Genomic DNA, 57,671 nt, shown 5'->3' with positions numbered 1-57,671 from the left:
TGGTGGCTCGCTTTTATAGCCGTGGGTACGAATAGCAGGCATATCAGGCGTGCGCTCGACCATCATATCGCCGTCTTCAAACTGCGTTACGGTCTCTAATTGCAGTTCTGCAATAAGATGCGCCAACTGCTGCTGATAGTCTGGCCAAAACCAAGAAGGCCCCAAATCAAAGCTATCTATATTTTTATTATCTCTCGAAAATTTCGCAGTAACGATACGACCACCTAGCGTCGGACGCGCCTCTAACAGCACATAATCGATGCCTTTTTTCTCCAATAAATAAGCCGCATACACGCCGCTTAGACCGCCGCCAATAATCGCTACCGATGCTTTTTTCATGTTATTTTTCTCAACAGTACTTATAAACTCAGTGAACATCGATTCCGATGATTTGTGATAAATGTCCAGTTTTTAGATAAACCGTGGCGCCATTCTCTCCTGCTGTTACTTGCGATATCGCATCGACAGGCAGACGTATCCAACCACCGCGCTGATAACTCTGTCCCGCTTCTATCAAAGTACCCTCTAGCACCAATAGCTCAGCACCTCCTACGATGGTATCTGCAAACAATGCCTCACCTGCATTGATACGTTGCAAGCTCACCTGCTCCTTTGCATCCGAGTATAACTGGCAAACCTCACGGCCGCCTTGTTCTTGCCAGTTGTCAGCATCGTTGGTATCGATAGCGACATGACGGGTCTCGTCGACTGTCATCTGCCAAAGTTTGACAAAAATAACAGCCCCCTCATGACTATAAGGCTGATGCCCTGAAGTCGGTGGATTGCGTAGATACCAACCAGCAGGATAATCACTATTATCCGCAGAAAAAGTGCCTGACAATACCAGAATCTCTTCGCCACCTGGGTGCAGATGATGCGGAAAATTTGACTCAGGGGCATAGCGTACGATACTGGTAGCACGTGCTTTTTCGGCGCCAACTCGGTCAAGCATCACGCGCTCGACGCCGTTTTGTGGTGATTGGACCCACTGATAGTGTTCAGGTGCTAAGGCAGCACGGCATGAAAATTCTGCATTGATGAGCATAATATAACTTCTAAATAAGTATGATATTGTTTGGAATTATCCTCTGATTTATCCATTTTGACAAACCAGATAAACCTATTGTCGAAGTCAGTATTTATCATTAAAAGGCTAAGCATTAATGACATTAGCAAAAAACCCCTTTAACTAAAGCCATTGACTTGCTATCTTGCTTAGCTTTTCTATGAACATCTCACTTCCTGCCCCGTTTTTACGCTAATTTTTTAGCATTCTTTCTGACCGTTGGATCATATGAAACATAACCTTGAGGTGAGCTCAGAAGCTCGCCGCACTCAGTATTTCCAAGTATTTTTGATGGGGGTTAGCGCCTTTATCATGAATACCACCGAATTTGTCCCTGTTGCCCTATTAAGCGACATCGCCCAAGATTTCTCTATAACCACGGCAGAAACGGGCTGGATGTTGACCCTGTATGCGTGGATTGTCGCGGCCATGTCATTGCCATTGATGCTGCTGACCAGTCGCTTTGAGCGCAAGCGTTTGCTGTTGGCGTTATTTGCGGTATTTATTGCCAGTCATGTGTTGTCAGTATTTGCTTGGAGCTTTGAAGTGCTGCTCATCAGCCGAGTTGGCATTGCGCTCACGCATGCGATATTTTGGTCCATCACCGCAGCGATTGCGATACGTGTGGCACCAGAGGGCAAAAAGGCGCTGGCGCTTAGTGTGCTTGCGACTGGTACGTCATTAGCGATGGTCTTGGGTGTGCCTTTAGGACGCGTGGTCGGTCAATGGTTTGGCTGGCGCGCGACTTTTGGTGGTATTGGCGGGCTTGCCCTTATCGTATTTATTCTGCAAATGAGACTGTTGCCCACGCTGCCTAGTATGTTTGAAGGGTCTTTTAGAAAGATTCCAGAGTTGCTCAAAAACCCTTTATTGGTCAGCCTATATGTACTTATTTTGCTTGTCTTTACCGCACACTATACCGCCTACTCTTATATCGAACCTTTTATGCGGCAGGTTGGGGCAATCAGTGAAAACGCTGCGACTATTGTGCTGCTATTGTTCGGTGTCGCAGGGATTGCGGGTAGTGTAATTTTCAGTCGTTGGGGTGATAAATTCAATACCAGATTAATGCTGATATCGACGATACTGATACTATTGTCTATGCTCATGCTGTTATTTGCGGTAACCTCAATATGGGCGCTCAGCTTGATTGCCCTACTCTGGGGCGCGGCGCTCATGCTGCTTATCATCTCCATGCAAGCCAAGGTCATCATGGTCGATGTCAATGCACAAGACATGCTGATGTCGATGTTTTCAGGGATTATCAATTTAGGCATTGGGACGGGTGCACTGTTCGGAGGCTATGCAGTAACGCATATTTCACTATCGAGCGTGGGCTATGTAGGGGCGGCTATCGCGGTTATGGCATTGCTACTGATGCTATTTATGATAAAGCGCTTTCCTGAGTTAAGCAGAAGACTGGGCTAATTGGGCTATGCTTAAATGCTAACTAAGCACAAAAAAATGCCAGCCACTTAAATGGGCTGGCATTTTGGTTAATTGTGAAAATCCACCTTAAAATCAGTCTATCTAAAAATCCACCTTACCGCGTAATACTTTTGTTTTACCGCGCTGAGTTTTTTGATCGACACGTTTACGCTTAGCATTTCTGCTCGGTTTGGTCGGCCTGCGTGTTTTATTGACGTAAGTAGCTTTGTTGATAAAGCTTTGTAAGCGTTCAAACGCATCAATTTTATTGCGTTCTTGGGTACGAAATTGCTGCGCCTTAATAATGAGCACGCCTTCTTTGGTAATTCGGCTGTCTTTACTATCAAGTAGTCGCTGCTTATTTACATCACTCAAGCTTGAGGCATGGATATCAAAACGCAAATGAATCGCAGAAGATACTTTATTGACATTTTGTCCGCCTGCGCCTTGCGCACGTATCGCGCTAATCTCTACGTCACTGTCATTTAGACTAATGGTATTGCTGATAAAAATCATAGGATGCTTTTATAAATAATTGATAGTTATGATTAATGATAAACCATTATCAGCTACCTCGCCACTTGCCAGCTCACCCACTTCAAAAATCCGTATGTCTTAAAAGCAGTTTTTCAAGACTTACAAGCTGCAATTCAGAGATGAAACCTTATAAATGTTATTGTTTGGCATTGCTATGTCTGTCATCTGTCTGTAAAGCGTAAACCTATCTAAGGATTCGATATTGACATGCTAGGATGGTTTTAGATTGCCAAGATGTTGCTTGAGCCAAGACGTTGTTTAATTAGCTAATTATTTAGCAAGCAGTTTCTTAGCCAAAACTTTACCCGTCTTCTTCACAATAAAGCTAAAAATACGATTTGATAGGAATAACTGTTTTATGACCACTAAAAATAAAAAAGTAAAACCCACTGCAAAAGTTGATGACAATGCCACTAAAAATATCGCTTGCGACCCAGCTCACAGCATCCAAGTCAGAGGCGCAAGAGTTCACAATCTAAAAAACGTCGATGTTGATTTGCCGCGTAATGCCCTTGTGGTATTCACGGGTATATCAGGCTCAGGCAAATCTTCGTTAGCATTTGGTACTCTTTTTGCTGAGTCACAACATCGCTATCTTGACTCAGTATCGCCTTATGCCAGACGCTTAATCGATCAAGTGGATCAGCCTGACGTCGATTCGATAGAAGGCTTACCGCCCGCCGTTGCCCTGCAACAACAGCGAGGTACGCCGTCTGTACGCTCATCGGTCGGTAGCGTGACGACGATTTCAAATGGTTTACGCATGCTGTACTCGCGAGCGGGGGAATACCCCGCTGGTCAAGGCATACTCTACGCTGACGCGTTCTCTCCAAATACGCCAGATGGCGCTTGCCCTACTTGCTCCGGTATTGGCCGCGTGTTTGAGGTAACAGAAGAATTGCTAGTTCCTGACAATACCAAAACCATTCGCGAACGCGCCATTGCCGCTTGGCCGCCTGCATGGCAAGGGCAAAACCTAAGCCGTATCCTGACCTCACTGGGCTACGATATCGATAAGCCGTGGAATACCCTGCCCCAAAAAACCCGCGATTGGATTCTCTTTACCGACGACACCCCAGAAGTCCCTGTCTATCCAGAGTACAACATTGAACAAGTACGCGACGCTATTAAAAAAGGCGAAAAGCCCAATTATAAAGGGACATTTACCAGTGCAAAGAATTTCGTTTTGCACTCTTTTGCTAGCACGCAAAGTCCGCGTACCAAAAAGCGCGTTTCCCAGTTCATGCAAATCTCTGAATGTCCAGAATGCCATGGCAAAAAACTCAAAAAAGAATCGCTATTGGTGAAATTCGCGGGTCTTGATATTGGTGAATTATCGCAATTAACCTTGACTGAAATGGCGCTCAAACTCCAGGATGCTGCCAAGACTAAACCGACTGACAACATGCCAAACCGAGAAAAGGCCATTGTTGCTCAACGTATTGCCAGTGACATTCTGTCTCGAGTTGAGGCTTTGACCACGCTAGGCTTAGGGTATCTTTCGCTTGAACGCACTACACCTACTTTGTCTCCGGGTGAGCTACAACGCATAAGACTCGCTACCCAAATTCGCTCTAAACTGTTTGGTGTGGTCTATGTGCTTGACGAGCCGTCTGCTGGATTACATCCTGCCGATACTCAATCGCTACTGGGCGCATTAGATGAGCTGACAGCGGCTGGTAACTCGTTATTTATTGTTGAGCATGATGTCAGCGTGATTCGGCACGCCGATTGGATTGTCGATGTGGGGCCAAAGGCTGGAACCCATGGCGGCGAAGTTATTTACAGTGGCCCTGTAGCAGGCTTGCGGGAAGTTGCGCAATCACGCACAGGACAGTATCTTTTTGAGACTGAAGGGGCGGTTGAGCATACCCCAAGAAAAGCAAAAGCCTCGCTACAGCTGGTCAATATCGAACGCAACAACTTACAAGGGCTAGATGTAGCGTTTCCATTGGGGGTAATGACAACGGTGACGGGCGTATCAGGTTCGGGCAAATCAAGCCTAGTCAGTCAAGCGCTGGTCGATCTCATTTATAGCGAATTAGGGCAGAAGACAATCATCGAAGCACCGACTGGCGAAGCTGATTTACTAGAGCAAGAGCTAGAAACTCAGACCAGCGGTAAGATTGCTAGTGGTATGGGGCACGTGAGTCGATTGGTGACCGTCGATCAAAAAGCCATCGGTCGTACGCCGCGCTCAAACCTTGCCACTTATACCGGACTGTTCGATCATGTGCGCAAATTATTTGCCGCAACGCCAGAAGCCAAGGCACGACGTTACGATGCCGGTCGCTTCTCCTTTAACGTTAAGAAAGGCCGCTGTCCAAATTGCGAAGGTGTTGGTTTTGTGAGTGTTGAACTGCTATTCCTGCCGAGCGTTTACTCGCCGTGCCAAGTGTGTCATGGGCAACGCTACAATGATGAAACCCTTGAGATCACTTATCGAGGCAAAAATATCGCTGAAATCCTCGATCTCACTGTCGAATCTGCTTATGATTTTTTTGTAGAAGAAGCACCCATCCTACGAGCATTAGACGCGTTGCTAAAAGTCGGGCTTGGCTACTTACGCCTTGGTCAGCCCGCAACCGAGCTTTCGGGTGGCGAAGCACAACGTATTAAGCTTGCCACCGAACTGCAACGAACACAACGAGGAGACACGCTTTATATCCTTGATGAACCTACAACTGGCCTGCATCCTTCGGATGTGTCGCTATTAATGGCACAATTGAACGGACTCGTTGACGCTGGTAACACTGTGATTATGGTTGAGCATGACATGCAAGTCGCTAGTAACAGTGATTGGATTATCGATATTGGGCCGGGCGCTGGTGATGAGGGCGGTCTTATTGTGGCAGAAGGCACACCAGCAGAGGTTGCGAAATCAAAAGCCAGTCGTACCGCGCCTTTTTTGCTGTTTTAGTTTGCTAGGGCGTATTCTATTAAAAACCTTTTATAAACTCAGCAACTGACGGCAGCGCTCAATCACGGGCGCGTCGACCATTTGACCTGCTATTTTAAGTACCGCTTGCCCGCTCCGCTCGTATTCTTCTATCACACGTCTTGCAAACTCAATATCGGCGTCAGTCGGTTGCAGAGATTGCTTAACAGTTGCTACTTGCTTTGGATGGATACAAAGCATTCCGGACATGCCCATTTGTGACCATAATTGCACTCGCTGCCCAAGCCCCTTACCATCGTTAAAATCGGTATAAACCGTATCAATAGGCGCTAATAATTGATGTACTTTTGATGTGATTAAAAGCTGATAACGAATTTGATTGGCAATAACATCTGCTGCCGCTGTACCTACGTGCACCTGTAAATCATTGCATAAATCTAAAAATCCATAGCTAAATGCAAGCAGTCCAGCAGATTTTGCCATACTATCGATTTGATATAAACCAAGCGCTGTCTCTATTAATGCAATGACGGACAGTCCAGTCATGTTATGAGCGTTTTCAATATCTGATGCTTGCTCAGCTTTGGCTAGTAACACGCCAGCCAGCTTGGGCATTTGCTGACATAACACCACGTCTTTGAAAAACTCCTCGCTACCTGCTTTATTGATGCGTACCCAAATCGGCTGATAATCCTGACTATTATAATAGACTTGTAAATCTTTGCGAGCTTGCACCTTGTCCGTTGTAGCAACCGCATCTTCTAAATCCACAATCACTGCATCTGTCCCACTGGCAAAGGCTTTTTTCACTCTATCTATGCGAGTGGCTGGAACGAATAGCCATGTTCTGATATTGGAAAAATTTTTAACAATAGATGCTTGCATGCTTTACTCCTTCCTTAAACACTATTACTTCAAACACTATTATTTCAAACAATGGTACTTAAAATATTATTACTTACTATAACCAAATAAAAAACCGTATGCCATTTATCAGCATACGGTTTTAGAAATGACTCTACTTTTAGAGGGCGAACGGCTAACTAAGCCAACATCCCACCATCGACAACGATCGTTGCGCCCGTCGTATAACTTGAGGCGTCAGACACTAGGTACAATACCGTGCCAGCCATCTCGTCAGGATTAGCCACGCGTCCGAGTGGAATAGCCTGTAATGCCATCTTTAAGACTTTATCATTGGTGGTCAATGCTGAGGCAAATTTGGTATCGGTCAGACCAGGCAATAACGCATTGACACGAATGCTTAATGGGCCACATTCTTTAGCAAAAGCTTTGGTCATGCTAATCACAGCAGCTTTGGTGATTGAATAGATGCCTTGCTTGTCACCTGCGACTAAGCCATTGACCGAAGCGGTATTTAAGATAACCCCGCCGCCCTGCTCGCGCATCATCTTACCAGCAGCTGTCGACATAAAGAAATAACCACGAATATTGACTTCGACAGTTTTATCAAAAGCGGCTAAGTCCGTATCTAAGATATGACCATAATAAGGGTTGGCAGCGGCATTATTGACTAAAATATCGATTTGACCAAACTCACTTTTGATATGCTCAAAAATAGCGTCAATCTGCGCCATCTCGCCCACGTGACAAGCAAAGGCGCTAGCTTTATGACCATCAGCGACGATGCTATCAGCGACTGCTTGGCAAGCATCAATTTTACGACTAGAGACGATAACATGCGCGCCTCTTGATGCCAATAGACGGGCGATAGATTCGCCAATACCGCGACTAGCACCGGTAACCAAAGCAATCTTGCCTGTTAAATCAAATAAATCTTTCATTATGATTCCTTATATTTTTAAATATATTATTTATACATTTTAAATGTATAGCAGAGCTGGAAGAAATTTTTGCAGCCTCTGGAGTGCAACGCACACAGCAAGCAAGAAAATTTTTACCAGCTCTGAAATACTTAGCTTAGAAATTTCATACCAATCGTTTTAAGAAATTGTATTAAGTCAGCTAAGCCAACATGCCACCATCAAGGGTAAACGCATGACCATTCATAAAGCTGCTTTCATCGCTCGCGAGCCATGCAATCGCGCCGGATACTTCATCAACTGTCCCTAAACGACGTAGCGGGCTGGCATTAATTGTTGCTTTTTGCGCGCGCTCGCCCATCTTCGCCATGGTGTTTTGCACCATAGGGGTGTCAATAAAGCTTGGACATACCGCGTTAAAGCGAATATTGACGCGGGCATATTCATGAGCAGCAGACTTGGTCAGTCCCATCACGCCATGCTTCGCGGCGCTATATGCTGACAGTAATGGTGCAGAACGAAGTCCTGCGATGGATGCCACATTAATCACGTGACCGCCACCATTGGCTGCCATACAAGTAACAGCCGCACGCATGCAATGCCAGACGCCTTTTAGATTAACGGCAATATTACGGTCAAAGTCCTCATCGCTTAGCTCATGCATCGGTGCAGGCTGATGGTCGATGCCCGCATTATTTACCACGACATCAAGACCACCCAACGTTTCCATGGCAAAGGTAAATAATGCGCGCACTTCGTCGCCACTCGTCACATCGACCTTTTTAAAGACGATACTATTGCCCGCATCTTGACCTTGCTTGGCAACGGCTGCGCCCATCTCTTCTGCCATATCACCGATCACGACTTTTGCGCCGCGACTGGCTAACAATAACGCACTTGCCGCACCGATGCCAGACGCACCGCCCGTGATTAAAATACGTTTACCAGAAACGTTACTGGCTACGTCTGATGCAATTCCATTTGTATTCAGTGTCATGATTTATCCCTCTACCTTAAGTACCAGTTTGCCGAAGTTTTCACCTTTAAAAAGCATCATCAGGGTATCTGGGAAAGTCTCGATACCTTCAATGATATGGTCTTTTACTTTCATATCACCTGACTGAATCCAGCCAGCAATCTCTTTCATCGCGATTGGATATTCTTTGATATTATCAAAGACCACGATGCCTTCCATACGGGCACGATTGACCAATAATGACAGATAGTTTGACGGCCCTTTTACCGCTGTGGTGTTGTTATATTGGCTAATCGCACCGCAAATCACGATACGCGCGCGCAGATTAATTTGCGTGAGGACGTCATTTAAGATATCGCCGCCTACGTTGTCAAAGAAGACATCGACACCGTTTGGACAAGCTTGCTTTAAGCCTTTTTTGACATCCTCATTTTTATAATCTACCGCAGCATCAAAACCCAGCTCATCGACTAAAAATTTACATTTCTCAGCACCGCCTGCGATACCAACGACTCGGCAGCCTTTTAGTTTGGCAATCTGTCCAACCAAGCCACCGACCGCACCCGCAGCACCAGAAACAACGACTGTCTCGCCAGCTTTTGGCTCACCTGTTTTCAATAAGCCAAAGTAGCCCGTCATACCTGGCATACCGAGCACGCCTAAGTAATAAGATAAGGGTGCAAGGTTTGGATCGACTTTGTATAACCCAGTACCATCACTGACCGCATACGACTGCACGCCATTATGACCACAGACATAATCGCCGACGGCAAACTTCTCATGCTTACTTTCAATGACTTCGCCCACGGTACCCGCGCGCATGACATCACCAATCTGTACTGGTTCGATATAAGATTTGGCATCGTTTAACCAGCCACGCATCGCTGGATCCATCGAGATATATTCAATTTTTATCAGTAACTGACCGTCTGTGATAGTCGGTAGTTCTGACTCAGTATAATCCCAAGTCTGCGAACTCGGTGCGCCAACAGGTCTTTCTTTTAAGCGCCACTGCTTATTCATTGTTGTCATTATTTATTCCTTTAAAGTTGTATTTATTATTAATATCAAACATGATTCAAAGTCATTTAAAACCATTCTGCTTGCATATTGGTACATACCGCATTGTCGTTATTTAACAGCTCGATATCGCGATTGATTAACGGCAATTCCCAATCGATAAAGTATTTGGCTGCTTGGATTTTACCTTGATAGAAGTTTTGCTTATCAACGTCAGCCGTATCATTTAATAATTGCTCAGCTTTACTGGCTTGGCGAATCCAAATCCAGCTGACTACGATTGAGGCAAAGATATTCATTAGTGCTTGTGCATTACCCGTTAATGTAAGTGCTTTTTCTGTTTGTAAAACCTTGCTTAAATGCACCAACACTTCATGCAGATGACCCATATAAGGCATCAATTTACCGGCGAGTTTGGCAGTCTCGGGCGTGGTGATGCTTTCTAAGTCTTGGGTAATTTCACGTTTTAGAATTTGAATTCCGAGACCCTTGTTTTGCCATAACTTACGGAATGACAAATCTAAGGCTTGCACACCATTTGTGCCTTCATGAATGGGATTGAGACGATTGTCACGCCAAAACTGCTCGGCTTGATACTCACGCGTATAGCCTGCACCGCCCAATACTTGAATGCCTAAATCATTGGCCTTTGGACCATATTCTGATGGCCATGCTTTGAGTACTGGCGTGAGTAAATCCAGCAGTTCTGATAGCTCAGCTTTTAGTGTTGCATCTTCACAAGTATTGATACGGTCAATCAGGTTTGAGCCATATAAACAGAGTGATATGCCGCCCTCGCTGTAGGCTTTTTGCGCAAGCAACATACGTTTGACATCACCATGATTAATAATCGTCGTTGCCGCGTCTTCAGGTTTATTGTTCGGTGCGATTCTGCCCTGCGTTCTGTCTTTGGCATAATCGAGCGAATACTGATAACCGCGATAGCCAATCATCGCTGCGCCAAAGCCAACCGCTATGCGCGCTTCATTCATCATTTTGAACATATAACGCAGACCAAAATGCTCTTCGCCGATAAGATAGCCATAGCACTCGCCTGCATCGCCAAAGCTTAATGCGGTAGAAGTCGCGCCTCTATAACCCAGCTTATGAATGAGACCCGTTAAATGCACGTCATTGCGCTCGCCAACCGATGCATCATCATTCAGACGATACTTCGGCACGGCAAATAAAGAGATACCTTTGACGCCACCAGGACCACCCGGCACTTTGGCTAAGACCAAATGCACGATATTGTCAGACAATTCGTGATCGCCTGCTGAGATATAAATCTTGCTGCCTTTGACGCGATAGCTGCCGTCGTCTTGTTTAACGGCGGTAGTTTTGATATCGGCAAGCGATGAGCCAGCATGTGGCTCAGTTAACGCCATTGTGCCTGTAAATTCACCCGTTAGCATACGCGGCATAAAGGCATTTTTAATCTCATCACTGGCGAAATGTGAAATGACATTAATCGCCGCCGTGGTCAAAAATGGATAAGCCGTCGTTGAAGGATTAGCAGCCATAAAATAGCCTGCCACTGCGGTCATCACGGTTTCGGGTAATTGCATGCCACCATCGTCAAAGCTATAACGACCAGCGATGAAGCCCGACTCACGAAACGCATCAAAGGCCACTTTTACGTCACTTATCATGCTGACTTTTTTGCCATCGAACTGTGGCTCGTTTTTATCTGCCACATGGTTATGGGGCAAGAATAAATTGGTCGCGATTTTATTGGCGGTGTCGATTACCGCATCAAAGGTTTCGCGGCTGTGTTCTGCAAACTTCGGATGCTCGGTTAAATGTTCAGTGCCCAATACATCATATAGTTGGAACGGTAACTCAAAGTCATTGATAAGCGTATCTGCTGCCATAGTATTCTCGTTAACTCATTAAATTTGGTGATTCATTGATATTAATCTAATTTACCGCCTTGCCGTATTGTCATTTATGACATAATTATGGTCAAATAAGACATATCATCTAACCTATAGTGAGTGAATTTCAAATTACGTATCGTGCAGCTGGTGAATATCAGCCATAAATTTGCATACACTTAAAGGAAGCCAAATTTTGCCCTACTTCAAACCGTTTAAAGTGATTATCGTTGGCTTCGATGGCGTACTCGGCAGTGTGCTTGCTGGGGCGCTAGATTTATTTTCATTTACTGGCGTCAGCTGGCAACGATTTTTGGATGAAGAAGTAGAGCCTAGATTTAGTGTGCAGATTGCAAGCTTAGGTGGCGCGGATATCAGATGTAGCAATCGTTTGATTATGCGAGCGCATTGCGATATTCAGGAAGTCACAGAGTGCGACTTACTATTAATTCCAACCATTGGCGATTCAATCGATAAAGTATTGAGCCAAAATAGCGATTTAATTCCACACATCAAGCGACTGGCGAATACCAAAGCGGATATCGCTAGTAATTGTAGCGGGGCTTTCTTTTTGGCAAAAGCAGGCTTGCTCGATGGCAAAGTAGCGACCACCCATTGGGGCTATGCCAGTAAGTTTAAGGCAGATTTTCCATTGGTTGATTTGCAAGAGAATCAATTTGTCACTCAATCAAAGAATCAATCGGGCAATATATTTTGTGCGGCAGGTGGTAGCGCCTTTTATGACTTGGGATTGCTATTAATTGAGCGATATTGCGGGCGTGAGATTTCTACCCAAGTGGCAAAAACCCAGATTATTGATAGTAAAAGAGGCAATCAAAACAGCTATACCAATGTGACATTGCATAAGCCACATTCAGATCAGCTGGTTAAGCAAGTACAAGAGTTTATCGAGGAAAACTTCAAACAGCCTATTCAAGTTAGCGGCTTGGCAGCCATGGTAAATATCACGCCGCGTACCTTAAACAGACGCTTTCAATCCTGCGTGGCGATGCGGCCTATTGAGTATATTCAAGCAGTCAGAATTGAGCAGGCAAAGCGTTTGTTAGAATTGGGAGATGTGACGATAAAATCACTCGCTGAGCAAGTTGGCTACGATGATATTTCCTCATTTACTAGGCTTTTTAAACGCGCTACTGAGCTGACACCAAAAGAGTATCAGGATAAGTTTTCGCGCTTAGCAATCTAACTTCATAGTAGATGTTTTTTGAAAGTAATACATTGCTGCCGTGATAAGCTTTCTGCAGCTTCTGGAGTGACGAAGTCACATAGCAAGCAAAGAAAATTTATCACGGCAAAAATTTTTGTAGAGCTAAATTTTATTGCCATAAGCCTTCGACATGAATGGCATCCGACTTAATAGTGGGATAATCACTAAATACCAATTGATAGCCACCGACTGTATTGGCGCTAAGCTGGCACGTCGCCCCCAGTGGAAAACTGTGTTTTTGCCCAATATGACCAAAGCGCATGCCGCTATAAATCGGCAATCCTGTCAGCTGATGCAATTGACGAATCACGGTGGCAACATCGTAACGCTTGTCATAGCTGTCCTCACCGCTACCCGATAACGCGCCAAACACGATGGCTTGCTGATCTTTAAATACGCCTGCTAAATACAAATCATATAGCATGCGCTCAATACGATAGGCTTGCTCGCCGACATCTTCTAAAAATACGATACCGCCAGCAATTCGTGGCAAATACTCACTGCCTGCCAGCGCCGATACGACACTCAAATTGCCACCCCACATAGCGCCCGTTATCGTTTTTGGCTCAGAACTTGACAGAATACTCGGTAAATTCGGACTGGTTAAAGAGGCGTCTGGTATATTGATAGCCAGATTTAGATTGGTTAATGCTTCCACAAATTGTCGACAGCTGACTTGGTCGGGTTTGGTTTTGCCAAACTCACTATAAAGCATCGGTGCCGCAAGCGAACTCATATCACCCTTTGCCAGCAATGCGCATTGAATAGCGGTCACATCACTAAAGCCTGCGAGTATCGTGCCGCGCTCCTTCATAATACGTCCCAGCGTCGACCAATCCACCATCGGCAATAAACGCACAGCACCATAGCCACCGCGTACCCCAAGTAGCAGTTTCGGTGCTGCGATCGCACCCGTAGCGATGTTTTGCAAATCACTCGCGCGCTGCGAATCCGTACCCGCAAAGCGCAAATACTGGCGCTTAGTAATCGCAGGATTATCCACTTTAAAACCCGCACAAGCCATGCGATCTAACGCCAATTCATTACGCTCGTCACTACCACCGACATTAGAGCTGGCAAAAAGCCGCGTCTCAATATTTGGCGTGATACAACTCGTTTGCGCCTGCAATGTTTCGGGCGCTGCTTGTTGTGCTTGTCCTGATGGCAGATCATCTTTGGTAAGCTGCGTGCTTTTATCTTGCTGAATAGTATTGGCAGCAAGCGCCTGAGTGATGCTTTGAGTTGCCAATAGTCCTGCCCCAGCACTGATTCCCACTTGACGTAAAAACTGGCGACGATTCAGCTCAGAAAATTTCTTGGTCATTATTTTACCTTTTGTACTATTCAGTTAATGCTTGTTTAACAAGGATACTTATTTAGCATTGATGCTTTAAATGCACGCGATTTCATTTAACATGCGCTAAGCCTTTATCTTTGAAACATTGCATTATAACGGAAGTTGAGACGGCAATTTGGTTTAAGATTGTCTAGGGTAGCTCAACCCATTGTTATGCTAGTCAACAAAACAATACAGAATCACCCATCGTCTTATTTGGATGAAATCGCTACTCTTGTTATAGTAAAGAACGATTAATCGCAATAAACCATAAATATTTACTAATACAAAAGGATCATAAGCATGGCTGACAAAGAGAAAGAGAATAAAAGCCTAATGGATAGTATTAGACTCATCTTGGGTAAAGAAGACAAAATAAAAGACCAACTTGAAAATGGTCGCGGTCTTGAACGTTATGCCAAGGATTTACTATTGCTCATGAGCTTGGTAAAAGACTACTACCAAGGTAACTATCGTAATATCCCTTATAAAACTATTTCAGCGGCAGTGGTTGGTCTGCTCTATGTTATAAACCCTATTGATCTTATTCCAGACTTTATCCCCTTTATCGGTCAAATCGATGATGCCTTGGTACTAAAATTCTGTCTTAAGCTCATGGAAAAGGATTTATTGAAATACAAAACTTGGAAGGATAAACAAAGCGCATCTAAAGATAAAGACTCAAAGCCTACTAATAAAAAGCTCAAAGATAAAAGTACGGAAAAAGCAGATAAAGACGAAGAGTCTAAAGCGGAAGACGATAAGGTAGATACTAAAAAGTCGTCATAGCTATTTAGTCATCTATATTAAGTGATATACCTAGCATAACTTAATATAGCATTTGTTATAAAGACACGGTCAATGAGGTACACATTGACCGTGTCTTTATATGAGAGCAACCATATCTTTATGGAGTTTACCTATCTAATAAACCATTAATCCGGCACATCATAACGGGCTTTTTCTGGATTGAGACCGAACGAATAGACAAAGGTCGCAACGAGGCTGTTTATAACGATGAACGGCAAATCAATAGTGGTATGTCCAAGCACGTAGCGACCGATGAGCCATGAGACAATCAGCATAACAATAAAGAACCCGCCCAAATATGCCAAGATAACTGGATGCTTAAGATTGTAAGGCTGCTCAGGTTCAGGTTTTTTGTTTAATACATAGGTTCTTATCGCCCAACCAGCCGCATAAGAAAATCCACCCAACACCACATAACTAAAAAAATTCATATTACCTGACTCTAATGATACGACGGTTTATAACAAAATTGTATTGATAAAAAAGCACTTTTTATCATAAATAACAGATATGTAGTATTGACTGATAATACCTAACTAAATAGTCTCTTTAACATTATCAATGACAATATTGGCATGAGGATTGGCCAAAATATCAGTATTGACGTCATCACATTCGACTCGGTAAATAGTGTTTGCCCCTTTATAGATATAAGACAAGTACTCACTATCAAGTAGCGGATCGATATTGGCATAAACAGGCTTAACATGAGCTAATACCAACACTCTATCCGGACGACCAATCACCGCATCGACATTATCAGGATCAATAGAGAAAAACTGTGGTATATCGCTATTTTCAATTATCTCTAACGGCTCAGCATCATCCCAAACACGTTTGGCACTTGCAGGCTCTTTCATCTGCATGACCCATGCGCCGCCCTGTTGGCTGACTTTTATTTGCGCCGGCTCATCATGACTGACGGTGTAACAGCCCTCAAAGATAGATAAATCTGCTACCTTCTCAACCTTTTTGGTATCCGCTTGAGTATTACTATCATTACAAGCACTCAAAAGCAGCATACTGCTCGCAGCCATCGCAATCATCAAATGGCTGCGGTTTTTAGAAGAAGATTTTGAGGCTAATGACATCATAGGGTAACCCTGAATTCGAGCATTGAAAGCTTTAGTTAAGCAAATTATAGTTAATGTCTGGCTAGACATATCCTTACAACCGCTCTATTTTAACAGAAAACGATAAGCTTACTATTAGGATATCTGTTTTTGGTTTTTTGTGCATGGCAATTGCCCCTATTAACGCTGGATTTGTTATACTCAATTCCAACATAGGTAGCTAAAATAAGCCTCCAATATATCAGTGAAATCGCTTCGCTATATCCTGTATTTATTCTCTATTAGGTCAGTAAATTTTTATGTCAGAAAATCGCAGCGCAGCGCAGCCATTTAACACCAGTAATGCCATAAACCCATTGGCTGCCAAAGCAGATACTACGGTTGCTTACACAGATGGCGCGTGTAAAGGCAATCCTGGTGCTGGTGGCTGGGGCGCTCATCTGATATTTAGCGACGGACGGACGCAGGATTTTTATGGCGGTGATAAAGAAACAACCAATAATCGTATGGAATTGATGGGTGCGATACAAGCATTAACCCATAGCTCGCATGAGCAGAAACTCGAGATTTGGACAGACTCAAGTTATGTCAAAAAAGGCATCACTGAGTGGATTGAAGGTTGGAAAAAAAGAGGCTGGAAAACGGCCAGTAAAAAACCCGTCGCCAATCAAGACCTATGGCAGCGACTCGATGAGCTCTGTCAGAAACGCGATGTTGATTGGCATTGGGTAAAAGGTCATGCTGGTAATGCTGGTAATGAAAAAGCGGATGAGCTTGCAAACCTAGGTGTGACCTCACGTAGTGAAGATTTGATAACAGACGTTCAAGATAGTACTAAAAAAAAAGAGCCAATAATGGCTGATAAAAAGCCATCAAGCAGCGATGATTGGCTAAATTTTGATCCATTAGGTTTTGATATGATGGATGATGAGCTTGATGCCGAACTACTAGAGAATCAAAGTTATAATGACAGTGTAATAAATACTCATGCTTTCGCTGAAGAAAATATTAGTCCGTACAATGCCACCAATTCAATGAGTGCTATAGAAATGCCAGATGCCCAGACGCCTTTGATTGATACAAGCATCAATAACCATGCGTCCAACATGGTTACTAATGTTGAAGCAGATACGCCAAAATTCGATGGTGATACCAGCCGTGCCAATCCGTATTTTATACCGCTGCTACCCAAGCCAATCCATCGTCATGAATCAGATCGTCAGCTCATTATGGATACTGAGACCACCGGTCTTGATCCGCTAAAAGGCGATCGCATTATCGAAGTCGGTATTGTAGAGATGATCGGACGTAAGTTCACCGGCGAAAAGCTCCACGTCTATATCAACCCACAGCGCGGTATGGATGAAGAAGTTATTCGAATTCACGGTATTTCTGAAGCGTTTTTAACGGACAAACCAACCTTTGACCAAGTCGCGCAGTCGCTCTATGACTTTATGGATGGTGCAGAAGTCATCGCTCATAATGCCTCGTTTGATATGAACTTCTTAAATATGGAGTTTGCCAAAGTTGGCATGCATGACTTTGCTGAGCGAGTAAAAGTGACCGACTCACTGGTCATGGCAAAGCAGCAGTATCCTGGACAGAAAAATACTCTTGATGCTCTCGTACGTCGTTTAGACGTGGGCAAGCAAGACCGTACCTTTCACGGGGCATTACTAGATTCAGAGATTTTAGCAGAAGTCTATTTGGCGATGACTGGCGGACAAGTAACGCTAGGCATTGAGGATGACGCGCAAGCGGATGGCGGACACACAGCCCATGCTAGCTTTGCCAATTTAGCGGCTTTATTGCTTGAGTCAAGTACTGATGAGGGCGCCAATCAAAGCTGGTATGCGTCGCTCGCAGAAGATTATCCTGAGCTGAAAGCCAAAATGTAACAGGCATTAAAATCGCTTCTTATATTGGCGATTAGAGAATATAGTCTTGATTATTATAACGATAAAAAGTAAAACCTTATCTAGCGCTATTTTTTAATTTACTCTCTAACTATTTGCTATTTTCGTCAGTATCTTATGGAAAAAATAATTATGAACCACTCTACGCAAATAAAATTGACCGCGCCAACGCTTAGTGTTACTGACTTTAATTTGCCATCGCTGCACTTATTGCACGATGAGGTCAAGGTCATACTTAAAGATACTGAGATTCATTTGGGCGAATTTAATGACGACAATAGCCAAGCGCCCTTATTATTAGACTCTATTATTGTATTAAAACAGCTTTCTTGTATTTTTGAGCTGATATCTTTGGTGGGTGCAGAGGCACTCAATAATGCGATTGTACACGGTTTACAGGAGCTTTATGACAGTGGCGACAATAGTGATATTGACTTAATCATGGATCTGTCCGAAGCGATCATGACGCTTGATCGTTATATTGAATTTGTGCTGCTGACTGAGTCGGTAGAGCCTACTTTATTACTACCTATTATTAATAAGCTGAATGCTCATAGCCAAATAGTGCCTATTGCTGCTGATTATTTTTCTGCTTTTGGTAATAGTAGCGTCATTATTGCCAATCCTGAACAGAATTTTCAGCCGCTAAATGAGCTCAACCTTGATCAAGAGCTACTGACCTATGCTTATCGTAGTGGGCTTGGCGTTACTTTGATCAATCGGGATGGCAACATCAATCAAGATGATCAGCAAAAATTGGATGCTATGTCAGCTGCCTGTGCTTTGATAGCGAAAAATACCAGCAGTCTATTTTGGCAAGCAGCGTCCGCTGCGGTCACTGATATCGCAGCCATCCTGCCGCTTAATATCACTCAAAAGCACACGCTTATTTATGTTGAGCAGCAATTCCAAAGCTATTTGCCTGTCATGGATACGCGTTTTGCTGATTTGGTCAGTTTTGCCGGACAACGTGATACTGAAGCGGCAAAAATACTGCGCGATCAATACGCCGCCAACCGTTTAGAAGATCCACAGCGCCAGCAGATGGAGCGCTTCTTGTTTGGTCCAAACCGTGAGCTGACGGATACTTTGAATATCATTATCCAGACTCAAATCAATACGATTAAAGAAAATGTCGACAGCTATGCCCGTGGCGACTCAATCAATCCAGTCGATATGCAGACCTCGCAAATTATTGAAGAACTCACTACTTTAAGCTCTGCGTTGCATCTTCTTGGTCTATCTAATGCCGCCAATAGCCTGATTAAAGCGTCAGAAGCCGTCAACACATGGCGCTCGCCTACTCCAGAAGATTTTGATCATTTATTATTGGCACTCATGCATGCAGAAAACGCGACCATCGCCATGGCTGAGATGCATACTCCAGGTGCAATTTATCTGCCGTTGAACAATCCTCATATCTCACTACATCAGCTGAATACCGCTTATGATACCTTGATAGAAGAGAGTCGTACGGCAATTGCCAGTGCTGAACAAGCAATCAATGACTACCTTGCGGAGCCTGAGCGCGATATTCTTAATATTCAAAATACCCCTGAAATGCTGCGTCAAGTAAGCGGTGCGGTACGCTTCTTGCAATTGCCAACGCCTGCCAGTATGCTCAGTCAATTGGCAAATTATTTACAGCAACGTATCAATAGTGGTAATCGTATCGATGATGGCACCTTATCTTATATTGCTGATGTTATCATGGCAGTTGACCATCATCTAGACGGTTTCGAGAACAATCGCCCTGTCAGCAAACAAGCATTGGATGTTGGGCAGCATAGCTTAAGCCAATTGCTTGCCGCTTAATCATTTATGTAAATTTTTATACAAAGACAAGCTGATATGAGCTTGTCTTTGACCGTTTGGAAAACTATATGATGATCTGCGCCTTTGTACTATCTGATGAAACGATCTTATGTCGTCAAACGCCTAATGGCTGGTGGCCTTTACAGGTTGAGCTAGCACACTCTGATGTCAGTAGTGAGCAAGCTTATCAATTAGGACAGGTTACATTGTTTGATAGCGTAGCGCCCAATAGCTGGCTGCCGAGTGATGTAGATGATACTGATAACGCTAATGCTGTCACTGTACAAGCAAGCCGCGCTATCACTTACGATTATGCAATAGCACATAATATCGCCTTGCCCAGTATTTTAGACAGTGATGAATTAACAAGTAGTGACTTGGATAGTAGCGTTATTAGCAATGTAGAGAACAGTATTAACACTTTTATACCTTATCGACAGCTTATCACGCACCTGCCCATAGCATTAGCTGCTCAGCTTAGCCAAGCCATACAACTACTTCGTTGGCAAGCAGATACACGGTTTTGTAGTCGCTGCGCGGCACGCACTGTAGCTGCCAAATGCGGTGAGCGTGCTATGGTTTGTGACGTTTGTCGATTGCGTCAGTATCCGCGTGTACAGCCCTGCGTCATTACCGCCATTACTCGACCCAACCCACAAACGGGTGAAATGCAAATTTTATTGGCTCATCATCATCGTTACGGTCAGCAAAAAACAGCTTCTCATTTATTACAGTCGACCCAACCGTTACTATACGGTTTGATTGCAGGCTTTGTAGAAGTAGGTGAAAGTCTAGAGCATGCTGTGGTACGCGAAGTGGCAGAAGAAGTGGGTCTTAGCTTGTCCGATATTCGCTATGTGAACAGTCAGCCATGGCCGTTTCCGTCTAATTTGATGTTGGGCTTTCGAGCATCTTATGCAGATGGCGATATCGTTATACAAGAAGATGAGCTATCACATGCAGATTTTTTCGATCTATCAAAGCTGCCAAAAATCCCCTTTAAGGGTAGCATTGCTTATGAGCTGATTGCGCAAATTGCCAATGAGCAAGGTATTTTGCTTTAATCTATCATATCAACGCCTCATTCAGCATTTATCCTTACCACTATTATCCTATTTATTTTGATATCAGCATCTAGCACTGATATAAAGGTTTTACATTAAATGCAAAGCACCATGAATAAAAACAGCAATCATATCCGTTTAAACAATCTGCCAATCTTATTCGATTCGCTGAAGATAGAAACATTGCCTGCTGATGTTCAGGAAAAAATTGCGCGCATTGATGGCAGCCTACCGCAAACACAGTGCGGTCTATGCGACCATGCTGATGGTTGCTTACCTTATGCAGTTGCTATCGTGATAAATGGTGAGCCACATAATAAGTGTGTACCGGGTGGTCAGCCAGTGACGGATACTATCGCGCAGATTATCGATGCTGATATGCCAACATTAAGCGCTGAACCTTCAAAATGGCCGTTAGATGCTACTTCGCAGCGGCCTGTTGAAGTGCGCGCCGTTATTCGTGAAGATGATTGCATTGGCTGTACCAAATGTATTCCCGCCTGCCCTGTTGATGCCATCGTTGGTACTGGCAAGCATATGCATACTATTTTTACAGATTTATGCACGGGCTGTGAATTATGTATAGCGCCTTGCCCTGTTGACTGCATCGATTTGGTCACGGTTGAGCGTACGCTTTCGACACCTGAGCGCACCCTTGAGCAAGAGGATTTGAGACAGCGTTATCATACCCATTTAAATCGTGTGAGCAAGCAACTTGCGGATAGCAGCAATAGTAGACCCGTGGTTAGCATGGTGGAGGCAAAACTGAATAATGCCGCCAGTCAGTCGTTAAATATCAGTGAAGCTCAAGCAAAAAACACTATTGCAGCGGCAAAGCTGCGCAGTAAAATTAAGAAGTTAGAAAAGCAGCTTAGCGTACGTCCCAATGAAAGCAAACAAGCAGAATTGAATGAATTAAAAGCTGAGCTTGCACAACTTTAATAGCCAATATCCACTTTGAATAACCAATGAACAAAATAATGGTAAAAATACCATGAGTAAAACCGTCAAACATAAAACAGCTGATACTCCGCCATCGAGGCGCATGCCCAACCGTGATGTGCGTCCATTTTTTGAGAAGTTGGCGGCGACAATTGATGAGCCAGTGACTGAGCTCAATTATAAGAGTAACTTTGAGCTGCTTATCGCAGTCATATTATCAGCGCAGGCGACTGATGTCAGCGTCAATATTGCCACCAATCAGCTCTATCCGGTGGCGAATACGCCTGAGGCAATACTCGCTTTAGGCGAAGAAGGTTTGAAATCCTATATTAAGAATATCGGCTTGTTTAATGCCAAAGCCAAAAACGTCATCAAAACTTGCCGTGACTTGATTGAGAAATTTAATAGCACCGTTCCTGATAACCGAAAAGACTTAGAGTCTCTAGCAGGTGTCGGGCGCAAGACGGCGAATGTAGTTCTAAATACAGCCTTTGGACAGCCGACGATGGCGGTTGATACCCATATTTTTCGAGTGGGTAATCGTACGGGACTTGCCACTGGCAAAAACGTCTTAATCGTTGAGAAGAAACTGGTCGAACGTATCCCCGATGACTTTATCGTTGATGCTCATCATTACTTGATTTTGCATGGGCGCTATACTTGTCAGGCTCGCACCCCAAAATGCGGCGCTTGTCCTGTTTATGACGAATGTATGTTTAAGGATAAAGCAGTATTTTTAGAGTTGTAACGTGAGCAGATGATAATGATCGCAGAGCCTATCGATCAATATACTTATGCTAAATTATAATAATGTCATGATTGAGCATTACTTATAATAGAACGAGCGCAGCTCACTAGAGTTTTATTGCGTTTCGAGTTAGAATAAGCGTATTTTTAGGCAAGTACGTCATATTTTTGATCCTGCTGATAATCAGTTGATAGACGTATGATTGGCGACAGCTTCAAGCACGTTGTCAGTTAATAATTCGATATAGTACAACGTAAAGCTATCGTTCTCTTAGCCTGACCCCATATGATTTATAAACATCTGTGCCTTATGTAAATTTATATAACACATGCATTTATGAATAAGTGAATTAAGTAGTACCGATTAAACACCAAGCAATACATTGTTTGGCCAATACCAATTAAAGCAGCGCCCAGACGTTATGCTTTTTCCTATCTTTACTGATTCAATTAAGCGATCCTATTATGCGCGAATACAACTTATTTACCTCAGAATCTGTGAGCGAAGGTCATCCTGACAAAATGGCTGATCAAATCTCAGACGCTATCCTTGATGCGATCTTACGGCAAGATTTACATGCACGCGTGGCATGTGAGACCCTAGTCAAAACTGGCGCTGTCGTATTGGCAGGTGAAATAACCACCACGGCAAATATCGACGTTGAGCGTATCGTGCGTGATACGGTTAATGGCATTGGTTATCATCATTCAGACTTGGGTTTTGATGGCGAGACATGTGCGGTTATTAATATGCTTGGTAAACAATCGCCTGAGATTGCCCAAGGTGTTGACCGCGCTGACCCTGAAGAACAAGGCGCTGGTGACCAAGGTTTGATGTTTGGTTATGCTAGTAATGAGACTGAAGTATTGATGCCCGCCCCTATCGAGTATGCTCATCGCTTGATGGAGCGTCAGTCGGAGTTGCGCCGCGCAGGCGAACTACCTTGGTTACGTCCGGATGCCAAAGCACAAGTCACGCTTAAATATGATGGCAATAAACCTGTTGCTATTGACGCGGTCGTCTTATCTACGCAGCATGATCCAAGTATCTCGCAAGCCGATTTACAAGAAGCGATCATGGAGTCAATTATCAAACAAGTACTCCCGGCAGAGCTACTACATGCTGGTACACGTTATCATATCAACCCGACTGGCAAATTCGTCATCGGTGGTCCTGTTGGTGATGCAGGACTGACCGGTCGTAAGATTATTGTTGATACTTATGGCGGTATGGCGCGTCACGGTGGCGGCGCATTTAGTGGTAAAGATCCCTCAAAAGTCGATCGCAGTGCGGCTTATGCGGTGCGTTACGTGGCTAAAAACATCGTCGCTGCTGGTATTGCCGATCGCTGTGAAGTACAAGTAAGCTATGCCATTGGCGTTGCTGAACCGACTTCTATTTCGATTAATACTTTTGGTACTAACAAAATTAGCAACGATGAAATCATTAGTTTGATTCGTACACATTTTGACCTACGTCCGTATGGTATCACTCGTATGCTGAATTTATTGCAGCCGATGTATCAGCAAACCGCTAGTTTTGGACATTTTGGTCGCCAAGGTTCTGAAACCGCCTTTACGTGGGAAAAAACTGACAAAGCTGAGATTTTAAAAGCGGATGCTGGCTTATAAAATTTTTGCTAAAACCCTTTTTGTACCTATTATCTTATCCAGTTATTAGACTGCTGTGATACATTTAAATTTACCTACCATTATTAGGAGTCGTTTATGTCTCAAGAGAATGCTCAAAACAATGAGATTGATGCAAGTCTTGAAATCACCCCTGAAATGCAGTCGTTTTATCAACGTGCTGATGCCATTATTGGTGTAGCAAACAGTCAATTAGGTCCTGATGCGCACTCAGGTCAAGTAGGTGCGTCACTGCTTTATGCCGCAGCACGTTATAGCGCATCGGTCGCCTCAATCGGCTTTGTAAAAGGTGATGATTTTGCCAAAGAAAAGGATGATATTGTCGAATTTTATACCAAACAATATCGCCAAATGCTGAGCGACAACTTGACTGATTATGCGCAGAACTTTGATAAATATATTCAGCTTAATCAAGATGATAAGCCTGCTAAATAAAACAGTTATGCTTGGTTAAAGATATTTATCTGAGCATCTTTAGTGGCAGAAATTATCTTTGAGCAAATAAAAAACCCTAAGCTTACTATTAAGTTTGGGGTTTTTATTTGCTTGTAAATGATAGAAAGCTATTATTAAAGCCAACAATGCTATTGCTATGAAGTTTTTGCAGCTTTTCTCAGGCATTGAGCAAAATACATAGCAGTAGTATAGCTATAGTTAAAATATCTCAAAAACGCTACAGTGCTGCTGGTATAAATTTTTTGCAGCCTCTGTCTGCGTAGGCACAGCAAGCAAGAAAAATTAATATCAGCAGTACTTGATGTATCGATATTACTTTTCCCTGACTATATATACATATATAATTTTCTCGATTTTATTTTGTACTTATCATATGATGTGGTGGATGACTTCCCCTAAATAAGTTACTATCCATTTGTATCATTCTATTTCTGATATGGTTGTCGTTGACTGTTGATAACAGGAAGTTATCGAGCGCTATTTATAAGGAAACATCATTATGAATCATTTATCTAAACCGTGGCTGTCAATACTAGGGCTCTCAGTAGCCATCACATTATCTGGTTGTAATAATCTTCCAATCAGCACCCATTCTGAGCCGCCTATTCATAGCACTGAAAACAACAAAGACCACAGTGCTAGCAGAAATCAAGGCTCAATTAACAATCCTTTCAATAAATGCCCACCCTTTAATCCTGAGCAAACCATGTGTACCGCACAGTATGATCCTGTCTGTGTCACTGTAAAAAACCAATCAGGTGTCAGTTATCGTACTGCGGGCAACGCCTGTTCAGCATGTGGTACTACCTCTGCAGTCGGTTATGTAAAAGGACAATGTGTGTAGTTTATATCCTACCTCTGGTAACTCTAATCAAATACTTTTCATCATAATATAGTCGATCCTAAATAAAATAAGTACAAATATTATAACGCGCTACTGGTATAATTTTTTTGCTTGCTGTGCCTGTGCCTGCGCAGACAGAGGCGACGCAAAATTTATCCCTGTAGCATTGTGTTTGATTTACAGTGGATTGACTATAGATATATCAGTAGAAATGAAAAAGCCCCAACTTATGATAAAGCTGGGGCTTTTTGAATTATTTTTCAGCTTAAGTATTATTTAAACATTGTCTAAAAAACTCTTAACCTTCAGGCTTTTCAATATCAGGCGGACCTGTAAGCAAGTCTTCATCACGAAATTCATTGGCTGAATTGTGCTCTGCTGACTCTTCGGTGATAAACCATTGCTGATTGCGATACAATATCAAACGGTCACGACTTAAGCCACGTAGTAGCGAATACATCATTACGACTATCACTATCGCAAAAGGAAAACCTGACACAATGGAAGCCGCTTGTAGCGCACTCAAGCCACCTGCTGCCAATAGTACCGCCGCAATAACACCTTCGGTACCCGCCCAAAATAAGCGCTGAATTTTCGGTGGATTGGCATCGCCCCCTGAGGTCAACATATCAATGACGAAACTGGCTGAATCCGATGACGTGACAAACCAAAGAACAATCATTACCACGATGAGCAAGTTCACAGCCGATGTTAGCGGATAAGACTCCATCAACTTAAAGATGGCACTGCCAGTATCTGCTTGGACGGCCTCGATCAAGCCAGGACTGATAATATTGGGGTCCGCCGCCGCCATTAGCTCCATATTAACGGCTGAACCACCAAAAGCGGTAAACCATAAGAACAATATGGTAATAGGAATCAACAACACTCCCAATATGAATTCACGAATCGTACGACCACGAGAGATACGAGCCACGAACACCCCAACGAAAGGCGACCAACTTATCCACCATGCCCAATAGAAAATCGTCCATGAGGCTTGCCAATTTTCTTCACCGTTATAAGATTCTGTCCAAAGACCTAGTGGTACAATCTCATGTAAGTAATTACCGATATTTTCTACAAAACTATTGAAGATAAACTGAGTTGGTCCTAAAATAATCACAAAACTGAGTAATATCACAGTAAATAATATATTGGTATCGCTTAAGCGCTTAATTCCTTTATCGAGTCCCATAAATAGAGACAGTCCTGCCAGCATAGTGATAAAGGCAATCAACATAATTTGCACTGTAATATTATTGGGAATACCAAATAACGTCTCAAGACCTGAGTTAATTTGTAATACCCCAAGACCTAACGTCGTCACTACCCCAAACATCGTCCCAAACACTGCTAGCGTATCAACCGTATGACCCCAACCGCCATAGATTTTCTTACCCAATATAGGATAAAGTGTCGAGCGGATTGCTAGTGGTAAGCCCACTCGGTAGTGAAAATAAGCCAATGACAAAGCAACCATGCCGTAGAGCGCCCACACATGTAAGCCATAATGCAGGAACGAGATATTCATCGCTTGCTTGGCGGCGGCGATCGTTTCGGGCTCTCCCAATGGCGGCGCCATAAAATGGTACAAGGGTTCAGCGGTGCCCCAATAGAGCAGTCCAATACCGATGCCAGCTGAAAACAGCATGCCAATCCAAGAGACTATATTATACTCGGGCTTCTCGTTCTGATGACCAAGCCTGATATCGCCATAGCGACTGAATATCATATAAATACTCATCACTAGCGTTAAGTTAACCACCACAATAAAGAACCAGCCAAAGCGCAAAGACACGAATGCTTTTGCGTGACCAAATACCAGTTCTGCTTGCTCATTAAAAAAAGCACCAAAGATGATAAACACCAGAATTAATAGTGCTGAAGTTAAGAACACAGGTTTACTCACCCGTGGAAAAGGGCCCAAGCGGCCAACTTTTACATGATCCATTTAGTCGTCTCAGTTTTTGAAGGGGCTCACCTTAACAAGATATTACACAACTATCAAATCGAATTAGACACTTTATAACCTTGCTATTGGTCAACAAATAAAAAAATCCTAAGATAACCATGCATCTTAGGATTTGATATTACAAGTATTTTATCGTCTTTTAATAAATAATAAACAGATATAGTGAGCTGCCAATCATTGAATGAAACGACTGTCAGCACACTCTTGATCTTTCTTCGCTTAATCACAGCTTGCTTATCTAAGCCCTAATTCATGACTATTAAACAGCATCGTGTTGACTAATCACCCTTTACAATTTTAGGTGGGCCTTTCAACAAATGCTCATCTGCAAACTCATTGGCTGAATTATGATCTGCAGATTCTTCAGTAATAAAGTGCTGTTGAGCTCGATACAGTATCAATCGATCTCGACTTAAGCCACGAAGTAACGCATACATCATGACAAATATCACCAAAGCAAATGGCAGTCCAGCCACAATAGCAGCGGCTTGCAATGCGCCTAGTCCGCCTGCCGCTAACAATATAGCGGCAATCAAACCTTCCATCAACGCCCAGAATAAACGTTGGATCTTGGGTGGGTTGGTATCGCCACCAGCCGTCAACATGTCGATCACGAAACTTGCTGAATCCGATGAGGTCACGAACCATAAGACAATCATAATCACGATAAGAAAAGTAATTGGTTTTGCAAATGGATAGTATTCAACCAATTTAAAAATAGCGCTACCCGAATCTGCTTGCACCGCTTCTACCAATCCTGGACTGGCCATAGCTGGATCAAGCGCCGCTAAAAGCTCCATATGGATAGCGACACCACCAAAAGTGGTGAACCAGAAGAACAAAATTACCATCGGAATCAACAGCACACCCAATACAAACTCACGGATAGTACGACCACGACTGATACGGGCAATAAATACGCCTACAAATGGTGCCCAACTTACCCACCATGCCCAGTAGAAGATCGTCCAACCACTCTGCCAATCGGTATTACTATAAGCTTCACCCCATGTTGATAAAGGCACCATAGCAACGATGTAATTACCGATGTTTTCTATAAAACTATCAAAAATGAATAAGGTTGGCCCTAAAATGACCATAAAGGCTAAGAGCACACCTGTAAAACCCATATTGATATCACTTAAGCGCTTGATACCTTTATCAAGACCGAGCATCAATGAGCCACATGCCAACGCAGTCACAAAAGCAATAATAATAAACTGTACGGTTAAAGAATTTGGTATACCAAATAAATTTTCAAGACCTGAATTGATCTGCATAACCCCTAGACCTAAGGAAGTTACCACACCAAACATTGTCCCGAATACGGCTAGGATATCAACTGTATGACCCCATCGACCATATATTTTTTCGCCTATTAGCGGGTATAACGTCGAACGGATAGATAGCGGCAGTCCACGGCGAAAGTGAAAATAAGCCAGTGCTAATGCCACTATGGTATAAATTGCCCAAGCATGTAATCCCCAATGTAGAAATGAGATGCTCATAGCTTGCTTGGCAGCTTCTACCGTTTCAGCTTCACCTAATGGCGGTGCCATAAAGTGGTATAGGGGCTCAGCTGTTCCCCAATATACCAGTCCAATACCGATACCAGCAGAGAACAACATGCCAATCCAAGAAAACAGACTGTACTGCGGTTTCTCTGTTTGTTGACCTAAACGTATGTCGCCGTAACGACTTGCCGCTAGATAAATACAAAAGACCAGCGCCACATTCATTAATATAATAAACATCCAGCCGAACTTATCGGTGATAAAGTCCTGCAAAAAGCTAAATAGCGCGCCAGCGGTCTCGGTAAAGAAAGCACCGAAGATGATAAATCCAACGATAAGTAACGCTGAAGTAATAAACACAGGTTTACTCACCCGTGGAAAAGGGCCTAACCTGCCAACTTTTACATGATCCATTTGTTTGTTAGCCTTAGTTTTTAGGAAGGTAACCTTAACAAGATAGCTGCCAACTATCAAATTTAATTAAGTATTTACGCTTTTCTCATTGATAGACATGAATCAAAACTCTCTGGTCACGCAAACCACAATACCGTAAAACCTCAGAAACTTAGCAAGTAATTCCTATATTTATCCGCTTATCAACTTCGTTAGGAGCGTTTAATCTTTCTTAAGTACAAAGGATAGTGGAGATAAATTGCTACTGTGGTAACAACTGCAACAAATCACCATCGTTGCCGTCTTCTAGCGCCCAAACCTGCCCATCTACAACCAGTACACTACGAATACGCTCGCCCATATCATAGCGATAGCGCTCAGTCGCACCATTATTTTCATCGAAATTAACGACTATCAGTGCTTTGGAGGATAAACCACTGATCAGCGCATTGTCTTGCCAAGCAGGAAAATCAGCATGTGTACCAGTCGAATACATACTGATTGATGAAGGGGATATGACTGGTGTCCATGTGATTTTGGGTGCTTCAAGCTCAGGACGCGTACTGTGATCAGGAATATCCACACCAGAATAATTGCGACCATTTGATACAATTGGCCAGCCGTAATTCTTACCTTTCTCAATCAAATTGAACTCATCACCACCTCGTGGACCCATTTCATGCGCCCACAACTGCCCTTTACTATCGAATGCCATCCCGAGTACATTACGATGTCCTATGCTCCAAAATTGAGCAGCAATGTCATTATTACTCACAAATGGATTGTCCATTGGCATCGAGCCGTCAGCATTTAACCGTATTATTTTGCCCAAATTGACAGTCATGTCTTGAGCAGGGGTTTTTTCCTGACGCTCGCCTGAGCTAATATACATATATTGCCCATCAGGAGAAAATACTAAGCGATGACTGTAATGCCCTTGCCCGTCTACCTTCGGCATCTGCTGCCAAATTGGAGCAATCTCCCGCAAACTTGGCTTATCAGTATCCAAGCCTGACAGCTTGGCTTTGATGACTTTTGCACCAAATTTATTATTATCAACCCCTTTGCCTGCCTCTACGTAGCTGATATATACATAGCTAGAAGTCGCAAAATCCGGTGCAAGAATAATATCGCCAAGACCGCCTTGCCCGCCATAAGCGACTTTAGGTATGCCCACGACGGCTGTCTTAGCGCCAGTCGCTGTATTGACTATAAATAACTCACCTGTCTTTTGTGTTACGAGCAGTCTTAATGGTTTATTATCAACTTTTGGTAATGAAGTCATTGCCCATGGCTCATCAAAGGTGGCAGCGGCTTTTGTGGTAAAGGCAGGTTTGTCCGTACTTGCAATATCTGCTACTGAGGTTTCAACTTCTTGATATTCTGCCAAATCGGCATTGGTATCAGTTGCAGATTGATTGGAACAAGCAGAAGTACTAAACAGTAATGCTGTGATAATTATCGGTAACGTTAATGGTTTACTCATATACTGCCTATTTATTATTATCATTCTTTTATCTCCATAAATTTTATATTTATATAATTAGAGCTTAGATTATTTATAACATAATCTAAGTATGGCAAGAGTAAAAATAATGATGGCGCACAAAGTAAAAACCCCTTACTTGCCTGTATAAAAAATGGGCAAATAAGGGGCTTATTTTCGGATCAAGGGCTAAAATGAACGATTAGCTCATTCTAAGCTTATCAAATGTCAGCTTATCATCCACACCGACATCGACTTTGATGATATCACCAGCAACAAAGTCACCCGCCAGCAGCTTCAATGACAATGGGTTTTCAATCTCTTGCTGAATGGCACGCTTGAGTGGACGCGCGCCATAAACAGGATCATAACCAACTGCAACCAGCTTATTCATCGCTTCTGCTGATAACTCGATGTCTAACTCACGCTCATATAAACGCTGACGTAAGCGGTTTAACTGAATCGCAGCAATACCTGCCATCTGCGACATACCTAGTGGATGGAATACCACGATCTCATCGATACGGTTGACAAACTCTGGACGGAAATGCTGCCCAACTGAATCCATCACTTCTGCTTTGATATCCTCGTAGCTCTCGCCGACCATTTCTTGGATTTTATGCGAACCCAAGTTACTGGTCATAATGATTACAGTATTCTTGAAATCAACGACACGACCTTGTGAGTCAGTCAAACGACCATCATCCAACACTTGTAGCAAGATATTGAACACATCAGGATGCGCTTTTTCAACTTCATCAAATAAAATCACACTATAAGGTTTACGGCGTACCGCTTCAGTCAAGGCACCACCTTCTTCGTAACCGACGTAGCCTGGAGGCGCACCAACCAAGCGGCTGACGCTGTGCTTCTCCATATACTCACTCATATCGATACGGACAATCGCATCTTCACTATCGAACAAGAAATTCGCTAATGATTTGGTCAGCTCAGTCTTACCGACACCCGTAGGTCCTAAGAATAAGAATGAACCTGAAGGACGATTCGGATCCGACAAGCCAGCACGACTACGACGTACCGCATTGGCTACCGCTTCGACTGCTTCATCTTGACCGATGACGCGCTCATGGAGTTTTTCTTCCATTGCCAGCATTTTATCACGCTCGCCTTGCATCATTTTACTGACTGGAATACCCGTCGCAGCCGCGACGACTTCAGCGATTTCATTATCCGTGACTTTGTTACGCAGCAGTTTTACACCACTATTTTCACCAGTCTGCTCTTTTTGCTCTGCCAAATCCGACTCATGGATACGGCGCTCTAACTGCGGAATCGTCTCGTATTGTAGCTTACTCATGGTCTCATAATCGCCTTCACGACTGGCTTTATCATAAGCAATACGCGCTTTGTCCAGCTCGTCTTTTAGCTGCTGACTGCCTTTGACCAAAGCTTTTTCTGCTTGCCAAATCTCATTAAGATCAGCGTATTCTTTCTCTAACTCTTCGATTTGTGCATCAAGCACTTTACGCTCGGCTTGCGCACCAGCGTCTTCTTCATTTTTGAGCACTTCGCGCTGCATTTTCAACTGAATCAAGCGACTATCAAGCTTACCTAAGGCTTCAGGCTTGCTGTCCATCTCCATACGTAAACGACTTGCCGCTTCATCAATCAAATCAATCGCTTTATCTGGCAGCTTGCGATCGGTAATATAACGATGGCTCATCCGCGCAGCAGCAATAATCGCGCTGTCTTGGATATCAACACCGTGATGCAGCTCATAACGCTCTTTTAGACCACGCAAAATCGCAATGGTGTCTTCGACCGTTGGCTCATCGACCAGTACTTTTTGAAAACGACGCTCAAGAGCCGCATCTTTTTCGATGTACTGGCGATATTCATCGAGAGTTGTCGCACCGACACAGTGTAGCTCACCACGCGCAAGCGCAGGTTTTAGCATATTACCGGCATCCATCGCGCCATCGGCTTTACCAGCACCTACTAAAGTATGCAACTCATCGATAAATAAGATGACATTGCCTTCTTGCTTTGATAAATCGCTGAGTACCGCTTTGAGTCGCTCTTCAAACTCACCACGGAATTTTGCACCCGCAATCAATGAGCCCAAATCTAACGACAACACTTCTTTGCGGCGTAGTCCTTCTGGTACGTCACCATTGATGATTTTTTGTGCCAAACCTTCAATGATAGCCGTTTTACCAACACCTGGCTCACCAATCAGTACTGGGTTATTTTTGGTACGACGCGAGAGTACTTGAATGGTACGACGAATCTCTTCATCGCGACCAATCACAGGGTCAAGCTTACCAAGTTCCGCCTGCTCAGTTAAGTTAATGGTATATTTATTCAGCGCATCACGCTGATCTTCAGCATTTTGATTATTCACGGTATCATCACCTCGCAATTGCTCAATGACTGTTTTTAATTTACTCGCTGTTACGCCCGCACTCTCAAATATCTTTTTGGTTTCGCCTTGCTCAGCGAGCGCCAACATCACCCATTCAGTGGCGATAAAATCATCGCCTTCTTTTTGTGCTTGGCGGTCTGCCAAGTTCAGAATTTTGACTGAATTTGGGTTTAGATTAACGTCACCCGTTGGCTCACTAATCGTTGCTTGGTTGTCGAGCGCCTTTGCCACGCCATTTTTTAGCGCAGGGATAGACGCGCCCGCTTGTTGGCAGATAGACAAATTAGACTCATCTTGTAACAAGACTGCTAGCAAATGCACCGGATCAATACCGGTATGGTCACGCCCTAACGCCAAACTTTGTGCTTCTTGAATGGCAGATTGCAGTTTTTGGGTAAATTTCTCAAATCTCATAGTCGTATCCTTTTATCATTTATATATTATTAGGCAGCAAACTTATGCTGTTTACTTGCCTTCGTCTGCCTTTATATATGCGGTACATAGAGAGGAATTTCAACCTACTTAGCACTAAAACCTTATTAATAGTAATGATATTAATTGCTTAAAATCAAGTCACTAAATCGTGCTAACATTTAATACATAATGAATTTTATTTTAGAAAAAATACGCCTGTAGATACCGATTATTTAATATTCTTATTCTACGATTTCAATAGCGGTACCGACCTTGACCATCGCCATGATTTCATCCATCTCTTCATCAGTGACGGCGATACAGCCCTTGGTCCAATCGCGTAATTGATTGACCGACGCTAGATGTCCAGAACCGTTCTTTTGACCATGAATCATAATATCACCGCCCGGATTGATGCCCATCTTCTTAGCATGTGCCTTATCAGCCGCATTAGGATAACTTATGTGAATAGAGCGATAAAATTTGGATTTTTCATTCTTATAATCGAGTGTATAAGAACCTGACGGGGTACGCTTATCACCCTGCTGCTGCTTGTGACCAATAGGATTGCCACCAAGCGCTATATGATAAGACTTGATCACAGTGTCACCACTTAATAATTGTAGAACACGCGCTGATTTATCAACGAAAACTTTGTCGATAATGGCAGTATCAGGAATAGAGGGGGTAGATTTTGAAGTATTTTGTATGTTTGGCGCGGCATTGGTACTCATGAGAGTCACGAGGCTAAGACTTATTGCGCTTACTAACCAAACAAGATACTGACTAAAATCTGCACGAAAAAATGGCATGGTATTACTTCTTATTATTAATAAATAAAATTATTATCTATAAGATATAGTCAGTCCTTAATCAAAGAAATACAAATATTATCAATCACTACTGGGGTTAATTTTTCTTGCTTGCTGTGCCTACGCAGACAGAGGCTGCGAATAATGAACCTCAGTAGTTCCGTACTCTTTTAAAAGTGGATCAACTATAACAAAAAACCATGCCAAGCGTTGTGCGAGTTGTACGAATGAGACTTAAAAATGCGACATTAAATTCTTAGAATTCTATTACACCATACGAATCGCGCCATCCAAACGAATCACTTCGCCATTGAGATAGGCATTATCAATGATGTGCATGACCAATTTGGCAAACTCATTAGGATTACCCAAGCGCTTAGGATACGGTACCGCAGCCTCTAGTTGCTCGCGCGCCTTTTCAGGCAAACTTTGCATCATAGGCGTTGCAAATACCCCAGGCGCGATAGTCATGACACGGATACCATGACGAGTCAGCTCACGTGCGAGCGGCAACATCATGCCAACGACGCCAGCTTTAGATGAAGCATAACTCCCTTGTCCGACTTGCCCATCAAAGGCAGCGATAGAAGCCGTATTAATAATGACGCCGTTGTCAGCGTTCTTCTCTACGGAGCTGTCTGCGTTATTGGCATTAGCTACACGCTTCGCAATACTGGCTGCCACCAAACGCGCCACGTTAAAAGAACCGACAAGATTAATATTGACGCCGCGACTAAAAGCATCGAGATCTGCCGGATTGTTTTCACGATCTAAGAGCTTCTGTACAACAGCGATACCTGCACAGTTGATAGAACCTTGTAAGCCGCCAAAGTCGCTTTCAGCCATATCAACAGCCGCTTGCACCTCATCGCCACTGGTCACATCACAGCGCACAAAACGAGCATGGTCACCCAATTCATCGACCAATGCTTGCCCCGTCGACTCATTAAGATCAGCGATGACAACCTTGCCGCCTTGAGCCACGATAGCACGCACTACCGACTCACCCAGACCTGACGCACCGCCCGTGACCAAAAAGCTGTGTTGTTCAATTTGCATAATTTTTCCTTTAATTAATATTTATACTGTTATTTTTATCAGTCATCGATTTTTATCTTAACCTAACGATATGAATGCATTGCTTTATCAAGCCGCAGATAAACTGCGCAGCAAAAAGCGCTGAATTTTACCACTTGGGGTTTTTGGTAACTCTTTCACAAACTCAACCTCACGTGGATAAGCATGAGTTGATAGACGTCTGCGCACCAAATCTTGAATCTCTTTAGCAATCTCGTCTGTGCCTTTGATACCATCTTTTAGCACCACATAAGACTTAATCGTATGACCGCGCACTTCATCTGGCACGCCAACTGCTGCGGACTCTGCGACTGCCTCATGCTCCAGCACTGTGTTTTCAACGTCGGTTGGTCCAACGCGGTAACCTGCGGTGATAATAATGTCGTCATCACGCCCTGAAAACCAATAGCTGCCATCACTATGACGCTCAACCACATCACCTGTTAAATAATAGTCATCAGCGAAGGCGTCTTTTTCGTTCCAGCTATAACCACGGAAATAAAACGCGGGCGATTGACTGACGACCACTGCCAGCTGTCCTTGCTTACCATCAGGCAATACTTGCATGTCATCATCTAATACGACCAATGTGTGCCCCGATAACGCCATGCCCATCGAGCCTACTGGGCATTCATGAGCTAACGCATGGTGCTCGCAGCAGGTCATGCCCGTTTCGGTCTGCCCATACTGATCGCACACTTTGCAGTTTAGATAAGTTTCCACCCAGTTGACGACTTCGGTATTCAAGGTTTCGCCTGCTGAATTGGCACAGCGCAGTGATAGTTTAGCCTCATTGTCATTACTACTGTCATTGTGAGCAGCTTCAAACACGCCACTCGATTTCATCATCCGAAATGCTGTCGGTGAGGACGCCAAATTGCTAATTTTATGACGTACCATAAAGTCGCGGGTATGAGCAGCGTCAAAGCCCGCTTCATTAAAATAGGTAGTAATACCTAGTAATAATGGCCCAGTAATCGCATAATATAACCCATACGCCCAGCCTGGATCTGCCATATTCCAGTAGTTGTCATCCGCGCGCAGGTCAATTGCATAACGCATATACAGATAAAAGGCTGAGAGCGCGCTTAGTGGCACACTAACGCCTTTTGATTTGCCTACTGTACCTGAGGTAAACATTTGCAAAAAGGGTGCATCGGTATTTAGTAGCACTGGTTCTATAGTTTGTGGCTGCTCTGATATCTTGTCAGCATAGTTATCATCACCCCAGCTTTGCGCATCTACCTTGCTACCAACCAACACCATTTTGGTTTGCTTCGCCAAGTCGTCAAACTTGCCACGATTGTCTTGATTGGTAAAAACGACCTTGGTATTGGCTTTGTCCATTCGATACTTAATCGAATCATAACCAAAGGCGGTAAACAGCGGTTGATAGACTGCGCCAATCCGCCAAGTGGCTAATACAATGGTGAGTAACTCAGGGGTACGCGGTAGCATAGTTGCCACTTGGTCACCCGCTTGCACGCCATAAGAAAGTAGTAAACTGGCAACCTGTGCACTTGCTTTATCAAGCTCAGCAAAGCTCATACGCGTGACATTGCCAGCCGTATCTTCATGAACTAGCGCAATATGATCACCGCGACCGTCACGTACATGACGTCCACAGCACGCCATATAGGCGTTTAAACGATCATCTACATTTTCACCAAATATCTCTGTTAGTAATGCGTTCATATCAAAATTATGATAATAGTCACTATAACTCGTTAGCGCCTGTGAGGTATTTACAGCATGATTTGAAGGGGTGTTTAAAAAGGTAGTACTTGAAGGAGAGGTATTCATAAGCTAATCCTTTAGCAATCGAGAATCACTGACAAAATCAGAGAGTTAGAAATAATAGAATAAATCGTAAAACAGCTATATTTGATCAACTGTTTAAAAATCTTAAATGGCACATACTCTATTAGTAACGTATTTTTATACTTATTTCAATACATAACGTATCATTTTTATTATTCTCTAAAGACAGTTACTTAGTAATGGTTTACTGTCGCGCGCTCAAAAACCCAAGTAACGCCTTCTCTTCACAGCTTTGATGCCGTCTGGTACGTCCACGGCGCGCTTGTTTATAAGGCTCAAAAAACTCCCCTGCTAAAAACTGCTGGATAATAATAGGATTGATATAAGAGGATCGGCAGACCGTTGGGGTATTGCCGAGCTCATCGGCGACGCTTTTTACCATATCAGTCACCAGTTGCTGACGCTCTTTACTATCAGGCGCAGTGGCTAAAATCAATTTACCAGATTTGGTTTGCAACTCATCATAAAGGTAGCTTGCTGCCAATACACTTGCCATCCAAGTACGAAAGTCTTTTGCACTGTATAAATTGCCGCTATAACTTTCACACTCATTACCACAGGTATGCGTACGCAGATAATCATTGATATCAGCGCTATCAACGACTTGCTTATTACCCTCTTCATCTAAGTATTTGAATACTTGATAACCGGGCAGCTCAGAGCACGCTTGGATGATGTCAATCAAACGCTCATCTTGCAATTCTATATGATGCTCTTTGGCACTTTTACCGACAAAGTCAAATGCCAGTCCAGTATCCGTTTCGCTGACATGCTTACTGCGTAACGTGCTTAAACCATAACTTTTATTGAGCTTGGCGTAACGACTATTGCCGATGCGAATCAAGGTGGTCTCAAGTAATTTGACCACTGCTGCCAACACATTGTCACGTGATAAGGGTTTGGCTTCTAAATCTTTTTCAACTTGCGCACGCAGATTGGGCAACGCTTCAGCAAAACCTATCATGGCATTAAACTTGGCTTGGTCACGTACCCGATCCCACTCTGAATGATATAAATACTGCTTACGCGCTTTATCATCTCGACCTGTCGATTGTAGATGTCCTTTATCATCTTGGCATATCCAAACCTCTGACCACATCGGCGGTATGACCAAAGCATCAAAGCGCTGACGCAAGGCTTTATCTTTAACCGTTTTGCCAGTGGCATCTCGATAAGTAAAGCCACGTCCAGAACGCCGACGCCCATATCCAGGATCGTTATCGCTGACATAACGTAAGTTCGCGAGGCTCGCCAAGTGCTCATAATCATGGCGCACATCTTGTATATTGCTTGGTTGATTTGACTTCGCCATAAAAAATACTCATTTGCTAATATCGTTGTTTTAGCATAATCAACCGCCATTATCATTGCTGTGTACTTGCCATGGACAATGTGTAATGCTGTGTAAAATAAAACCGATAAATGGCTTGTAGATTTTGGGCGCTACGGCATAATTTAAGACAAACTGACTAAAGACACCATTAATATGACAAACGCCACTCCTATAAATCCAACTAATGGCTCTTTAAAAATAATGCCATTATCTAAAAGTGATTACGATGCTTGGTTAAGCCTCTGGCAAAGCTATCTGACGTTTTATGAGAGCAGCTTGCCATTAGAAACGACGAATGCAACATGGCACAGTTTGCTCGATAGTAATGTGCCGATTTATGGTTTTGGTGCTTGGCAAGACGACAAGTTGGTAGGTATCACGCATGTGGTGCTACACCCCAATACTTGGAATAGCACTGAATGCTGCTACTTAGAGGATTTATATGTGGATCAACCTGTGCGCGGGCAAGGCGTAGGACGTGCATTGATTGAACAGGTTTATGAGTTTGCCCGCCAGCAAAACTGCAACCGCGTTTATTGGACAACCCAAGAGGGAAACACCACAGCGCGCAAACTCTATGACACAATCGCCACTCAAACAGATATGGTGCAATACCGTAAGAACTTATAGATTGTATTAGCTTGTTTTATTTTTTGAAATTAGTCGAGGAATAAAGTACTCATAAAAAAACGCCAAGCATCAACTTGGCGTTTTTTTGACGACTGTACTCATATGGGAAATGGATATTTACCGTAAGTACATAAATAAGCAGACTCAACTTCCACTTTTACTTGAAACTTTTGGTTGGCATCAATGGTAAATTGCTCGCCAGCATTAAAAGTCTGCCACTCATCACTCTCTGGTAGCTTGACCGTCAAGGTACCGCTAACGACTGACATGGTTTCAAACTCACTGGTGCCAAATTCGTATTCACCAATCTCCATTACACCGACAGTAGCAGGCTTAGTTGCGGTTTGAAAGGCAATAGAAGTCACTTTGTTTTCAAAATAATTATTAACGCTTGGCATAATTTTCCTTAATTAAGTGTTGGTTGATATTTTAAATCTGTCTTCATATTCTATTTTTACAGTCCAGCTTTTAGGCTCGCTTCGATAAATTGATCGAGGTCGCCATCGAGTACCGCACCAGTGTTAAAAGTTTCAACGCCAGTACGCAAGTCTTTGATACGTGAATCATCAAGCACATAAGAGCGAATTTGACTGCCCCAACCAACGTCTGATTTACCGTCCTCGACTGCTTGCTGAGATTCCATTCGTTTTTGCATCTCAAGCTCATAAAGCTTGGCACGCAACATTTTCATCGCCGTCGCTTTATTACCATGTTGGCTACGCTCGTTCTGACAAGTGACCACCACGCCACTTGGCTCGTGGGTGATACGTACCGCAGAATCGGTGGTGTTTACATGCTGACCACCTGCGCCAGATGAGCGATAGGTATCGATACGCAAATCTGCTGGATTGATATCAATTTCAATATTATCATCGATCTCAGGCGACACAAAGACGGCAGCAAATGAAGTATGACGACCGTTATTACTATCAAATGGTGACTTACGCACTAAGCGATGGACGCCGATTTCGGTACGTAACCAACCAAAGGCATAATCCCCTTTAATCTCAATGGTTGCCGACTTGATACCAGCGACGCTACCTGATGATACTTCAATCACTTCAACTTTAAAGCCATGCGCTTCTGCCCAGCGCGTATACATACGCAGTAGCATTTCTGCCCAATCTTGCGCCTCTGTACCTCCACTACCTGACTGGATGTCCAAGTAGCAATTATTTGGGTCCATCTCACCGCTAAACATCCGGCGAAACTCTAAATCGGCAACGCGCTTTTCAGCGTTGTCTAATTCGGCTTGCACATCTGCCAGCAAGGATTCATCCTCTGCTTCTACCGCCAGCTCTAGCATAGCGGACGCATCTTCCAATGTAGTTTCAAGCGACACCACCACATCAATCACACCATCAAGCTGACTTTTTTCTTTATTAATCTTGGTCGCACGTTCTGGATCATTCCATAGCTCGGGGTTTTCTAACTCTAAATTGACTTCTTCTAAGCGTTCTTGCTTACCATCGAAGTCAAAGATACCTCCGCAAGTCCTGCCCACGCTCTGATAAATCTTTAATTCGTTCTTGATACGGATTGATTTCCATAAGGGTTCCTGTCTGTTTTAAAAATACGATGGCGCTATTTTAAATGAGATTTGGGTGAAATGTTTGGCTAATTTTAGCCGCTATTTTCATCTTTTAAATTGACCAATCCTCAACCGCCCAGCGATGCGACAACGCATGAGCATGTAGCGCATCATCAGGTGATACACAAATCGCCACATCTGCCCACTCTAGTAAAGGAATATCATTTTTGGAGTCTGAATACGCATAAGTCTTGTCAAAATTAATACCTGTCAGTTGCTGTTTGCCAATCCATTTATCCAAATGATAAATTTTACCTTCTTTAAAGTTTGGCTTATCGGTCAATTTACCCGTATAGCGCTCATCTTTTATTTCAAGAGGCGTTGAGAGCACATTGCCGTCTTCAATCCCAAAACGCTTAGCAATCGCCGAAACGACAAAGTCATTGGTCGCCGAAATAATCACCACATCGTGACCTGCTTCAACATGCTGACACAGGACTTCCATTGCTTTTGGGCGGATGTGCGGCTCAATCTCACTTTTTATATAGTCTTCGCGCAACTCATGCAACCTATCCATTGGTAAGCTGCTTAAAAACTGTGCCACAAATTCATTATATTCCGTCGCATCAAGCGTACCTTCGATATAATCATTATAAAATTTCTGGTTGGCAGTGCGATACTCGGCTTCGTCGACAAGATTATGCTTGACGATATATTCGCCCCATAAGTAGTCGCTATCGACATCGAGCAAAGTATGGTCTAAATCAAATAGTGCTAACGTACGTGAGACAGTCTGACTAACAGTGCTTGGCGTGCTCATAATAAAATACTCATTAATGACAATTGATAATAATTAATAGTAATCGGTCGTTAGTAACTGTTGATTAGTGATTGTTCATTAGCAACTTATTCTGGTTGCTCAATCTCTCTAAGACCCGTTTTAAACTTCTGACAACGATCGCTATAATGTAGCGCTGACAGTTTCATCATGACTGCCTGTTCATCTGTCAATGTTTTCACCACTTTTGCAGGCGCGCCCACAACGAGAGAATTATCTGGTATCTCTTTGCCTTCGGTGACCAAGGCTTTGGCACCGATAATACAGTTTTTGCCGATTTTGGCATTATTCAAAATGACCGCGCCAATGCCAATCAAGCTATTATCACCGATTTCGCAGCCATGCAGCATCGCTAAATGACCAATGGTGACATGATTACCGATTTTTACCTCGATACCAGCATCAGTATGAATAACACTGTTTTCTTGCACGTTAGTATAGTCACCGATATGGATGCGTTCATTGTCGCCACGAATCACCGCGCCAAACCAGACGCTTGACTGATGACCCAAATACACGTCGCCTATCACGCGTGCTGAGTCTGCAACCCAACCATTAAAGGGTACAGCGAATGTAGGCACTTTGTCTAAATATTGATAAATCATACTCTATCCTTGATAGGTTTTATTCAGTTGTTATTATTAATAAATGTAGTTGAGACAGATATCGGCTATAAAACTGACCTGTAAATATGTGAGCGCTGAATTTAGGAGCAAGCATTTGTAGTATAATGCGGTTTTCATTCATCTGCCCTATAAACCCTCTTTAGGATTGCCGCAATGATCAGCAAAAACGCTTCCGCTATCATTTTATTACCCAGTAGTTTTTTATTATCGAGCAGCTTGCTTGTCGCTATGCCAGCTCACGCCAGTAGTAGCGATAATATCGACAAGGCGGGTGACATTCTATCTTTCGCTATACCAGCAGTTGCTTACGGTAGCACTTATTATATGGATGATAAAGAGGGACGAGAGCAATTTTATTATTCATTTGCAACCAATGTTGCAGCCACTTATGCCCTAAAATCTGTGATTGATAAAGAGCGCCCAGATGGCAGCGATGATGATTCTTATCCATCTGGTCATACCTCAAGAGCCTTTCAGGGTGCCAGCTTTATTCATAAACGCTATGGACTAAAATATAGTGTTCCTGCCTATATTGGCGCAGGTTTTGTGGCTTATAGCCGCATTGAAGCCGATGAGCATGACGCTGTCGATGTATTGGCAGGCGCTGCCTTAGGTATGGCGAGCAGTATGTATCTGACGAAAAGCTATCAAGATGACCAGCTGCATATCGCCACCAACTTATCGCCAGATTATTATGGCTTATCAGTACATTATAACTTTTGATCAATAAATCCTAGTCTTCATACCTATTTATATCACCTCCTAGTCACTACCTATAGCCAAATCTACTATGGCTGCTCATGATTGAAAGGTTAAATAAGAAACATCTTAAATTTATTAGTCAAGCATCAGCTTAAGATGCTAGCCCTTAGTGCAAAACTCTAGTATAATGCGCAAAATCTGTGCCAAAGCGAGCGGACATGATGTAAGTTACTTATTCACCACCTAGTGAATCCTGTACCTTTTCATCTATGATGTCTTCTCGCTTTTTTGTGGAAAAATTTTGGCGCTGTCTCTTTTATTATGGTTATTTAGCCGCAGTTAAATAGCAATAATCAAAAAAGCAGCGCTTTATTTTAACCAAAAAACAGCACAGCACTCACTAATAACAGCGGAGGCAACCCTTGAATTCATCGGCAGAAATACAAGCAATTTTGGCACTAGCAGACGGTACGATTTTTCGCGGTTTGAGTATCGGTAGTCTTGGTCATCGTGTCGGTGAGGTGGTATTTAATACAGCCATGACAGGGTATCAAGAAATCCTAACTGACCCAAGTTACGCGCGCCAACTGGTCACGCTTACCTATCCGCATATTGGCAATACCGGCACCAACGCTGAAGATGTCGAGTCTGGTAATGGTCATCAAGTATGGGCTGAAGGTCTTATCATCCGCGATGCGACCATGGTGACCTCAAACTTCCGCAACTCAGAGTCACTGACTGATTATTTACAAAGCCATAATACCGTCGCCATTGCTGATATTGATACCCGTCAATTGACCCGCCTATTACGTGATAAAGGTGCGCAAAACGGCTGTATCATGACCGCTTCTAACGGCGCAACGATTAGCAGCGAAGATGAACAGCAAGCGATTAAATTGGCACAAGAATTTGCTGGTATCGAAGGTATGGACTTGGCAAAAGAATGCTGTACACCGACGATATTTGAATGGACCGCCGGTAGCTGGGATTTATCAGACACCCTACTCAATCGTGATGTAGCTGGTAGCCATGATAGCGGTACGGGCGGCTTCTTTAAGCATTTGGGCACGCATGTCGAAGCAAAATACAACGTTGTCGCCTATGACTTTGGTAGCAAAACCAATATCCTACGTATGCTAGTAGACCGCGGTTGTCATGTAACTGTCGTGCCAGCACAAACGCCTATCGCAGATGTCCTCGCGATGAATCCAGATGGTATCTTCTTATCGAACGGTCCTGGCGATCCAGCTGCCTGTGATTACGCTATCGATGCGGTACGTCATATCATTGAAGAAACGGACATTCCAACCTTTGGTATCTGCTTAGGTCATCAGCTGATTGGTCTTGCCAGCGGTGCAAAAACCATCAAAATGAAAACTGGTCATCATGGTGCCAACCATCCGGTACAAGACTTGGCAACTGGCACGGTTATGATTACCAGTCAAAACCATGGTTTTGCGGTTGATGAAGACACGCTGCCTGCCAATGTTAAATCGACCCATCGCTCATTATTTGACGGTACCAACCAAGGGATTGAGCTGACCAATAAGCCAGTCTTTAGTTTCCAAGGTCACCCAGAAGCCAGCCCTGGCCCGCATGACGCCGCGCCGCTGTTCGATAAATTTTCCGATATGATGGCAGCAGCGAAAGCTTAATATCTAGCCACAAATAATAAGTATAAAGCTTGAAGCACAGATGGTGGTTTAAGCTGCACCATGCCAGACACGATAAGCGTTATTGAAAATATTGTTAAAATGTAGATTACTCAAAATATCACTCAAACGAAGGTAGCCCTAACTATGCCAAAACGTACCGACATAAAAAGCATTCTTATCATTGGCGCAGGCCCTATCGTCATCGGCCAAGCATGTGAGTTTGACTACTCAGGCGCGCAGGCGTGTAAAGCGCTAAAAGAAGAAGGCTACCGCGTCATCTTGGTCAATTCAAACCCTGCGACCATCATGACTGACCCAACCATGGCGGATGCGACCTATATCGAGCCGATTACGTGGCAGACGGTTGAGCAAATCATCGCTAAAGAGCGTCCTGACGCTATCTTGCCAACGATGGGTGGGCAGACCGCTCTAAACTGTGCCTTAGAATTAGACAAGCACGGCGTACTAACCAAATATAACTGCGAATTGATTGGGGCAACCAAAGATTCAATCGAGATGGCGGAAGACCGCAACTTATTTGATAAAGCCATGAAGCGCATCGGCCTTGAGTGTCCACGCGCTGAAACCGCTGAAACCATGGAAGAAGCATTTGCGACCCAAGAGAAAATGGGCTATCCGTGCATCATTCGTCCTTCATTTACGATGGGCGGTTCAGGTGGCGGTATCGCTTATAACCGCGATGAATTCATCGAGATTTGCGAGCGCGGCTTTGACTTATCACCAAACCATCAGTTGCTTATCGATGAGTCACTCATCGGTTGGAAAGAGTACGAGATGGAAGTGGTCCGTGACAAAAACGACAACTGCATCATCATCTGTGCGATTGAAAACTTTGATCCAATGGGTGTACATACAGGCGACTCAATCACGGTTGCGCCAGCACAAACCTTGACCGATAAAGAATATCAAATCATGCGTAATGCTTCATTAGCAGTACTGCGTGAGATTGGTGTGGAAACAGGCGGCTCAAACGTGCAATTCGGTATCAACCCTGAAACGGGTCGTATGGTCGTCATCGAGATGAACCCACGCGTATCACGTTCATCAGCATTGGCATCAAAAGCGACTGGCTTTCCGATTGCTAAAATCGCAGCAAAATTAGCAATTGGCTATACCCTAGATGAATTGCAAAATGACATCACGGGCGGCAAAACCCCAGCCAGCTTTGAGCCTGCGCTTGATTATGTCGTCACTAAGATTCCTCGTTTTAACTTTGAAAAGTTCCCACAAGCCGATAATGTTCTATCAACGCAAATGAAGTCAGTTGGTGAAGTCATGGCGATTGGTCGTAACTTCCAAGAGTCGATGCAAAAAGCATTACGCGGCATGGAAACTGGCAATGATGGTTTTGATGATCAAATTGACTTATCAAAAGTAAGTATTGAAAAAGCGCGTAGCGAAATTACCAACCGCTTAACCATTCCAACGCCTGAGCGCATTTATTATATTGCGGATGCTTTCCGTATTGGCATGAGCGTCGATGACGTTTTCAAACTAACCAAAATCGACCCATGGTTCTTGGTACAAATCGAGGATATCGTAAAAACCGAAGCACAAGTTAAAGCGTTAGGTTTTGGCGGCTTAACTGAGCATAATTTACGCAGCTTTAAGCGTAAAGGCTTATCAGATTTGCGTCTTGCTAAATTGCTTGGCGTCTCACAAAAGCAGCTACGTACCAAGCGTTGGGACTTAAATGTCTATCCAGTTTATAAGCGTGTCGATACTTGTGCAGCAGAGTTTGCTACCAGCACCGCTTATATGTACTCAACATACGATAGCGAATGTGAAGCCAACCCTACCGATAATAAGAAAATCATGGTTATCGGCGGTGGTCCTAACCGTATCGGTCAAGGTATCGAGTTTGACTATTGCTGTGTGCACGCAGCCCTTGCCATGCGCGAAGACGGCTACGAAACCATCATGGTCAACTGTAACCCTGAAACGGTTTCAACCGATTATGACACCTCTGACCGTCTCTACTTTGAGCCAATCACGCTTGAAGACGTGCTAGAAATCGTCCGTATCGAAAACCCTGATGGGGTTATCGTACAGTTTGGTGGTCAAACACCATTGAAGCTCGCCCGCGCACTTGAAGCCGCTGGCGTCAAAATTATTGGTACGAGCCCTGATGCCATTGACCGCGCTGAAGATCGCGAACGCTTCCAGCATATGATTCAGCAGTTGAATCTTGTGCAACCAACCAATGCCTTAGCGACGAGCTTAGAAGATGGTTTGGTCAAGGCAAAAGACGTTGGCTATCCATTGGTAGTACGCCCATCGTATGTACTTGGTGGTCGCGCGATGGAAATCGTTTATAACGAAGATGAATTAAGACATTACTTGCGCACTGCGGTACAAGCATCAAATGAAGCGCCGGTTCTATTAGATCGTTTCTTAGACGATGCGATCGAAGTCGATGTTGACTGTGTTAGCGACGGTACAGATGTGGTGATTGGCGGTATCATGCAGCATATCGAACAAGCGGGTGTTCACTCTGGTGACTCAGCCTGTTCATTGCCGCCTTACTCGTTGTCTGATGATCTGTGCGATGTGATGCGCGCGCAAACTGTCGCCATGGCAAAAGAGCTTGGTGTTGTCGGCTTAATGAACGTCCAGTTTGCGGTAAAAGGTGAAACGGTTTACATCTTAGAAGTCAATCCACGTGCCGCGCGCACCGTACCGTTTGTCTCTAAGTGTATCGGCACTTCTTTAGCACAAATAGCAGCACGCTGTATGGCTGGCACGTCGCTCAAAGACCAAGGCTTTACGAAAGAAATCGTTCCTGCATTCTATGCGGTAAAAGAAGCGGTCTTCCCATTCGCTAAATTCCCTGGTGTTGACCCAATCTTGAGCCCTGAGATGAAATCAACCGGTGAAGTGATGGGCGTGGGTAAAACCTTTGGCGAAGCATTCTACAAAGCGGTTATCGGTAGTAATGAGCGTTTGCCCGGTTTGCCAACTGAAGGTGAAACCAAAACGGTCTTTATTTCAGTACGTGATAGCGATAAAGAGCAAATTTCCCCTATCGCTCGTCAGCTGATTGACTTTGGCTTTAACATTGTAGCGACTACTGGTACGCAAAAAGTACTAAGTGACAATGGTATTGAATGCAAGCAAATTAACAAAGTCACCGAAGGTCGCCCACATATCGTTGATGCCTTAAAAAACGGCAAAATCGATATTATTATTAACACGACTGAAGGTAAGCAGGCACAAGAGGATTCATTCTCTATCCGTCGTAGCGCGCTACAAGGTAAAGTGTTCTACGTCACGACTTTGGGCGCAGCAGATGCCGTTTGTAAATCTTATGCGATTGACCTACCTTTTGAGGTGTATAAATTACAAGATTTACATGAGCAAGCAAAGTCTATTGTATAGCTCTATTGACTTGGCTGAATAATTTCAGTAGATTAAGCATAACCGTTAGGCTTGCCTAGGAGCTTATTTGAGCATAGTGTAGCGTTTAATAATGTAGACCATGCTTGAAATAAAATTTAAATGATAGACCTAAAAAGCATAGTGGCTAAACTGCGACTATGCTTTTTATTACGTAAGCTTAAACACCCAGATTATTGAATTGATATCAATGAATGATAGCGACCTGACTGGTTACGCTGTCTGCATCATTATTCTTTTTTTATTTTATACCCATTGCAACAACTCTGACACCATCTCACTATTCACTAAGAGTAGGAGATGGTGCCCGTGTTATTGGTTTAAGGAAAAAAACATGCAACGTTATCCCATGACTCCGCAAGGACATGCGGCTTTAGAAGCCGAATTAAAACAGTTAAAAAGTATTGACCGTCCTCGCATCACCGCCTCTATTGCTGAAGCACGCGAACATGGTGATTTGAAAGAAAATGCTGAATATCATGCAGCGCGTGAACAGCAGGGATTTTGTGAAGCTCGTATCCGTGATATCGAAGCCAAACTTGGCGGTGCGCAAGTGATTGATCCTACGACGTTACCAAAAGATGGCCGTGTGATATTCGGCGTCAGCGTCGTTATCGAAAACATGGACACTGAAGAAGAAAAGCAGTACAAAATCGTTGGTGACGACGAAGCGGATTTCAAAGCCGGTAAAATCTCTGTTAACTCACCGATTGCGCGTGGTTTGATTGGTAAATCTGAGGGCGATGAAGCACGTATTGAAACCCCAAAAGGTGTGGTTGAATACGAAATTATGAAAGTCATTTACGATTAATATAGTCGTCTTTTGTAGTGAATCAAATAGTAACTTTCTTAAGAAATTAGATAAAGTAAACCACACAAAAAGTCATCGTTTATAGGATAGCAGTTACACAACGCTGCTTTTCTACCTAACTCGTTTTAGCGCATAATTGTTGAGTTGAGATTGCTAAGTGTATGCTTAGCAACTAATTAAAATAATCACGGATAAATCAATAGTTTGATAGGACGGTTTGACAGATAGCTTTTATCGTCTGGCTATTTACTACTATTATCAGTAATGCTGCCCCCGTTATTTGACCTCCCCTGCAGCGTCAATTAACGGGGGTTTTCTTATCTGGGCTTTCTTATTTAAGTGTTCTCTATTTTTGTGTTACTTATTATCATTTTAAAGGACTTTATTATGACCACCAGTATTAATCGCTCATTCGTTGTGATGCAAAAAACAGCTACATTCACGGCAGTATCCGCACTGTTGGCAGGCACTGTTATGGCTATGTCTGCTGCCAATGCCGCCACTGAAGTGACCGTTCTACCTTCTACGGGCGGTAGTACCACCGTGGTCGAGCAGTATTCTGATGGTAAAACAGCTGTCATTACTGCTACGCCTAATAGCATTGGTATGCAAGATGGCATGCCGTTTGCTGTGACGCAGGTTACCAATGTACCGCGCTACGTGGTTCGCCAAGTAGCCAGTAATGGTGTTAGTAATACTGTCGTCACTCAAGGTAGTGCGACTGTCACTAGCGTACCGGTGACCAACCAAATAACCAATCAAAGCAGTCGTGTTGATGTCATCGCAGTGCCAACCAGTACTGTCACTCAAGTATTACCGACGACTCAAATACTGCCTGTAACCACAGCAACTCAGCTGCCAGTCATAAATACGTCAGTAATCAATGCACCGGTGATCACTACCCCTGTGACAACAATTACTTCTATAGAAGCCTTGCAGCTCAAACCAACTTTTAGTACGCCTGATGTGGTCAATGCGCAAACTAAGGTCATGAAAATCCTGAAAAATAGCGATGGACGTGAAGTTGCAGTACCTGCCAACCATATCGCGCCTGGTGATGTGATTGAGTATCATACCGTTTATACCAATACCACAGCGCAACCAGTGACTGATATCAATGCCATGGTTTCTTTGCCAAATGGCGTCAGAATGGTGTCATTGAACAGTCCACTACCAACGCTTGCGACCACTGGTGGCGATAGCTATCAAACTATCCAACAAGTTGGCAATACAGTAGTGGTAAAAGAAAATTACTCAGGTCTTAAATGGAACTTAGTAAATCTTAGTCCTAAAGCTGCACAGACTGTCGTGATACGCGCTAAAGTTCAATAAATACGGCAGTGAAGTTATAGTATTGAAACTTAAGAAATACTAAAACTAATAAAAGGTCTTGTTTGCTAAGTCTCTAGCCGGCAAGGCCTTTTTTGTGGCTATTCATAAACCATAGTCAAAACACCTTAAAAACGTTACGGTACTGCTAGTATAATTTTTTTGCAGCCTCTGTCTACCTAGGCACAGCAAGCAAGCAAGCAAGCAAGCAAGCAAGCAAGCAAAATTAATACTAGCAGTACTCAATGTATCGATATTACTTTTCATTGACTATATTGCTTCAAGTTTAAGCGCTTTTATAATCGTATAGTGCAGCTCAGAATAGACGACAACAGTTGTCGTCTATGATTTCTATTTTACTCATAAATACAATGACTTAACGCTAATTTTGCTAAAATAGTCTTTCATTACTGACATGGTAAATACCGCTTATGGCAACCATCAATTATGAACGACTACAAGGTAAGCTCAATATTTTAGCGGACGCTGCTAAATATGATGTCTCTTGCTCATCCTCCGCTGGTACGCGGAAAAACCAAGGCGGTGGCCTTGGCGATGCCTCAGCAACCGGTATTTGTCACAGCTATACCGAAGATGGTCGCTGCGTCAGCCTGCTGAAAATCCTGCTGACCAATCATTGTATATACGATTGCGCTTATTGCACCTCGCGCAAAAGCAATGACACCCCGCGTGCCGCTTTTAGTGTCGAAGAAGTGGTGGATTTGACCATGCAGTTTTATCGCCGTAATTATATCGAAGGCCTGTTTCTTAGCTCAGGTATTTTTAAAAGTGGCGACTATACGATGGAGCGACTGGTTGAGGTCGCTAAGATATTACGTACCCGTGAGCGTTTTAATGGTTATATTCATCTAAAGACCATTCCCGGAGCCTCAAAAGAATTATTATTAGAAGCTGGATTATATGCTGACCGTTTAAGCGTCAATATTGAGATTCCGACTAAATCAGGATTGGCGTTACTGGCACCAGAAAAATCTCACGAACAATTAAAAGCACCGATGGAGACGGTCAAAGAAGAAATCATCACCATTCGTGAGAGCCGTAAAACGCATAAAAAAGCGCCGAAATTTGTGCCTGCAGGTCAGACTAGCCAGATGATTGTTGGCGCAAGTAACGAGACCGACTTGCAAGTGATTCAGCTATCGAGTCATTTTTATAAACACTATGATTTAAAACGAGTTTACTATTCTGGCTATGTGCCAATGTTATCTGACAGTCGCCTGCCAGCTATCGGTACGCCTGTGCCAATGATACGCGAAAATCGTCTCTATCAAGCGGATTGGCTGATGCGTTTTTATGGTTTTGGTGCGCACGAAATCGTTGAACCGGACTCGCCATTTTTAGATTTGGACTGCGACCCAAAGTTAGCATGGGCAATCCGCCACCGTGAGCATTTTCCGGTCAATATCCAAACAGCAAGTTATGAGATGATTGTACGTATTCCCGGTATCGGTACAAAAACGGCTAAAAAAATAGTCAAAGCCCGCAAGTTTAATCAGCTGACACTTTATCACTTGAAGAAAATGGGCGCGGCGGTCAATCGTGCCAAATACTTCATTGCGACTACTGGTAAAAACGAGCATCTCGCACACTTAACCCGTGATAACTTTCGTCAATATGTGCTGGCGCAAACGCAGACGAAATTTAAAGATCAACGCAGTGGGCAATTGGCTTTGTTTTAAATATTAAAATTATTGATAATTTAGCTACTATCATGAAGTTATTTTAGGACAAATAATGTCGCAATCACTGTCAGAACTTGCCAAAAATCAAAACTACCAGCTGGGTCAATTGACGCCCAGTATTGTACTTTATGAGCCAAGTTTTGAGGGGTGGCTCAGTGCAGTATTTTACGTCTATTCCAATCACTTACAGGACGATACATCGCTACAGCTTATTGCGCAGGACTATTATGTGCCGTCATTACTCGCTCACGCCATTAGTGTAGAGACCAATGCCAACCATGCCGAACGAGTACTTACGAAGTTGAATCAACTCCTAGGTCGCTCGGGTATGCGAAATTTACTTTGGGGTTTTTTGTCAGAAAAAGACAATATTGGTAGCACATTGTTTCAAGTGGTCAAATACGCTATTAACTACCCAAGTCGCCATATCATGGATGATTTGGGTAATCTCAATGTTTTAGAGCTCGTGCAAACGGTCAAGTCTGTCGGTCGTGAAAAACACCGCATGGAAGCCTTTGTACGCTTTGAGCATACAGTTGAAGACATTTACTTTGCCCGTGTTGAGCCGGATTTTAATGTTTTGCCTTTGATTGGGGAGCATTTTCGTCAGCGTTATCAAGATCAGCATTGGGCAATTTATGATTTGGCGCGTGGCTATGGTATTTATTATGACAAAAGCCGAAGCACGCCCAAGCGCCCCGCAGCCCTGCAAACCATTACTGAGCTTGATGAGGCAGTACTGCGCAATCCTGCCAGCATTCATAGCGAAGATGAGCAACGTTATCAGCGTTTTTGGCAAGGTTATTTTACCAACGTTAATATCAAAGAGCGTAAAAATCCACGTTTGCACAAGCAATACTTACCGCAGCGCTATTGGAAATACTTGAGTGAAAAACAAGTCCTGCCAAATGCGCAGCACCTCAAAAAACAGCGCTAAATATTTGATTACTGTCATTTATATTACCTGTATTTATTGACGACAAATAATAGTCATCGTCCCATGCTATCTTTTTATCTTGGTGGTTGAGTTTTCAGCACTTTTCACTGACAATAGCAGCTTGATCTCCTCTAATAGTGACCCACGCCATTATGAAAGTTATGCGTTTACTGTCGTCTTTGAAGCATGATGAATCCGAGCGCGGTATTTTTCATCTTGGGCGTGCTTTGGTCAAAAACGAGCATACCTCAATTATTATCTCTAGTGCCAGTGAAGACAATGACTTGGTCAGACGCCTAAAGCGTGATGGCAACCATTATCACCAGTTATATATGAACAAAAAATCTTGGCTGTCTTTATTACAGGTCGCGCCACTGCGCCGTCTGATTGAAAAATATGACCCTGATATCATCCATGTGCATTCGCGGACACCGGCATGGGTACTGCATTTAGCGCTGCGCCGTGCACGGGTAAAACGTCGACCAAAACTGGTATCAACCATGTATGGCTTCTATCCTATCAATAAATACTCACAAGCCTTACTTGATGTTCACACCATTATTACTGTGTCTGATAGTGTGACTGATTACTTAAAAAAAGGGCTGCGCCGTGAGGAGCTGGACCCCAGAGTCATTAAACGTATCTACCGCGGTGTTGATACGCGTCGCTATCCTTATCGTCATAATCCATCAGTATATTGGCTACGTCATACTTTTGCTGAATACCCTGAGCTTGAGAATAAAAAATGGCTGGTATTTCCAACCATCATCGGTAAGGAATATGGTCAAGAATGGCTGATTGATATCTTGGGCAATCTTCAAGAGCAATTCCCTAATATCCATGCCATTATTATGGATGATGATTATCGCGCGGGCGATGTCGCCCATGAAGATTTTCGTCAACGCAGCAATACTTTGGGATTAGCCGATCGTATCACTTATGTCGGCAGCAAACGTAATGATATGCGTGAGTGGTTGTCAGCGGCCAATGTCGTCATGGCACTTGCCAATCAGCCTGAATCTATCGGTATCAATGCCTTACAAGCCATTCATTTGGGTACGCCTGTCATTGGCTGGGATCAAGCGGCATTTAGTGAAATTCTGCGCCCACTCTATCCGCAAGGTTTGGTCAGAAAATACAATGCCAACGCACTGTGCAAAGCGGTGCGCAATCAGTTAGAAAGTGTGACTCGCCCTGAGATGACCAACAAATTTACCATGCGTGAGATGATTGATGAGACAATAGGCGTCTATAAAAATCTGCATGAGCAGGCATTAGCAGAAGAAAAAGCGGCAGCGGATGCTTTAGCCGTAAGAAGACACAAAAAAGTCTTTGGCGTAACTTCTAAGCCCATCGTTAATAAAAAAACAGCCAATAAAGTCAGGTTGGTCAAAGACAAACCCAACACATCTTATAGTACTAAAGTAACAGAAGAGCCAAACGATGCTTAATTGGCGTCAATTCTAATTTGACTGCTTGCCTATCTATTATTAACTTTCCTCTTATCAGCTCGCTTCAAAGACACATACAAAAAACGCTACTTTCTAGTAGAAAATAGCGTGAGTAAAAGGCAATCCTGTATGTTCAATAATCATACGCTTTTGAAAATACATTAATATATGGACCTATCACTGTATAAAAGCTTATGCTGATTTTTGTTCAGTAAGTCGTTGGCGTATGCGCACTAACGATACGAGTCACGCCGTCAGTAGGATTGATAAAAGTATGCGGTTTAATCGTATCGATCACATAACTGTCACCTTCATTTAATAAGTAGGTTGTCTCTTCAATACGAATCAACACTTTACCTTCGATGACGGTACCGATTTCTTCACCTTCATGAGCAATTTTTTCTTCCGTTGAGCTGTTTGGCTGATAAGTTTCGATCAAAAAACCCAGGTTCTTGGTGGTGCTACAGTTATATACCTGCTTTAGAGACACTCTACTGCTCGGCTCGCTCAGCTCTATCAAATCTTTTGGCGTAACCACCACTCGAGCTTTAGGCTCTTTCCACTCATCGCTAAAAAAAGTCGTCAAATAAGGTGCTCTATATGTCATTATTACCGAACCGATTAATCACTGGCTCAACACCACAACAAGACGGCTTTTACATGCCAGCAGAATTTGAGCCGATACAAAAAATATGGATGGTATGGCCTTACCGTGCTGATAACTGGCGACAGCAAGCCATTCCTGCTCAGAAAGCTTATGCTGATGTTGCATCGGCAATCAACAGATTTTGTGAAGTTGGTGTACTGGTCAATCCTGATGATTATCAATCATGCCGTGACAGTCTACCTGCTGATATCGACCTCATATCGATGCCCAGCAACGATGCTTGGGCGCGTGATACTGTCCCGACATTTTTAATCAATGATAAAGGTGGGCTACGCGCTTGTGATTGGACATTCAACGCATGGGGCGGCGACTATGATGGACTATACTCGCCGTGGGATGACGATGATAAGTTGGCTGAACGCTTATGTGACCATCTAGATATCAAACGCTATCGAACGGATGACTTTGTCATGGAAGGCGGCGCATTTCACGTCGATGGTGAAGGCACTGTTCTGACTACACGCATGTGTTTGCTAAGCCCAGGGCGTAATCCGCACCTAACCGAAGATCAAATTGAAGACAAGCTAAAAGCCTATCTTAATGTGCAAAAAGTGCTGTGGATTGATGACGGTATTGATCCTGATGAGACTACAGGTCACATTGATGATATCGCCTGCTTTGCGCGCCCTGGTGAAGTGGTTTGCTTGTTTACTGACGACCCTAAGCATCCGTTTTATGAGGCAACGCAAAAGGCCTATGAGCAGCTCTCAAAGATGACTGATGCAAAAGGCAGACGTTTAAAAGTCCATAAGCTATGCTGTACCAAGAACTCTGTCACCTTGCCTGAACATTATGATACTGAACAATCTGATGATGCCAAGGCGCGCTTAACGGGTGACGTCTGTATTGCCTCATATGCCAATTTTTTGATTTGTAATGACGCTATCATCGTACCGCAATATGATGATATAAATGATGCACTCGCTATCGAGCAGCTTGAAAAAGTCTTTCCTCAACATCAGGTAGTGGGAGTACGAACGAAAGAGATTGTGTTTGGTGGCGGCAATATTCATTGCATTACGCAGCAGCAACCAAAATCATCAATTAAAAGCAGCAACTAAAAGTATTAACTAAAAGCAGCCGCATAAAAATATAGACCCAAATGGATTTTGAACCCAATAATATTTTAAAAAAGGACATAACTATGAGCGATTATCAAGTTAATAACCCAGCCACTGGTGAAGTAGAAGCCACTTACCCTACAGCAACTGAGCAAGATATCCAAAGAGTGATTGAGCAAGCTGACACAGCCTATCAAGACTGGCGTACAGTATCGCTAAGTGAGCGTAGTAAGCTACTGCATAAAATTGCTGATCTCTATCTTGAGCGTAAAGAAGAGCTTGCACGTATCGTAGCAACAGAGATGGGTAAGCCTGTCGCGCAAGCAAAAGGCGAGATTGGATTGGTTGCTGATATCTTTCGTTACTATGCCGATAATGCAGAGCAGCTATTAGCGCCCAATAAAATTGATGTCGATACAGGGTCTGCCTCTGTAGAGAAGCTACCTGTTGGTGTCCTGTTGGGTATCATGCCATGGAACTACCCGCATTATCAGGTTGCACGTTTTGCCGCACCAAACTTTATGGCAGGCAATACCCTTATCTTAAAACACGCGCCGCAATGCCCTAAGACAGCAGAAGTTATCGTCGATATCTTCAAAGACGCAGGCTTACCAGAGGGTGTCTATAACAATGTGTTTGCAACCAATGAACAAGCAGCGACCATTATTGAAGACAGCAGGGTACAAGGTATCTCCTTAACTGGCTCTGAACGAGCTGGGCAAGCAGTTGCTAAAGTAGCAGGCGGCGCCCTCAAAAAAGTCGTGCTAGAGCTTGGCGGTTCAGATGCGTTCATCGTTGCAGCTGACGCTGATATCGGAAAAGCGGTACAAGGCGCTATCTCTGGTCGTTTTGGTAATACTGGCCAAGCCTGTAATGCCGCCAAACGCCTAATCGTCATTGAGTCAGTTTATGATGATTTCGTCAAAGGCTTTACCGATGTCGTACGTGATATGAGCTTGGCTGATCCACTTGACGATGGCACCTTTATCGGACCGATGTCCTCTAAAGCAGCAGCAATAAACTTACAAGAGCAGCTCGACAGCGCCATTCAAGCAGGGGCAACCGTATTGGTAGAAGGCGGTATGGTGAAAGACAAGCCGGGCGCTTGGTTTAAGCCTGCGGTACTGACAGACGTTGATGAATCCATGGACGTCTATCGTCAAGAGCTTTTTGGTCCAGTTGCTGTCATTTATAAAGCGCGTGATGTCGATCATGCGATTCAAATTGCCAATGATGTACCATTTGGTCTAGGTGCTTCCATTCAAACTCAAGACGCAGCATTGGCAGCAGAGATTGCTCAGCAATTAGATGTCGGTATGGTGACTATCAACGCCCCGTCTGGTAGTGAAGCCAATACCCCATTTGGCGGTGTGAAGCGCTCAGGTTTTGGTAGAGAGCTTGGTAACCTTGGCATTACTGAATTTTTAAACTATAAGTTGATTCGCGATAAGTCGTAATCGACAGAGCGATTTTTAGAATAATAAAAAGCCTAACAGTCAATGTTAGGCTTTTTTAATACTTATGTCCCGTCCTAAAATAAGTTTACGAAAAAGGAGCTTATTCATGGACAAGTTAGACACTGTAAAGGTTAAGCGCACTCAAAAAGATTATACTTTAGGCTTTAAATTAGCCGT

At 43.5% G+C, this 57,671-nt stretch carries 47 protein-coding genes (1 of these 47 running past the window's edge); 23 read left to right on the top strand and 24 right to left on the bottom strand.

Annotated features, from left to right (window positions below; genetic code table 11):
• Both JMX75_RS06115 and JMX75_RS06110 read right to left on the bottom strand, forming a co-directional pair.
• Positions 1-339, bottom strand: partial view of a flavin monoamine oxidase family protein gene (locus JMX75_RS06115; protein WP_227673002.1) — the 5' portion only. It extends 768 nt beyond the left edge of the window; only the first 339 of its 1,107 coding nucleotides appear in the window; the start codon lies at positions 337-339; the stop codon falls past the left edge of the window.
• A 28-nt stretch (positions 340-367) separates the two neighbouring features.
• On the bottom strand, positions 368-1,045 hold the full coding sequence (locus JMX75_RS06110; protein WP_133105370.1) for a cupin domain-containing protein: 678 nt from the start codon (positions 1,043-1,045) through the stop codon (positions 368-370).
• A 249-nt stretch (positions 1,046-1,294) separates the two neighbouring features.
• Between JMX75_RS06110 and JMX75_RS06105 the strand changes: the two genes are divergently transcribed.
• Positions 1,295-2,494 carry a sugar transporter gene (locus JMX75_RS06105; RefSeq protein ID WP_133105369.1) on the top strand — a complete coding sequence of 400 codons (1,200 nt, stop codon included), beginning with the start codon at positions 1,295-1,297 and terminating at the stop codon, positions 2,492-2,494.
• Positions 2,495-2,596: 102 nt separating this feature from the next.
• Here the strand turns inward: JMX75_RS06105 and arfB are convergent, their stop codons facing one another.
• Positions 2,597-3,010, bottom strand: coding sequence for an alternative ribosome rescue aminoacyl-tRNA hydrolase ArfB (arfB, locus tag JMX75_RS06100; RefSeq protein WP_189581200.1), 414 nt, complete (start codon positions 3,008-3,010; stop codon positions 2,597-2,599).
• Positions 3,011-3,389: 379 nt separating this feature from the next.
• Between arfB and uvrA the strand changes: the two genes are divergently transcribed.
• Positions 3,390-5,951, top strand: a complete 2,562-nt coding sequence (gene uvrA / locus JMX75_RS06095; RefSeq protein WP_201531516.1) for an excinuclease ABC subunit UvrA — start codon at positions 3,390-3,392, stop codon at positions 5,949-5,951.
• A 30-nt stretch (positions 5,952-5,981) separates the two neighbouring features.
• Here uvrA and JMX75_RS06090 read toward each other — a convergent pair whose 3' ends face one another.
• From JMX75_RS06090 to JMX75_RS06070, 5 genes are all read right to left on the bottom strand, one after another.
• The gene (locus tag JMX75_RS06090) at positions 5,982-6,815 is read right to left on the bottom strand and encodes an HpcH/HpaI aldolase/citrate lyase family protein (protein ID WP_201531514.1); all 834 of its coding nucleotides are present in this window, start codon (positions 6,813-6,815) and stop codon (positions 5,982-5,984) included.
• A 158-nt stretch (positions 6,816-6,973) separates the two neighbouring features.
• Positions 6,974-7,735: an SDR family oxidoreductase gene (locus JMX75_RS06085; RefSeq protein ID WP_201531512.1), complete on the bottom strand. Its 762-nt coding sequence runs from the start codon at positions 7,733-7,735 to the stop codon at positions 6,974-6,976.
• A 181-nt stretch (positions 7,736-7,916) separates the two neighbouring features.
• Positions 7,917-8,711: an SDR family NAD(P)-dependent oxidoreductase gene (locus tag JMX75_RS06080; protein ID WP_020443141.1), complete on the bottom strand. Its 795-nt coding sequence runs from the start codon at positions 8,709-8,711 to the stop codon at positions 7,917-7,919.
• A 3-nt stretch (positions 8,712-8,714) separates the two neighbouring features.
• A complete protein-coding gene (locus JMX75_RS06075; protein WP_201531510.1) occupies positions 8,715-9,722 on the bottom strand; it encodes an NADP-dependent oxidoreductase in 1,008 nt (335 codons plus the stop codon).
• A gap of 56 nt (positions 9,723-9,778) precedes the next feature.
• On the bottom strand, positions 9,779-11,584 hold the full coding sequence (locus JMX75_RS06070) for an acyl-CoA dehydrogenase (protein WP_201531508.1): 1,806 nt from the start codon (positions 11,582-11,584) through the stop codon (positions 9,779-9,781).
• A 199-nt stretch (positions 11,585-11,783) separates the two neighbouring features.
• On the opposite strand from JMX75_RS06070, the gene JMX75_RS06065 reads away from it, so the two are divergent.
• Positions 11,784-12,794, top strand: coding sequence for a GlxA family transcriptional regulator (locus JMX75_RS06065; protein ID WP_201531506.1), 1,011 nt, complete (start codon positions 11,784-11,786; stop codon positions 12,792-12,794).
• A 130-nt stretch (positions 12,795-12,924) separates the two neighbouring features.
• Here JMX75_RS06065 and JMX75_RS06060 read toward each other — a convergent pair whose 3' ends face one another.
• Complete coding sequence (locus tag JMX75_RS06060) at positions 12,925-14,139, bottom strand: LD-carboxypeptidase (RefSeq protein WP_201531504.1); 1,215 nt, start codon at positions 14,137-14,139, stop codon at positions 12,925-12,927.
• A 315-nt stretch (positions 14,140-14,454) separates the two neighbouring features.
• Between JMX75_RS06060 and JMX75_RS06055 the strand changes: the two genes are divergently transcribed.
• Entirely contained in the window at positions 14,455-14,940 is a 486-nt protein-coding gene (locus tag JMX75_RS06055) for a YkvA family protein (RefSeq protein WP_201531502.1), read from the top strand.
• 146 nt (positions 14,941-15,086) lie between these two features.
• Here the strand turns inward: JMX75_RS06055 and JMX75_RS06050 are convergent, their stop codons facing one another.
• Complete coding sequence (locus JMX75_RS06050) at positions 15,087-15,392, bottom strand: hypothetical protein (protein WP_133105358.1); 306 nt, start codon at positions 15,390-15,392, stop codon at positions 15,087-15,089.
• A gap of 105 nt (positions 15,393-15,497) precedes the next feature.
• Complete coding sequence (locus JMX75_RS06045; RefSeq protein ID WP_201531501.1) at positions 15,498-16,055, bottom strand: hypothetical protein; 558 nt, start codon at positions 16,053-16,055, stop codon at positions 15,498-15,500.
• A gap of 278 nt (positions 16,056-16,333) precedes the next feature.
• On the opposite strand from JMX75_RS06045, the gene dnaQ reads away from it, so the two are divergent.
• The 8 genes from dnaQ (at position 16,334) to JMX75_RS06005 (ending at position 25,468) form a co-directional block, all read left to right on the top strand.
• A complete protein-coding gene (gene dnaQ / locus JMX75_RS06040; RefSeq protein WP_201531499.1) occupies positions 16,334-17,932 on the top strand; it encodes a DNA polymerase III subunit epsilon in 1,599 nt (532 codons plus the stop codon).
• Positions 17,933-18,082: 150 nt separating this feature from the next.
• Positions 18,083-19,765: a hypothetical protein gene (locus JMX75_RS06035; RefSeq protein WP_227673001.1), complete on the top strand. Its 1,683-nt coding sequence runs from the start codon at positions 18,083-18,085 to the stop codon at positions 19,763-19,765.
• Positions 19,766-19,833: 68 nt separating this feature from the next.
• On the top strand, positions 19,834-20,829 hold the full coding sequence (gene nudC / locus JMX75_RS06030) for an NAD(+) diphosphatase (RefSeq protein WP_201531495.1): 996 nt from the start codon (positions 19,834-19,836) through the stop codon (positions 20,827-20,829).
• Between the two features lie 99 nt (positions 20,830-20,928).
• Positions 20,929-21,771, top strand: coding sequence for an RnfABCDGE type electron transport complex subunit B (locus JMX75_RS06025; protein WP_201531493.1), 843 nt, complete (start codon positions 20,929-20,931; stop codon positions 21,769-21,771).
• A gap of 52 nt (positions 21,772-21,823) precedes the next feature.
• Positions 21,824-22,519, top strand: coding sequence for an endonuclease III (gene nth / locus JMX75_RS06020; protein ID WP_011513193.1), 696 nt, complete (start codon positions 21,824-21,826; stop codon positions 22,517-22,519).
• A 464-nt stretch (positions 22,520-22,983) separates the two neighbouring features.
• A complete protein-coding gene (gene metK, locus JMX75_RS06015; protein ID WP_133105351.1) occupies positions 22,984-24,150 on the top strand; it encodes a methionine adenosyltransferase in 1,167 nt (388 codons plus the stop codon).
• Between the two features lie 96 nt (positions 24,151-24,246).
• Positions 24,247-24,603 carry a DUF3144 domain-containing protein gene (locus tag JMX75_RS06010; protein WP_011513191.1) on the top strand — a complete coding sequence of 119 codons (357 nt, stop codon included), beginning with the start codon at positions 24,247-24,249 and terminating at the stop codon, positions 24,601-24,603.
• 520 nt (positions 24,604-25,123) lie between these two features.
• A complete protein-coding gene (locus JMX75_RS06005) occupies positions 25,124-25,468 on the top strand; it encodes a hypothetical protein (RefSeq protein ID WP_201531491.1) in 345 nt (114 codons plus the stop codon).
• Between the two features lie 298 nt (positions 25,469-25,766).
• Here JMX75_RS06005 and JMX75_RS06000 read toward each other — a convergent pair whose 3' ends face one another.
• From JMX75_RS06000 to JMX75_RS05965, 8 genes are all read right to left on the bottom strand, one after another.
• Positions 25,767-27,422: a BCCT family transporter gene (locus tag JMX75_RS06000; RefSeq protein ID WP_201531489.1), complete on the bottom strand. Its 1,656-nt coding sequence runs from the start codon at positions 27,420-27,422 to the stop codon at positions 25,767-25,769.
• Positions 27,423-27,721: 299 nt separating this feature from the next.
• The gene (locus JMX75_RS05995; protein ID WP_201531487.1) at positions 27,722-29,371 is read right to left on the bottom strand and encodes a BCCT family transporter; all 1,650 of its coding nucleotides are present in this window, start codon (positions 29,369-29,371) and stop codon (positions 27,722-27,724) included.
• Between the two features lie 241 nt (positions 29,372-29,612).
• On the bottom strand, positions 29,613-30,836 hold the full coding sequence (locus JMX75_RS05990; protein WP_201531485.1) for a PQQ-dependent sugar dehydrogenase: 1,224 nt from the start codon (positions 30,834-30,836) through the stop codon (positions 29,613-29,615).
• A 202-nt stretch (positions 30,837-31,038) separates the two neighbouring features.
• Entirely contained in the window at positions 31,039-33,636 is a 2,598-nt protein-coding gene (gene clpB / locus JMX75_RS05985) for an ATP-dependent chaperone ClpB (protein WP_201531483.1), read from the bottom strand.
• Positions 33,637-33,878: 242 nt separating this feature from the next.
• On the bottom strand, positions 33,879-34,448 hold the full coding sequence (locus JMX75_RS05980) for a L,D-transpeptidase family protein (RefSeq protein WP_201531481.1): 570 nt from the start codon (positions 34,446-34,448) through the stop codon (positions 33,879-33,881).
• 267 nt (positions 34,449-34,715) lie between these two features.
• Positions 34,716-35,507 carry an SDR family NAD(P)-dependent oxidoreductase gene (locus JMX75_RS05975; RefSeq protein WP_020443122.1) on the bottom strand — a complete coding sequence of 264 codons (792 nt, stop codon included), beginning with the start codon at positions 35,505-35,507 and terminating at the stop codon, positions 34,716-34,718.
• Positions 35,508-35,594: 87 nt separating this feature from the next.
• Positions 35,595-37,328: an AMP-binding protein gene (locus tag JMX75_RS05970; RefSeq protein ID WP_201531479.1), complete on the bottom strand. Its 1,734-nt coding sequence runs from the start codon at positions 37,326-37,328 to the stop codon at positions 35,595-35,597.
• Between the two features lie 202 nt (positions 37,329-37,530).
• Complete coding sequence (locus JMX75_RS05965; RefSeq protein WP_201531477.1) at positions 37,531-38,658, bottom strand: DNA topoisomerase IB; 1,128 nt, start codon at positions 38,656-38,658, stop codon at positions 37,531-37,533.
• 174 nt (positions 38,659-38,832) lie between these two features.
• Here JMX75_RS05965 and JMX75_RS05960 point away from each other — a divergent pair, with 174 nt between their 5' ends.
• Positions 38,833-39,309, top strand: a complete 477-nt coding sequence (locus JMX75_RS05960) for a GNAT family N-acetyltransferase (protein WP_201531475.1) — start codon at positions 38,833-38,835, stop codon at positions 39,307-39,309.
• Between the two features lie 98 nt (positions 39,310-39,407).
• On the opposite strand, the gene JMX75_RS05955 is transcribed toward JMX75_RS05960, so the two are convergent.
• The 4 genes from JMX75_RS05955 to JMX75_RS05940 form a co-directional block, all read right to left on the bottom strand.
• Positions 39,408-39,707: a pyrimidine/purine nucleoside phosphorylase gene (locus JMX75_RS05955; protein WP_201531473.1), complete on the bottom strand. Its 300-nt coding sequence runs from the start codon at positions 39,705-39,707 to the stop codon at positions 39,408-39,410.
• A gap of 56 nt (positions 39,708-39,763) precedes the next feature.
• A protein-coding gene (prfB, locus tag JMX75_RS05950) for a peptide chain release factor 2 (RefSeq protein WP_144061752.1) occupies positions 39,764-40,859 on the bottom strand; the annotation gives its coding sequence in 2 pieces (ribosomal slippage) (positions 39,764-40,786 and positions 40,788-40,859; 1,095 coding nt in all).
• A gap of 93 nt (positions 40,860-40,952) precedes the next feature.
• Positions 40,953-41,660, bottom strand: coding sequence for an HAD family hydrolase (locus JMX75_RS05945; RefSeq protein WP_201531471.1), 708 nt, complete (start codon positions 41,658-41,660; stop codon positions 40,953-40,955).
• A gap of 86 nt (positions 41,661-41,746) precedes the next feature.
• Entirely contained in the window at positions 41,747-42,283 is a 537-nt protein-coding gene (locus tag JMX75_RS05940) for a gamma carbonic anhydrase family protein (protein WP_133105339.1), read from the bottom strand.
• 174 nt (positions 42,284-42,457) lie between these two features.
• Here JMX75_RS05940 and JMX75_RS05935 point away from each other — a divergent pair, with 174 nt between their 5' ends.
• From JMX75_RS05935 to JMX75_RS05900, 8 genes are all read left to right on the top strand, one after another.
• Positions 42,458-43,027 carry a phosphatase PAP2 family protein gene (locus JMX75_RS05935; RefSeq protein ID WP_133105338.1) on the top strand — a complete coding sequence of 190 codons (570 nt, stop codon included), beginning with the start codon at positions 42,458-42,460 and terminating at the stop codon, positions 43,025-43,027.
• Between the two features lie 401 nt (positions 43,028-43,428).
• A complete protein-coding gene (carA, locus tag JMX75_RS05930) occupies positions 43,429-44,661 on the top strand; it encodes a glutamine-hydrolyzing carbamoyl-phosphate synthase small subunit (RefSeq protein WP_201531470.1) in 1,233 nt (410 codons plus the stop codon).
• A 144-nt stretch (positions 44,662-44,805) separates the two neighbouring features.
• Positions 44,806-48,060 carry a carbamoyl-phosphate synthase large subunit gene (carB, locus tag JMX75_RS05925; RefSeq protein ID WP_201531468.1) on the top strand — a complete coding sequence of 1,085 codons (3,255 nt, stop codon included), beginning with the start codon at positions 44,806-44,808 and terminating at the stop codon, positions 48,058-48,060.
• A 352-nt stretch (positions 48,061-48,412) separates the two neighbouring features.
• Complete coding sequence (greA, locus tag JMX75_RS05920; protein WP_011513174.1) at positions 48,413-48,889, top strand: transcription elongation factor GreA; 477 nt, start codon at positions 48,413-48,415, stop codon at positions 48,887-48,889.
• A 387-nt stretch (positions 48,890-49,276) separates the two neighbouring features.
• The gene (locus tag JMX75_RS05915; protein WP_133105336.1) at positions 49,277-50,221 is read left to right on the top strand and encodes a hypothetical protein; all 945 of its coding nucleotides are present in this window, start codon (positions 49,277-49,279) and stop codon (positions 50,219-50,221) included.
• A gap of 428 nt (positions 50,222-50,649) precedes the next feature.
• Positions 50,650-51,918 carry a putative DNA modification/repair radical SAM protein gene (locus tag JMX75_RS05910; protein WP_133105335.1) on the top strand — a complete coding sequence of 423 codons (1,269 nt, stop codon included), beginning with the start codon at positions 50,650-50,652 and terminating at the stop codon, positions 51,916-51,918.
• Positions 51,919-51,973: 55 nt separating this feature from the next.
• Positions 51,974-52,858, top strand: a complete 885-nt coding sequence (locus JMX75_RS05905) for a TIGR03915 family putative DNA repair protein (protein WP_133105334.1) — start codon at positions 51,974-51,976, stop codon at positions 52,856-52,858.
• 152 nt (positions 52,859-53,010) lie between these two features.
• Entirely contained in the window at positions 53,011-54,309 is a 1,299-nt protein-coding gene (locus JMX75_RS05900; RefSeq protein ID WP_133105333.1) for a glycosyltransferase, read from the top strand.
• A gap of 208 nt (positions 54,310-54,517) precedes the next feature.
• Here JMX75_RS05900 and JMX75_RS05895 read toward each other — a convergent pair whose 3' ends face one another.
• Complete coding sequence (locus JMX75_RS05895) at positions 54,518-54,895, bottom strand: cupin domain-containing protein (protein ID WP_227673000.1); 378 nt, start codon at positions 54,893-54,895, stop codon at positions 54,518-54,520.
• A 14-nt stretch (positions 54,896-54,909) separates the two neighbouring features.
• Between JMX75_RS05895 and aguA the strand changes: the two genes are divergently transcribed.
• A complete protein-coding gene (aguA, locus tag JMX75_RS05890) occupies positions 54,910-56,037 on the top strand; it encodes an agmatine deiminase (RefSeq protein WP_201531466.1) in 1,128 nt (375 codons plus the stop codon).
• A gap of 83 nt (positions 56,038-56,120) precedes the next feature.
• Complete coding sequence (locus JMX75_RS05885; RefSeq protein WP_201531464.1) at positions 56,121-57,494, top strand: NAD-dependent succinate-semialdehyde dehydrogenase; 1,374 nt, start codon at positions 56,121-56,123, stop codon at positions 57,492-57,494.
• Positions 57,495-57,671: the final 177 nt, after the last annotated feature.

Source organism: Psychrobacter sp. LFX-11D (assembly GCF_904846475.1).
Lineage (GTDB): Bacteria > Pseudomonadota > Gammaproteobacteria > Pseudomonadales > Moraxellaceae > Psychrobacter > Psychrobacter cryohalolentis.
The sequence above is the reverse complement of the archived record's forward strand: the minus strand, read 5'-3'. Positions and strand labels throughout refer to the sequence as shown.

Bases quoted from the DNA above. Each gene is read 5' to 3' on its own strand.
- JMX75_RS06110 (WP_133105370.1), bottom strand. From the start codon at position 1,045: ATGCTCATCAATGCAGAATTTTCATGCCGTGCTGCCTTAGCACCTGAA.
- JMX75_RS06105 (WP_133105369.1), top strand. From the start codon at position 1,295: ATGAAACATAACCTTGAGGTGAGCTCAGAAGCTCGCCGCACTCAGTAT.
- arfB (WP_189581200.1), bottom strand. From the start codon at position 3,010: ATGATTTTTATCAGCAATACCATTAGTCTAAATGACAGTGACGTAGAG.
- uvrA (WP_201531516.1), top strand. From the start codon at position 3,390: ATGACCACTAAAAATAAAAAAGTAAAACCCACTGCAAAAGTTGATGAC.
- JMX75_RS06090 (WP_201531514.1), bottom strand. From the start codon at position 6,815: ATGCAAGCATCTATTGTTAAAAATTTTTCCAATATCAGAACATGGCTA.
- JMX75_RS06085 (WP_201531512.1), bottom strand. From the start codon at position 7,735: ATGAAAGATTTATTTGATTTAACAGGCAAGATTGCTTTGGTTACCGGT.
- JMX75_RS06080 (WP_020443141.1), bottom strand. From the start codon at position 8,711: ATGACACTGAATACAAATGGAATTGCATCAGACGTAGCCAGTAACGTT.
- JMX75_RS06075 (WP_201531510.1), bottom strand. From the start codon at position 9,722: ATGACAACAATGAATAAGCAGTGGCGCTTAAAAGAAAGACCTGTTGGC.
- JMX75_RS06070 (WP_201531508.1), bottom strand. From the start codon at position 11,584: ATGGCAGCAGATACGCTTATCAATGACTTTGAGTTACCGTTCCAACTA.
- JMX75_RS06060 (WP_201531504.1), bottom strand. From the start codon at position 14,139: ATGACCAAGAAATTTTCTGAGCTGAATCGTCGCCAGTTTTTACGTCAA.
- JMX75_RS06055 (WP_201531502.1), top strand. From the start codon at position 14,455: ATGGCTGACAAAGAGAAAGAGAATAAAAGCCTAATGGATAGTATTAGA.
- JMX75_RS06050 (WP_133105358.1), bottom strand. From the start codon at position 15,392: ATGAATTTTTTTAGTTATGTGGTGTTGGGTGGATTTTCTTATGCGGCT.
- JMX75_RS06045 (WP_201531501.1), bottom strand. From the start codon at position 16,055: ATGATGTCATTAGCCTCAAAATCTTCTTCTAAAAACCGCAGCCATTTG.
- dnaQ (WP_201531499.1), top strand. From the start codon at position 16,334: ATGTCAGAAAATCGCAGCGCAGCGCAGCCATTTAACACCAGTAATGCC.
- JMX75_RS06035 (WP_227673001.1), top strand. From the start codon at position 18,083: ATGAACCACTCTACGCAAATAAAATTGACCGCGCCAACGCTTAGTGTT.
- nudC (WP_201531495.1), top strand. From the start codon at position 19,834: ATGATGATCTGCGCCTTTGTACTATCTGATGAAACGATCTTATGTCGT.
- JMX75_RS06025 (WP_201531493.1), top strand. From the start codon at position 20,929: ATGCAAAGCACCATGAATAAAAACAGCAATCATATCCGTTTAAACAAT.
- nth (WP_011513193.1), top strand. From the start codon at position 21,824: ATGAGTAAAACCGTCAAACATAAAACAGCTGATACTCCGCCATCGAGG.
- metK (WP_133105351.1), top strand. From the start codon at position 22,984: ATGCGCGAATACAACTTATTTACCTCAGAATCTGTGAGCGAAGGTCAT.
- JMX75_RS06010 (WP_011513191.1), top strand. From the start codon at position 24,247: ATGTCTCAAGAGAATGCTCAAAACAATGAGATTGATGCAAGTCTTGAA.
- JMX75_RS06005 (WP_201531491.1), top strand. From the start codon at position 25,124: ATGAATCATTTATCTAAACCGTGGCTGTCAATACTAGGGCTCTCAGTA.
- JMX75_RS06000 (WP_201531489.1), bottom strand. From the start codon at position 27,422: ATGGATCATGTAAAAGTTGGCCGCTTGGGCCCTTTTCCACGGGTGAGT.
- JMX75_RS05995 (WP_201531487.1), bottom strand. From the start codon at position 29,371: ATGGATCATGTAAAAGTTGGCAGGTTAGGCCCTTTTCCACGGGTGAGT.
- JMX75_RS05990 (WP_201531485.1), bottom strand. From the start codon at position 30,836: ATGAGTAAACCATTAACGTTACCGATAATTATCACAGCATTACTGTTT.
- clpB (WP_201531483.1), bottom strand. From the start codon at position 33,636: ATGAGATTTGAGAAATTTACCCAAAAACTGCAATCTGCCATTCAAGAA.
- JMX75_RS05980 (WP_201531481.1), bottom strand. From the start codon at position 34,448: ATGCCATTTTTTCGTGCAGATTTTAGTCAGTATCTTGTTTGGTTAGTA.
- JMX75_RS05975 (WP_020443122.1), bottom strand. From the start codon at position 35,507: ATGCAAATTGAACAACACAGCTTTTTGGTCACGGGCGGTGCGTCAGGT.
- JMX75_RS05970 (WP_201531479.1), bottom strand. From the start codon at position 37,328: ATGAATACCTCTCCTTCAAGTACTACCTTTTTAAACACCCCTTCAAAT.
- JMX75_RS05965 (WP_201531477.1), bottom strand. From the start codon at position 38,658: ATGGCGAAGTCAAATCAACCAAGCAATATACAAGATGTGCGCCATGAT.
- JMX75_RS05960 (WP_201531475.1), top strand. From the start codon at position 38,833: ATGACAAACGCCACTCCTATAAATCCAACTAATGGCTCTTTAAAAATA.
- JMX75_RS05955 (WP_201531473.1), bottom strand. From the start codon at position 39,707: ATGCCAAGCGTTAATAATTATTTTGAAAACAAAGTGACTTCTATTGCC.
- JMX75_RS05945 (WP_201531471.1), bottom strand. From the start codon at position 41,660: ATGAGCACGCCAAGCACTGTTAGTCAGACTGTCTCACGTACGTTAGCA.
- JMX75_RS05940 (WP_133105339.1), bottom strand. From the start codon at position 42,283: ATGATTTATCAATATTTAGACAAAGTGCCTACATTCGCTGTACCCTTT.
- JMX75_RS05935 (WP_133105338.1), top strand. From the start codon at position 42,458: ATGATCAGCAAAAACGCTTCCGCTATCATTTTATTACCCAGTAGTTTT.
- carB (WP_201531468.1), top strand. From the start codon at position 44,806: ATGCCAAAACGTACCGACATAAAAAGCATTCTTATCATTGGCGCAGGC.
- greA (WP_011513174.1), top strand. From the start codon at position 48,413: ATGCAACGTTATCCCATGACTCCGCAAGGACATGCGGCTTTAGAAGCC.
- JMX75_RS05915 (WP_133105336.1), top strand. From the start codon at position 49,277: ATGACCACCAGTATTAATCGCTCATTCGTTGTGATGCAAAAAACAGCT.
- JMX75_RS05910 (WP_133105335.1), top strand. From the start codon at position 50,650: ATGGCAACCATCAATTATGAACGACTACAAGGTAAGCTCAATATTTTA.
- JMX75_RS05905 (WP_133105334.1), top strand. From the start codon at position 51,974: ATGTCGCAATCACTGTCAGAACTTGCCAAAAATCAAAACTACCAGCTG.
- JMX75_RS05900 (WP_133105333.1), top strand. From the start codon at position 53,011: ATGAAAGTTATGCGTTTACTGTCGTCTTTGAAGCATGATGAATCCGAG.
- aguA (WP_201531466.1), top strand. From the start codon at position 54,910: ATGTCATTATTACCGAACCGATTAATCACTGGCTCAACACCACAACAA.
- JMX75_RS05885 (WP_201531464.1), top strand. From the start codon at position 56,121: ATGAGCGATTATCAAGTTAATAACCCAGCCACTGGTGAAGTAGAAGCC.